Source organism: Luteimonas pelagia, assembly GCF_054776035.1.
In genome coordinates this window covers 56,349-112,370 of record NZ_BAAHCG010000003.1, presented here as the reverse complement: position 1 = coordinate 112,370, position 56,022 = coordinate 56,349, and the positions used below count along the sequence as shown (strand labels likewise).

General features: G+C 70.9%; 50 protein-coding genes and 1 pseudogene (2 of these 51 running past the window's edge). 26 read left to right on the top strand and 25 right to left on the bottom strand.

Translation table 11 applies throughout. From position 1 onward, the window contains the following. A protein-coding gene (locus tag ACYU7H_RS09365) for a PilT/PilU family type 4a pilus ATPase (RefSeq protein ID WP_460814187.1) crosses the window boundary here: on the bottom strand, positions 1-192 show its start. The gene continues 924 nt to the left of window position 1, outside the view; 192 of the gene's 1,116 nt are visible here — the first part of the coding sequence; the start codon lies at positions 190-192; the stop codon falls past the left edge of the window. 97 nt (positions 193-289) lie between these two features. On the opposite strand from ACYU7H_RS09365, the gene ACYU7H_RS09360 reads away from it, so the two are divergent. From ACYU7H_RS09360 to ACYU7H_RS09305, 12 genes are all read left to right on the top strand, one after another. Next, a complete protein-coding gene (locus ACYU7H_RS09360; protein ID WP_460814185.1) occupies positions 290-1,243 on the top strand; it encodes a DUF4398 domain-containing protein in 954 nt (317 codons plus the stop codon). A gap of 398 nt (positions 1,244-1,641) precedes the next feature. Next, complete coding sequence (locus ACYU7H_RS09355; protein ID WP_460814183.1) at positions 1,642-1,860, top strand: YdcH family protein; 219 nt, start codon at positions 1,642-1,644, stop codon at positions 1,858-1,860. Positions 1,861-2,065: 205 nt separating this feature from the next. Beyond that, a complete protein-coding gene (locus tag ACYU7H_RS09350; protein WP_460814181.1) occupies positions 2,066-3,442 on the top strand; it encodes a pyridoxal-phosphate dependent enzyme in 1,377 nt (458 codons plus the stop codon). Positions 3,443-3,539: 97 nt separating this feature from the next. Then, positions 3,540-4,739 (top strand): cystathionine gamma-synthase, encoded by a 1,200-nt coding sequence (locus tag ACYU7H_RS09345; protein ID WP_460814179.1) that lies wholly within the window; start codon positions 3,540-3,542, stop codon positions 4,737-4,739. Beyond that, on the top strand, positions 4,736-5,548 hold the full coding sequence (locus ACYU7H_RS09340) for an ABC transporter permease (RefSeq protein WP_460814177.1): 813 nt from the start codon (positions 4,736-4,738) through the stop codon (positions 5,546-5,548). Before ACYU7H_RS09345 ends, ACYU7H_RS09340 begins: the two co-directional genes overlap by 4 nt. A 2-nt stretch (positions 5,549-5,550) precedes the next feature. Continuing rightward, complete coding sequence (locus ACYU7H_RS09335) at positions 5,551-6,333, top strand: ABC transporter ATP-binding protein (protein ID WP_460814175.1); 783 nt, start codon at positions 5,551-5,553, stop codon at positions 6,331-6,333. Continuing rightward, positions 6,330-7,637, top strand: coding sequence for a glycosyltransferase (locus ACYU7H_RS09330; protein ID WP_460814173.1), 1,308 nt, complete (start codon positions 6,330-6,332; stop codon positions 7,635-7,637). Before ACYU7H_RS09335 ends, ACYU7H_RS09330 begins: the two co-directional genes overlap by 4 nt. Beyond that, positions 7,559-8,890 carry a UDP-N-acetyl-D-mannosamine dehydrogenase gene (gene wecC, locus ACYU7H_RS09325; RefSeq protein WP_460815025.1) on the top strand — a complete coding sequence of 444 codons (1,332 nt, stop codon included), beginning with the start codon at positions 7,559-7,561 and terminating at the stop codon, positions 8,888-8,890. The genes ACYU7H_RS09330 and wecC overlap by 79 nt, the downstream gene beginning before the upstream one ends. Before the next feature lie 22 nt (positions 8,891-8,912). After that, a complete protein-coding gene (locus ACYU7H_RS09320) occupies positions 8,913-14,174 on the top strand; it encodes a glycosyltransferase (protein WP_460814172.1) in 5,262 nt (1,753 codons plus the stop codon). Further along, positions 14,171-15,310 carry a hypothetical protein gene (locus ACYU7H_RS09315; protein ID WP_460814170.1) on the top strand — a complete coding sequence of 380 codons (1,140 nt, stop codon included), beginning with the start codon at positions 14,171-14,173 and terminating at the stop codon, positions 15,308-15,310. Before ACYU7H_RS09320 ends, ACYU7H_RS09315 begins: the two co-directional genes overlap by 4 nt. Continuing rightward, on the top strand, positions 15,307-16,731 hold the full coding sequence (locus ACYU7H_RS09310) for an MBOAT family O-acyltransferase (protein WP_460814168.1): 1,425 nt from the start codon (positions 15,307-15,309) through the stop codon (positions 16,729-16,731). The genes ACYU7H_RS09315 and ACYU7H_RS09310 overlap by 4 nt, the downstream gene beginning before the upstream one ends. A gap of 50 nt (positions 16,732-16,781) precedes the next feature. Continuing rightward, positions 16,782-17,267: a hypothetical protein gene (locus ACYU7H_RS09305; RefSeq protein WP_460814167.1), complete on the top strand. Its 486-nt coding sequence runs from the start codon at positions 16,782-16,784 to the stop codon at positions 17,265-17,267. Positions 17,268-17,318: 51 nt separating this feature from the next. Here the strand turns inward: ACYU7H_RS09305 and ACYU7H_RS09300 are convergent, their stop codons facing one another. Further along, positions 17,319-18,068: a sulfotransferase family 2 domain-containing protein gene (locus ACYU7H_RS09300; protein WP_460814165.1), complete on the bottom strand. Its 750-nt coding sequence runs from the start codon at positions 18,066-18,068 to the stop codon at positions 17,319-17,321. A gap of 149 nt (positions 18,069-18,217) precedes the next feature. Between ACYU7H_RS09300 and ACYU7H_RS09295 the strand changes: the two genes are divergently transcribed. From ACYU7H_RS09295 to ACYU7H_RS09285, 3 genes are all read left to right on the top strand, one after another. Continuing rightward, entirely contained in the window at positions 18,218-18,934 is a 717-nt protein-coding gene (locus ACYU7H_RS09295; protein ID WP_460814163.1) for a CoA transferase subunit A, read from the top strand. Then, positions 18,934-19,563, top strand: coding sequence for a CoA transferase subunit B (locus ACYU7H_RS09290; protein WP_460814161.1), 630 nt, complete (start codon positions 18,934-18,936; stop codon positions 19,561-19,563). The genes ACYU7H_RS09295 and ACYU7H_RS09290 overlap by 1 nt, the downstream gene beginning before the upstream one ends. A 143-nt stretch (positions 19,564-19,706) precedes the next feature. Continuing rightward, positions 19,707-22,115, top strand: a complete 2,409-nt coding sequence (locus ACYU7H_RS09285) for a reprolysin-like metallopeptidase (protein ID WP_460814159.1) — start codon at positions 19,707-19,709, stop codon at positions 22,113-22,115. A gap of 43 nt (positions 22,116-22,158) precedes the next feature. Here ACYU7H_RS09285 and wecB read toward each other — a convergent pair whose 3' ends face one another. From wecB to ACYU7H_RS09270, 3 genes are all read right to left on the bottom strand, one after another. After that, positions 22,159-23,277 (bottom strand): non-hydrolyzing UDP-N-acetylglucosamine 2-epimerase, encoded by a 1,119-nt coding sequence (wecB, locus tag ACYU7H_RS09280; protein ID WP_460814157.1) that lies wholly within the window; start codon positions 23,275-23,277, stop codon positions 22,159-22,161. Between the two features lie 28 nt (positions 23,278-23,305). After that, complete coding sequence (locus tag ACYU7H_RS09275; protein ID WP_460814155.1) at positions 23,306-24,247, bottom strand: electron transfer flavoprotein subunit alpha/FixB family protein; 942 nt, start codon at positions 24,245-24,247, stop codon at positions 23,306-23,308. Between the two features lie 88 nt (positions 24,248-24,335). Then, positions 24,336-25,088, bottom strand: coding sequence for an electron transfer flavoprotein subunit beta/FixA family protein (locus ACYU7H_RS09270; protein ID WP_460814154.1), 753 nt, complete (start codon positions 25,086-25,088; stop codon positions 24,336-24,338). 188 nt (positions 25,089-25,276) lie between these two features. Between ACYU7H_RS09270 and ACYU7H_RS09265 the strand changes: the two genes are divergently transcribed. The 5 genes from ACYU7H_RS09265 to ACYU7H_RS09245 all read left to right on the top strand — a co-directional run bounded on the left by ACYU7H_RS09265 (position 25,277) and on the right by ACYU7H_RS09245 (position 33,551). After that, entirely contained in the window at positions 25,277-27,469 is a 2,193-nt protein-coding gene (locus ACYU7H_RS09265; protein WP_460814152.1) for an FG-GAP-like repeat-containing protein, read from the top strand. Between the two features lie 293 nt (positions 27,470-27,762). Continuing rightward, positions 27,763-29,535, top strand: coding sequence for an SLC13 family permease (locus ACYU7H_RS09260; RefSeq protein ID WP_460814150.1), 1,773 nt, complete (start codon positions 27,763-27,765; stop codon positions 29,533-29,535). 79 nt (positions 29,536-29,614) lie between these two features. Then, positions 29,615-30,526, top strand: coding sequence for a sulfate adenylyltransferase subunit CysD (gene cysD / locus ACYU7H_RS09255; protein WP_460814148.1), 912 nt, complete (start codon positions 29,615-29,617; stop codon positions 30,524-30,526). Further along, complete coding sequence (gene cysN / locus ACYU7H_RS09250) at positions 30,526-32,418, top strand: sulfate adenylyltransferase subunit CysN (RefSeq protein ID WP_460814146.1); 1,893 nt, start codon at positions 30,526-30,528, stop codon at positions 32,416-32,418. Before cysD ends, cysN begins: the two co-directional genes overlap by 1 nt. Further along, entirely contained in the window at positions 32,415-33,551 is a 1,137-nt protein-coding gene (locus tag ACYU7H_RS09245; protein WP_460814144.1) for a hypothetical protein, read from the top strand. Before cysN ends, ACYU7H_RS09245 begins: the two co-directional genes overlap by 4 nt. 6 nt (positions 33,552-33,557) lie before the next feature. On the opposite strand, the gene ACYU7H_RS09240 is transcribed toward ACYU7H_RS09245, so the two are convergent. Beyond that, complete coding sequence (locus tag ACYU7H_RS09240; RefSeq protein WP_460814142.1) at positions 33,558-35,015, bottom strand: heparinase II/III domain-containing protein; 1,458 nt, start codon at positions 35,013-35,015, stop codon at positions 33,558-33,560. Positions 35,016-35,107: 92 nt separating this feature from the next. On the opposite strand from ACYU7H_RS09240, the gene ACYU7H_RS09235 reads away from it, so the two are divergent. Then, the gene (locus ACYU7H_RS09235) at positions 35,108-35,680 is read left to right on the top strand and encodes an SAM-dependent methyltransferase (RefSeq protein ID WP_460814140.1); all 573 of its coding nucleotides are present in this window, start codon (positions 35,108-35,110) and stop codon (positions 35,678-35,680) included. 51 nt (positions 35,681-35,731) lie between these two features. Here ACYU7H_RS09235 and ACYU7H_RS09230 read toward each other — a convergent pair whose 3' ends face one another. The 9 genes from ACYU7H_RS09230 to ACYU7H_RS09190 all read right to left on the bottom strand — a co-directional run bounded on the left by ACYU7H_RS09230 (position 35,732) and on the right by ACYU7H_RS09190 (position 42,227). Beyond that, positions 35,732-36,349 (bottom strand): hypothetical protein, encoded by a 618-nt coding sequence (locus ACYU7H_RS09230; RefSeq protein ID WP_460814139.1) that lies wholly within the window; start codon positions 36,347-36,349, stop codon positions 35,732-35,734. Positions 36,350-36,352: 3 nt separating this feature from the next. Then, positions 36,353-36,862 (bottom strand): hypothetical protein, encoded by a 510-nt coding sequence (locus ACYU7H_RS09225; RefSeq protein ID WP_460814137.1) that lies wholly within the window; start codon positions 36,860-36,862, stop codon positions 36,353-36,355. Positions 36,863-36,955: 93 nt separating this feature from the next. After that, complete coding sequence (locus ACYU7H_RS09220; protein ID WP_460814135.1) at positions 36,956-37,465, bottom strand: hypothetical protein; 510 nt, start codon at positions 37,463-37,465, stop codon at positions 36,956-36,958. A gap of 169 nt (positions 37,466-37,634) precedes the next feature. After that, the gene (locus ACYU7H_RS09215; RefSeq protein WP_460814133.1) at positions 37,635-38,147 is read right to left on the bottom strand and encodes a hypothetical protein; all 513 of its coding nucleotides are present in this window, start codon (positions 38,145-38,147) and stop codon (positions 37,635-37,637) included. 32 nt (positions 38,148-38,179) lie between these two features. Continuing rightward, positions 38,180-38,677: a hypothetical protein gene (locus ACYU7H_RS09210; protein ID WP_460814131.1), complete on the bottom strand. Its 498-nt coding sequence runs from the start codon at positions 38,675-38,677 to the stop codon at positions 38,180-38,182. A gap of 76 nt (positions 38,678-38,753) precedes the next feature. Beyond that, positions 38,754-39,335: a hypothetical protein gene (locus tag ACYU7H_RS09205; RefSeq protein ID WP_460814130.1), complete on the bottom strand. Its 582-nt coding sequence runs from the start codon at positions 39,333-39,335 to the stop codon at positions 38,754-38,756. A 72-nt stretch (positions 39,336-39,407) separates the two neighbouring features. Beyond that, positions 39,408-39,863, bottom strand: coding sequence for a hypothetical protein (locus ACYU7H_RS09200; protein ID WP_460814128.1), 456 nt, complete (start codon positions 39,861-39,863; stop codon positions 39,408-39,410). A gap of 97 nt (positions 39,864-39,960) precedes the next feature. After that, complete coding sequence (locus ACYU7H_RS09195) at positions 39,961-40,461, bottom strand: hypothetical protein (RefSeq protein ID WP_460814126.1); 501 nt, start codon at positions 40,459-40,461, stop codon at positions 39,961-39,963. Positions 40,462-40,592: 131 nt separating this feature from the next. After that, entirely contained in the window at positions 40,593-42,227 is a 1,635-nt protein-coding gene (locus ACYU7H_RS09190) for an electron transfer flavoprotein-ubiquinone oxidoreductase (protein WP_460814124.1), read from the bottom strand. A gap of 86 nt (positions 42,228-42,313) precedes the next feature. On the opposite strand from ACYU7H_RS09190, the gene ACYU7H_RS09185 reads away from it, so the two are divergent. Beyond that, a complete protein-coding gene (locus ACYU7H_RS09185; protein WP_460814122.1) occupies positions 42,314-42,931 on the top strand; it encodes an alpha-ketoglutarate-dependent dioxygenase AlkB family protein in 618 nt (205 codons plus the stop codon). Positions 42,932-42,934: 3 nt separating this feature from the next. Here the strand turns inward: ACYU7H_RS09185 and ACYU7H_RS09180 are convergent, their stop codons facing one another. The 4 genes from ACYU7H_RS09180 to ACYU7H_RS09165 form a co-directional block, all read right to left on the bottom strand. Beyond that, positions 42,935-43,573: an ABC-type transport auxiliary lipoprotein family protein gene (locus ACYU7H_RS09180; protein ID WP_460814121.1), complete on the bottom strand. Its 639-nt coding sequence runs from the start codon at positions 43,571-43,573 to the stop codon at positions 42,935-42,937. Next, on the bottom strand, positions 43,570-44,496 hold the full coding sequence (locus ACYU7H_RS09175) for an MlaD family protein (protein WP_460814119.1): 927 nt from the start codon (positions 44,494-44,496) through the stop codon (positions 43,570-43,572). The genes ACYU7H_RS09180 and ACYU7H_RS09175 overlap by 4 nt, the downstream gene beginning before the upstream one ends. Positions 44,497-44,596: 100 nt before the next feature. Beyond that, complete coding sequence (locus ACYU7H_RS09170; protein WP_460814117.1) at positions 44,597-45,421, bottom strand: ABC transporter ATP-binding protein; 825 nt, start codon at positions 45,419-45,421, stop codon at positions 44,597-44,599. A gap of 1 nt (position 45,422) precedes the next feature. Further along, the gene (locus ACYU7H_RS09165) at positions 45,423-46,571 is read right to left on the bottom strand and encodes an ABC transporter permease (protein ID WP_460814115.1); all 1,149 of its coding nucleotides are present in this window, start codon (positions 46,569-46,571) and stop codon (positions 45,423-45,425) included. 59 nt (positions 46,572-46,630) lie between these two features. Between ACYU7H_RS09165 and ACYU7H_RS09160 the strand changes: the two genes are divergently transcribed. Next, the gene (locus ACYU7H_RS09160; RefSeq protein WP_460814113.1) at positions 46,631-47,929 is read left to right on the top strand and encodes a threonine/serine exporter family protein; all 1,299 of its coding nucleotides are present in this window, start codon (positions 46,631-46,633) and stop codon (positions 47,927-47,929) included. A gap of 93 nt (positions 47,930-48,022) precedes the next feature. Here the strand turns inward: ACYU7H_RS09160 and ACYU7H_RS09155 are convergent. The 3 genes and pseudogenes from ACYU7H_RS09155 to ACYU7H_RS09145 all read right to left on the bottom strand — a co-directional run. Then, a pseudogene (locus ACYU7H_RS09155) lies at positions 48,023-48,394 on the bottom strand (H-NS histone family protein); the annotation flags it as partial. Positions 48,395-48,584: 190 nt separating this feature from the next. Continuing rightward, a complete protein-coding gene (locus ACYU7H_RS09150) occupies positions 48,585-50,300 on the bottom strand; it encodes a proline--tRNA ligase (protein ID WP_460814111.1) in 1,716 nt (571 codons plus the stop codon). A gap of 102 nt (positions 50,301-50,402) precedes the next feature. Further along, positions 50,403-50,678 (bottom strand): DUF4124 domain-containing protein, encoded by a 276-nt coding sequence (locus ACYU7H_RS09145; protein WP_460814110.1) that lies wholly within the window; start codon positions 50,676-50,678, stop codon positions 50,403-50,405. 198 nt (positions 50,679-50,876) lie between these two features. Here ACYU7H_RS09145 and pssA point away from each other — a divergent pair, with 198 nt between their 5' ends. From pssA to rimI, 3 genes are read left to right on the top strand one after another with little or no spacing between them, the layout of a single operon-like run. Continuing rightward, positions 50,877-51,635 (top strand): CDP-diacylglycerol--serine O-phosphatidyltransferase, encoded by a 759-nt coding sequence (pssA, locus tag ACYU7H_RS09140; RefSeq protein WP_460814108.1) that lies wholly within the window; start codon positions 50,877-50,879, stop codon positions 51,633-51,635. Continuing rightward, positions 51,632-51,988: a hypothetical protein gene (locus tag ACYU7H_RS09135; RefSeq protein WP_460814107.1), complete on the top strand. Its 357-nt coding sequence runs from the start codon at positions 51,632-51,634 to the stop codon at positions 51,986-51,988. The genes pssA and ACYU7H_RS09135 overlap by 4 nt, the downstream gene beginning before the upstream one ends. Then, positions 51,985-52,485, top strand: a complete 501-nt coding sequence (rimI, locus tag ACYU7H_RS09130; protein ID WP_460814105.1) for a ribosomal protein S18-alanine N-acetyltransferase — start codon at positions 51,985-51,987, stop codon at positions 52,483-52,485. The genes ACYU7H_RS09135 and rimI overlap by 4 nt, the downstream gene beginning before the upstream one ends. Positions 52,486-52,530: 45 nt before the next feature. Here the strand turns inward: rimI and ACYU7H_RS09125 are convergent, their stop codons facing one another. The 3 genes in view from ACYU7H_RS09125 to ACYU7H_RS09115 are tightly spaced (at most 11 nt apart) and all read right to left on the bottom strand, a layout consistent with a single transcriptional unit that may run on beyond the window. Continuing rightward, positions 52,531-55,356: a valine--tRNA ligase gene (locus ACYU7H_RS09125; protein ID WP_460814104.1), complete on the bottom strand. Its 2,826-nt coding sequence runs from the start codon at positions 55,354-55,356 to the stop codon at positions 52,531-52,533. Continuing rightward, positions 55,353-55,634 carry a TMEM165/GDT1 family protein gene (locus ACYU7H_RS09120; protein ID WP_460814102.1) on the bottom strand — a complete coding sequence of 94 codons (282 nt, stop codon included), beginning with the start codon at positions 55,632-55,634 and terminating at the stop codon, positions 55,353-55,355. The genes ACYU7H_RS09125 and ACYU7H_RS09120 overlap by 4 nt, the downstream gene beginning before the upstream one ends. Before the next feature lie 11 nt (positions 55,635-55,645). Then, positions 55,646-56,022, bottom strand: the 3' portion of a protein-coding gene (locus ACYU7H_RS09115; protein WP_460814101.1) for a DNA polymerase III subunit chi. Its footprint extends 49 nt past the window's final position; 377 of the gene's 426 nt are visible here — the last part of the coding sequence; the start codon falls outside the window, past its right edge; its stop codon occupies positions 55,646-55,648.

The window sequence follows — 56,022 nt, the reverse complement described above, 5'->3', positions numbered from 1 at the left end:
CTCGAACTGGGGCACCTGGCCCTCGTCCATCAGCGAGTAGGCGATCTTCTTGACCATCCCGGCCGGCAGGCCGGTGTTCCCGAGCGCGTGGAGCTTGCCCTCCACCTTGATGTACACCGGCGCGCCGGTGGTGAGGAACATGTCCGAGGCGTTCTTCTCCGTCATCAGCTTGAGGAAGTAGCCGATGTCCATGCGCGCTCCTGAATCGGTTCGGGCGGCGCATTTGCAAGCGCGCCGCGGGTGTCCCCACAATTGGCCGCGCGTCGCCCCCTCCGCCACGGCTCCCCATATGAACGCAAGCTTCGCACAATTCCGGAAACCGCTGCAGGCGCTGTTCGCAGCTTCCGCGATGGCCGTCGCGCTTGGCGGATGCGCGACCCTGCCGCCGCCCACCACGGAACTTGCCGCCGCCGCGCAGGCGGTGGAGCGCGCCGCGGCCGCCGATGCCGACCAGCACGCGCAGGCGGAGCTGGACACCGCCCGCGACGCGCATGCCCGCGCGCAGGCCGCCATGGCCGCCGGCGACGACGACGCGGCCCGCAAGCTGGCGCTCGCCGCGGCGGCGGTCGCCGACCTGGCGCACGCCCGCAGCGAGGCCGCGCGCGCCGAGGCGGAACGCGCGCGCGATGCCGCCGAGGTGTCGGCGCTGCAGGAACAGCTGCGCGTGGATGCCTCCGGTTCGGCCGCGATCCAGCTCGGCCCGATGCCCCCGTCGGCCGACGCGGAGACTGAGGGTGGCCTCGTCCTGCGGCTGTCCGCGCTGGATGCGGATCCGCGCCTGCAGGGCCTGGCGGCGTACGAACGCCTGCGCGCGCGGCAGGCGCTGGACGCGTTGTCGATGGCCCGCAACCGCGACAAGCCCGACGCGCTGTTCATCGCGCGCAAGCGCGTGGAGGCAGCCGAGATCACCGCGCGCACCGAGCTGCTGCACCGGGAGGTCGCGCGCCTGGAACGCGAGCGCAGCGCGCTGCTGGTGGAGGCCAGCCGGCAGGAGGCGGAGCGTGCACGGATGGAGGCCGAGCGCCTGCGCATCCAGGCGCAGGTGGCCGCCGAGGAGGCCGCGCGCCTGCGTGCCGCGGCCGAAATGGAAACCGCGGCGCGGCTCGAGACCGAGGGCGTGCTGGAGGACGTCGCGAGCGAGCAGGCCAGGCGCCTGCGCGAGGCCCGCGCGCGCGCCGCTGAACTGGAGCGGCAGGAGGCCGAGCTGCTCAGGCAGGCCGAGGCGCTCGACGGCGACGAGTGATCATTTCCTATTTGTAATCAATGGCTTGAGATCGACCTGCGACGCCCACAAGGGCGTCGTCTGCGCCCGGGACCGTGACCGCTGCACGGCCCTTGCCGACCCCATGGGAGGGGAGTAGGGTCGGATACCCGGGCGGTCTCCCCGCCGCCTGGCCGAGTCGGGTCGATGAGCAACGTCGTCAATTCCCGGGAGCCCGCCGCTGGTCTCCAGGCCGGCGATGGCGGCCGGGATGCCACGAGCGAGCGTCGCGTCCCGGCCATACCGAACCAGACAATCCGACGCCCCGTGCCCGACCGGCCGGGGCGTCTGCCTTCGTGCGTGCCCGTGGCGCGTGCGGGGGCGGGATTCCCCCCAGGGCGCGGCGTGTCGCCGCCCCATCCCCAGTGAAGGAGGCATCCATGTTCGAAGGGCAACCGCAGGCGGAACTCGACGCGCTGATGAAGTCCAACGACGAGTTCCGGCAGCTCTACCAGCACCACCAGCGCCTGGACAAGAAGGTCCTCGACGCCGAGCTCGGGGTGCTCCCCGTCGACGACACGTCGCTGTCGCAGATGAAGCGCGAGAAGCTCGCGGCCAAGGACCGGCTCACCCGCCTGTACGACCAGTTGCACCACTGACCCGCGCCGCCCGCGCCATCGCGCGGGACTGGCGCGACGCCCGGAGCGCGGGCGGCGACGGCCCTTCCTCGTCGGGCCGTCGTCGCCCGCCATCCCCCGGATGCGTGGCCCCGGCCGGCAGGCCGCGGCGCCCTCGGCCTGACTTCCCGGGGGCGAGCGCCGATAATCGCCGCTTCGCCGCGCGCCGGCGCACGCCAGGTCCCGAATGTCCGTCCACGATTCCGTCCTCGAGCTGATCGGCGAAACGCCGATCGTCCGCGCCCGCCACATCGACGCCGGCCCGTGCCGGCTCTACCTCAAGCTCGAGAGCCAGAACCCCGGCGGGTCGGTCAAGGACCGGATCGGCGTGAGCATGATCGAGGCCGCCGAGCGCCGTGGCGACCTCAAGCCCGGCGCCACCCTGGTCGAGGGCACCGCGGGCAACACCGGCATCGGCCTGGCGCTGGTCGCCCGGCAGAAGGGCTACAAGCTGGTGCTCGTGGTCCCGGACAAGATGAGCCGGGAGAAGATCTTCAACCTCAAGGCGATGGGCGCGCAGGTCGTGCTCACCCGCTCGGACGTGGCCAAGGGCCACCCGGACTACTACCAGGACCTCGCCAGGCGCATCGCCGACGAGACGCCGGGCGCCTACTTCGTCAACCAGTTCGGCAACCCGGACAACCCGGCCGCGCACGAGTTCGGCACGGGGCCGGAGATCCTGCGCCAGATGGAAGGCGAGGGCGGGCTGGACGCGATCGTGTTCGGCTGCGGCAGCTCCGGGACGATGACCGGCCTGTCGCGCTGCTTCGCGGAACACTCGCCGAAGACCGAACTGGTGCTGGCCGACCCGGTGGGCTCGATCCTGGCCGAGTACATCAACGAGGGCACGCTGTCGGACAAGTCCGCCAGCTGGATGGTGGAGGGCATCGGCGAGGACTTCCTGCCGACGATCTCCGACTTCTCGCGGGTGAAGAAGGCCTACGCCATCCCGGACAGGGAAAGCTTCCTGACCGCGCGGATGCTGCTTGAGAAGGAAGGGATCCTCGGCGGCTCGTCGACCGGCACCCTGCTGGCGGCCGCGCTGAGGTACTGCCGCGAACAGGCGGAGCCGAAGAACGTGCTGGTGTTCGTCTGCGACACGGGCAACAAGTACCTGTCGAAGATGTACAACGACTACTGGATGCTGGACAACGGCTTCCTCGAGCGCGAGACGCACGGCGACCTGCGCGACCTGATCCTGCGCCCCTACACGCACCGCGACACCGTGGTCGTGGGCCCGAACGACCTGCTGGTCACCGCCTGGCAGCGGATGAAGCTGTACGAGATCTCGCAGCTGCCCGTCATGGACGGGGACCGCATCGTTGGCATCCTCGACGAGTCGGACATGCTGCTGCACGTGTACGGCGACGAGGACCGCTTCCGCGACCCGGTGTCCACGGCGATGGTGTCCAAGCTCGACATCCTCGACGTGAGATCGCCCGTGCAGGCGCTGCTGCCCGTGTTCGACCGCGGGCACGTGGCGATCGTGATGGACGGCGACACGTTCCTCGGCCTGATCACGCGGATCGACCTGTTGAACTGGCTGCGGCGGCGGGTGCAGTAGCCCGGCGCGCCGGGTTCCTGAACGGTGCGCGGGCGGCCGGCCGGGCCGCCCCGATGCTAGAATTCCCGCCCTTTGCAGCACGACCGGAGCGACCGGCATGAGCGGACACGACCAGGGCGCCCGGGCCGGCGCGGGCCGCCGGGGGCTTGGCACCCTGGCGATCCACGGCGGCCAGTCGCCCGACCCCAGCACCGGCGCCGTGATGGTGCCGATCTACGCGACCTCGACCTACGCCCAGTCCAGCCCGGGCGAGCACCAGGGTTTCGAGTATTCGCGCAGCCACAACCCGACCCGCTTCGCCTACGAGCGTTGCGTGGCCGAACTCGAGGGCGGCACCCGAGGGTTCGCCTTCGCGTCGGGCATGGCGGCCACGGCGACGATCCTCGAGCTGCTCGACAGCGGCGACCACGTGGTCGCGATGGACGACCTGTACGGCGGCAGCTTCCGGCTGTTCGAGCGCGTCCGCCGCCGCAGCGCCGCGCTGGACTTCAGCTTCGTCGACCTGACCGACCCGGCCGCCCTCGAGGCCGCGATCACCCCGAAGACGCGCATGGTGTGGGTCGAGACCCCGACCAACCCGATGCTGAAGGTGGTCGACCTGGCGGCGATCTCCGCGATCGCCAGGAAGCACAAGCTGGTCATGGTGGTCGACAACACCTTCGCCTCGCCGATCCTGCAGCGACCGATCGAGCACGGCGCCGACATCGTCATGCATTCGGCGACCAAGTACCTCAACGGCCACTCGGACATCGTCGGCGGCATGGCGGTGGTCGGCGACGACGCCGACCTGGCCGACCGGATGGCGTTCCTGCAGAACGCCGTCGGTGGCGTGCAGGGGCCGTTCGACAGCTTCCTGGCGTTGCGTGGCCTGAAGACGCTGCACCTGCGTATGCGCGCGCACTGCGAGAACGCGCAGGCGCTGGCGGAGTGGCTGCAGGCGCACCCGGCGGTGGAGAAGGTCGTCTACCCCGGCCTCGCATCGCATCCGCACCACGCACTGGCCGCCCGCCAGATGGACGGCTTCGGCGGCATGGTCTCGATCGTGCTCAAGGGCGGCTACGAGGCCGCGAAGCGGTTCTGCGAGCGGACCGAACTGTTCGCGCTGGCCGAGTCGCTCGGCGGCGTGGAGAGCCTGGTCAACCATCCGGCGGTGATGACGCACGCGAGCGTGCCGGCCGAACGGCGCGAGGCGCTGGGGATCTCGGACAGCCTCGTGCGGTTGAGCGTGGGGGTGGAGGCGCTGGAGGACCTGCGGGCGGACCTGGACGCGGCACTCGCGGGAACCGCCGTTCGATGAGCAAAGCCTTCCGATCGGTCGCGCACAGCAGTCTCGCGGTCGATTTCGCCGCCAGCCTCAAGCGGCCGGACTTCTGGGCGTTCTCGTCCTGGCTGGACCTGGTCACCAAGTACCGGCGATCCGCGCTCGGACTGGTGTGGGTGATGCTGCCCCCGGTCTGCTACGTGTTCGGGATCGGTTACTTCTATTCGTTGCTGTTCGGCGTCGAGTCGCTGCCGTTCATGGTCCACCTCGGGATCGGGTACCTGCTCTGGCGCACCATCACCCAGGTGATCACGGGGGCGTCGACGACGATGGCGACCCACCGGGCGTTCATCCTCGACGGCCGGATCCGCTACACGGACTACGTCCTGCGGATCATCGCGAAGTCGGCCTTCTATTTCGTGGTGACCGCGCTGGTGGTGGTCCCGCTGGTGGCGGTCTCCGGCGCAAGCGTCGCGGGCGCGTTGACCCTCTTCCTGACGCTCCCGCTGTTCGTGGTGAACATCGCATGGCTCGGCGTCGTTTTCGCCGTCCTCGGTGCCAGGCTGCCGGACCTCCACGAGTTCTCGGCCACCATCTTCATCTTCGGGTTCCTCCTCACGCCCATCGTGTGGCGTGCGGACCTGATGCCGCCCGACACGTGGCGCGGCTTCGTCGCCCGGCTCAACCCGGCGTTCCACCTGATCGAACTCGTCCGGGCGCCGTTGCTTGGCGAAACCATCGAACGGCCGACCTACTGGGTGGTGGCCGGCCTGACCGTGGGCGGCGTGCTCCTGGCCGCGGCGGTCTACCGCCGGTACGCGCGCTTCATCGCCGTGTGGATCTGAGCATGGTCGGCATCTCCGCGAGCAACGTGACACTGACGCTGCCTGTGTACCGGCAGCGCTCGGAGCTGTCCGCCGGATGGATGGGCACGATCGCCAAGGCCGCCCTCCGCCGCCCCCAGCGCGAATACGCGACGATCATCCACGAGGCGTCGTTCGACTTCAGGGACGGTGATCGCGTTGCCCTCGTCGGGCTCAACGGATCGGGGAAGTCGACGCTGCTGCACCTGTTGACGGGGGCGTATCGACCGACCAGTGGCGTCCTGGAGGTCAGCGGAAGCCGCCAGGCGTTGATGAACATCTCGCTGGGCTTCAACGCCGACGCGACGATCCTGGAAAACATCTACCTCCGGGCAACGGCGATGGGCATGCCGGTTCGCGAGATCCAGCCGCACGTCGGCTCGATCCTCGAGTTCGCGGGCATCGCGGAGAAGGCGGTGGACCGCCTGAGGACGCTGTCGGCAGGCCAGCGGATGCGCCTCGGCTTCGCGATCTCCACCGCGCTGCAGCACGACATCATGCTGCTGGACGAGTGGATCGGCACCGGCGACGCCGAATTCCTGCGCAAGGCGCGCAATCGCCTGCAGGATCGCGTCGAAGGCAGCCGGATCCTGGTGGTCGCGTCGCACAACTTCAAGCTCGTCCGGCGCCTGTGCAACCGCGCGCTGCTGATGGAGGGCGGCCGCGTCGTCGCCGACGCGGATCCTTCCTCGGTCATCCGGGCGTACCGCGCACGCATCGAGGCGCGGCGCAGCGAGGCGGAGGCGGCGGGTGGCGTCACCGCTTGAACATCCTGGTCGCCGCCTATGAGTTCCCGCCCGCGCGCTCGCCGCAGGCGATGCGCTGGGCGTCGTTGTCCGCGGAACTGGTTCGACTCGGTCATTCCGTCACCGTCCTGACCACGATCACGCGTGGGGGGGTCGGCGGCGGGGACGGCCTCCCCTCCGCGTCCGACGAGGGCGGCCTCCGCATCGTCCGCACGGAACCGTTCCGTGCCCTGCGCGTCCTCGGCCTGTTGCGACGCCTGGCGGGGAGGTCGCCCGCATCCGGGGCGCCGGTGGAGATCCCGAGGCGCTTCGAGGGCCTGAACTGGCGCGGGCGCATCATCGCCACGCTGGGGCGACTGCTGGAGTGGCGTGCGTTTCCCGACCTCCGGGCGCGGTGGAACGAAACCGCGGGCCCCGCGCTGGCGCGGCTGATCCGGGAACAGCGGCCGGACGTGGTGGTGACGTCCCACGAACCCGCGAGCGTCCTCCTGCTGGGCCGCGTCGCCGTGCGCGCGGGGGTGCCCTGGGTGGCCGACCTGGGTGATCCCGTGGACGCGGACTACCTGCCCCGCCGTTGGCGCGCCCGGGCGCGGCGGCTCGAGCGCCAGGTCTGCGACGAGGCCGCCCTGGTCACGGTGACCACCCGGGCGTACGGCGCCACGCTCGAAGCCCGGCACGGGCTGGAGGCCCACCGGCTCCGGCTCCTGCGACAGGGATTCAGGCGGGACGCGGATGCGACGCGGGAAACGGAGGGCTTCGACCCGCGCGTCCTGGAACTCGTCTACACCGGTCAGCTCTACGGGTTCCGCCCGACAGGCGCCCTGTTCGACGCCCTGGCGTCGCTGGACGGCATCCGGCTGACCCTGATTTCGCCCCAATCCCCCGGGTTGCGATCGCTGGCGGACACCCTCGGGGGCCGGCTGCGACTGATGGCGCCGGTCGCGCAACCGGAGGCCGTCCGCTGGCAGCGCGGGGCCGACATCCTGCTCAATGTCGGCAATACAATGCCCGCCCAGGTGCCGGGCAAGCTGTTCGAATACTTCGGATCGCAGCGGCCGGTGCTCCACCTCTCCGCCTGCGACCCGGACGAGTCGGCATCGCTCGTGGCCGAGCGGCGACGGGGCTGGGTCGTCCCGAACGACCCGGCCCGGATCAGGGAGACCCTGCTGGAGCTGCAGGCGCGCTGGCGCGACGGTCGGCTGCACGACGGGATCGACCTGTCGATGGACGCCGTCGACGACCTGTCCTGGCAGGCGCTCGGCGAGGGGTTGGCGCGCTCGCTGGAACAGGCAATCGAACATGGAACGAGGCAAACGCACGCATGACGCACGACACCATTGAAATCCGCACGCTGGGCATCGTCGGCCTCGGCTACATCGGGCTGCCCACGGCGGCGATGTTCGCGGCATCCGGCCTGGACGTGCTGGGCGTGGACATCGATCCCACGGTGCGGGACGCGGTGAACGCCGGCAGCGCGCACATCGAGGAAGGCGACCTCGACGACCTGGTGGCCTCCGTGGTCGGCCAGGGGCGCCTGCGCGCGGTGGCCGCCCCCGAGCCCTGCGACGCCTTCATCATCGCCGTCCCGACGCCAGTGGACCACCGGACGCATGCGCCGGACATCAGCTACGTCGAGGCGGCCGCGCGCGGGATCGCACCGGTGATCGCGGCCGGGAACCTGGTGATCCTCGAGTCGACCTCGCCCGTGGGCACGACCGAACGCGTCCGCGAGATCCTGCGCGCGGCGCGCCCCGACCTGGACTTCGGCGGCGACGGGCGCGGCGGGGACGTCCACCTCGCCTATTGCCCGGAGCGGATCATCCCGGGACGCATGCTGGAGGAACTCGCCAGCAATGACCGGATCATCGGCGGCATGTCCCCGGAAGCGAGCGCCGCGGCCACGGCGCTCTACAAGCGGTTCGTGCAGGGGGCCTGCATCGAGAGCGATGCCCGGACGGCCGAGATGGTGAAACTCACGGAGAACGCCTTCCGCGACACCAACATCGCGTTCGCCAACGAGCTGTCGATGATCTGCGACACGCTGTCCATCGATGCGTGGGAAGTCATCCGCCTCGCGAACCGCCATCCGCGCGTGTCGATCCTCTCGCCGGGCGCGGGCGTCGGCGGGCACTGCATCGCGGTCGATCCGTGGTTCATCGTGTCCAGCGCGCCGGAGCAGGCGCGGATGATCCGGACCGCGCGCGAAGTGAACACCGCCAAGACGGCGTCCGTCGTCGACAAGCTCGACGGGTTGCTCCGCGCGGACGCGGACGCGGTGCTTGCCTGCTTCGGCCTGAGCTACAAGGCGGACGTCGACGACTTCCGCGAGAGCCCGGCCCTCGAGATCGCGAAGGAACTGACGCGACGGCATCCGGGGCGCGTCCTCGCGGTCGATCCGTTCGCCGAGGCCCTCGGCCGCCAGGACGGGGACGCGGCCCGGATGCTCGAGATCGTCGGGCCCGAGGACGCGCAGGCCCGGGCGGGCATCGTGGCGATCCTCGTCCCCCATGCCCGCTTCCGCGCCCTGGCGCTGGGCGACGACCAGCGCGTGGTCGATGTGGTCGGAATCCGGCGTTGACAGGACCCAGGGAGCGCGACGCATGGTGATGACGCAGTTCACGCCGGGTGACCTCGAGGCGATCGCGGACTTCCTGCGCCTGGAGCTGGACAAGCTCGCGCGGCAGGTCCGCGGCCACCAGGCGGCCATCCACGGCGGGCGCAAGCTGCAGCGGACGACGCTGGCGAGGATCGACGCGCTCCGGGGCGAGGTCGAGGAACTCGGCGTGCGTCTGCGCCAGCTTGGCGCGCCGGTGCCGTCCGCGAAGGAGGACCTCGTATCGCTCGCGCATCGACTGGTCGACGAGCTCGTCGCGCTCGAGCAGCGTTCCCGCGCCGAGCGCGTCTCGGCGGTCGCCCGGTTCACGCTCGACCTCGAGCGGGCGCGGGAGGCGAGGGATGCCGCGGCGCTCGCCCGCGACCAGGCGGTCGAACTGCTCGACGCGACGCGTGGTCGCCTCGACGCCAGCGAGGCACGCAACGCGGAGACTTCCGCGCGGAGCCGGGGCGCCGTCGAGGAGCTCAAGGAGCTCCACCGCCGCATCGCGCTGGGCGAGCGCATGTTCGGCACGCCGCAGGCCCACGTGGACGTGGCGCGGATGGAGCAGGAGGCCATCGAGGGCGTGGTCCGCTCGCTGCCGTTCCAGATCGGTTACCTGCTGACCCGCGTCGCACGCGTGCCCTGGCGCGTCGACGCGCATGTCCGCGCGGCGTACCGCCTCGCGCGCGAGGCCGCGGGCCGGTTGCGCGCGCGACGCCGCGGCGTCGCGCGTGCACCGCGGGACGTCCTGGACGCCCCGCTGCCCCATGCATGGCGGTCCGCGCTGGAGAGCGCGCGAGAGCGCGCGGGGCAGGGCGCGAGGGACATCGCCATGTCGGTGGGCGCGGTCGCGCCCCGGACGCCGGCGATGCGCCAGTCCGGCCCGGCCACGATCCGCGACGCACGCATCGCGGTGATCGCCGACGACTTCACGCGCGCCGACCTGCAGGCCCATTGCAGGATGCTGCCGCTGTCGCCCGGTCGCTGGCGCGCGGAACTCCAGGACTTCAAGCCGCACCTGCTGCTGGTCGAATCGGCCTGGCAGGGCAATGGCGGACGCTGGACGGGCCAGGTCGAGCAGGCCAGCCCGGAACTGCGCGCCCTGCTTGCCCATTGCGCGTCGCAGGGCATCCCGACGGTCTTCTGGAACAAGGAGGATCCGGTCCATTTCGACCACTTCCTGGCCACGGCGGCCCTGTTCGACCACGTCGCCACCACCGACCTCGACCGCATCCAGGACTATCGGGACGCACTGAAGCACGACCGGGTGTTCCTCCTGCCGTTCGGCGTCGATCCGCTGCGGCGCAACCCGATCGAGGCGGACGCGCGGCGCAACGCCTGCAGTTTCGCGGGGTCCTGGTACGCGCAGTACCCGAGGCGCAACGCGTCGCTGCAGACGCTCTGCAGCGTCGTCTCCGAATTCGTCCCCCTGGACATCTACGACCGCAACGACGCGACGGGCGCGGCATTCCCGCCGGAACTGCGCGAGCATGTCGCGGGAACGCTCCCGTTCGGTGCCATCGACGTGGCCTACAAGGGCTATCGCTACGGCATCACGGTCAACACGGCGCCCGACTCGCAGACCATGGTCGCGCGGCGGCTCTTCGACCTGCTGGCATCCGGGACGCTCGTGGTGAGCAATTACGCCCGGGCCGTCCGCCTGCTGTTCGGCGACCTGGTGATCTGCGGCGACGACCCGGCCGCGCTGCGGGCACAGTGGGAGCGACTGCACGCGGGCAATGGCGCCGAGTCGACCCGGGTGGCGGCCCTGCGCAAGGTGCTGGGCGAGCACACCGTCAGCCATCGCCTCGGCACGCTGCTCGGGAACGTGCTTGGTCGCCCGTACCGGGTCGAGCCACCCATGGTGTGCGTGGTCGCGGCCATCCGCTCGGAGAAGGAACACGACGCCGTGCTGGCGGCCTTCGACCGGCAGCGCCATCCGCGCAAGGCATTGCACCTCGTCCTGTTCGACGGATACCGCCCACGGCTCCGCGCCCGCCGGGACGACGTGGTGGTCCACTCGCGCCGGCAGGCCGAAGCCCTCGCGCTGTTCGAGGCGCTGCCGGCGAAGCTGGTCGCGGGGTTCAGTCCACGCGACTACTACGGCCCGGACTACCTGGTGGACCTGTCGAACGGCCTGCTCTACGCCGGCCACGCGTGCGTCGGCAAGGACGCGCACGCAACGCTGGAGGCGGGTGAGCCCGCGCGGGTGGACGGGCGACGCTTCGGAAGCGTGCCGGAGCTCCGCCTGCGCCGCGCGCTTGCGCCGCTCCGTGCGCTCCACCATCCGTCCCTCGCGGCGCTCGCGATGGACATCGGCGAGGGACGCATCTCCGGCACGCCGTGCGTCGCACTGGACGCGTTCGGCTACTGCGAGGGTGGCGCGGAGATCGCGCCGACGTCCGTGGACGCGGTGCTTCCCGCGGACCACGGCGTGTCGCTCGCTTCCATCGAGGCCGCCCTGGACGGGGCGCGGACCCTCGCCGCCGAAGCGCCGCAGGCCATGGGCGACGGCACCTTGCCCGGCCTCGAGCAGCAGTTCCCCAGGGCGACCCACGCGCACGGGAACGTCCACGTCCGGCACGGGACCGGCGTGTCCATCCTGTCGACGCTGCCGGACGGTGAGTGGTGCTACGTGTATGGCGCCGAGCCGCTGCGCGTCTCCGCCATCGCGCCCCGTGGGAAGCTCCGCTTCCAGCTCAGCGGCCGCGGAAAGGTCTCCGCCAAGCTTGCCGTCATCCTGCTCGACGACGCCGGCGAGCGGATGGGCTCGGTCCCGGCGGCATTCAACGCGCCCCAGCGGATCGACGTCCCGGCCGGATGCACCGCGATCCGCCTCGCGATCCGCGTCTCCGGACCGGGGCGACTGGATCTGTCGCGCCTCACCATCGGCCGTGGAAAGGTCCGCGATCCGGGGCGCGTGGTCGTCGAACGCGCGCCACGCCTGTTACTCGCGAAGGGCTATCCCAGCCGCAGTCGCCTCTACCACTACAGCTTCATCCACCGGCGAGTGAAGGCGTACCGCGCGAGCGGGCTCGAGCATGCGGTGTTCCGCTGGAACCCGGGGCAGCTGGCCTTCGACGAATTCCAGGGCGTCGACGTGATCGCCGGCGGGGGCGCGCACCTGGCCGCGCTCGTCCGCGACGGTGCGTTCGAGTCGATCGACGTCCATCCCCTCTACCCGGAAATGTGGGCGCAGCTGGAGGACGTCGTCGGGCGCGTCAGGATCAACATCTGGGTGCACGGCGCGGAGATCCAGCCGTGGTACCGACGCGCGTTCAACTATCCGCCCGGCCCGGCCCGCGACCGCGCCGTGCGCGCGACGGCCAACCGGCTCGGGATGTGGCGACGGATCTTCGCGATGCGCCATCCCAACCTCCATTTCGTCTTCGTCTCCGACTACCTGGCGCGCCAGGCGATGGCCGACGTCGGCGTGGACCTCGCGGGATGGCAGTACTCGGTGATCCACAACTTCATCGATCCGGACGTCTTCGACCACGTGGAGAAGGGTGCCGAGCAGCGCAAGCGGATCCTTTCGATCCGGCCCTACAACTCGCCCATCTACGCCAACGACCTGGCGGTGCGCGCGGTGCTCGACCTGGCGGAAGAGCCGTTCTTCAAGGACCTGGCGTTCCTGTTCGTGGGCGACGGGGAACTGTTCGAGGAAACCCTCGCGCCGTTGCGCGGGTTCGAAAACGTCGAGATCCGGCAGGGCTTCCTGACCCAGCAGGAAATCGCGGAACTGCACAAGTCGTTCGGCGTCTTCCTCGTGCCCACGCGGATGGACAGCCAGGGCGTTTCGCGCGACGAGGCCATGGCCTCCGGTCTGGTGCCGGTGACGAACGCCGTGGCGGCCATCCCGGAATTCGTCGACGACCGCGTCGGCGTGGTGGCGCCGCCCGAAGACTGGCGTGCCCTCGCGGACGGCATCCGCAGGATGTACCACGAGCCCGAGACCTTCCTGTCCCGTTCGCGCGCCGCCGCCGCGCGGGTGCGCCAGCAGTCGGGCTACGAGGCGACCATCGCCCGGGAGATCGCCCTGATCGCCCGGGGCGAGGCAACGCCGGGCCATGCCGCGCCGGCCGCGTCGCGCGACGGCGACCTTCGGTTCGCCGTCTACGGCGACCTGAACCTGAACATCACCGACGGCTCGGCGGTCTGGGCCGCATCGCTCGTCCAGGTGCTGGCCGGGATCCCGGGCGCGCACGTCACCCTGTTCCTGAAGGCCCCGGTCACGGCGCTGCACATCATCGAGCCGCTGCTCTCCCTCGGGAACGTGAGGCTGGTGGAGCCCGACACGGCGGAGGCGCCGGTCCTCTCGGTGCGAGACGCGCTGGAGTCGATCGCGGAGCACGACCGTGCGGACCCCTTCGACGCGATCGTCCTCCGGGGTTTCGACCTGTGCTCCGCCGCGTCGGAGCAGGCGGCGTTCGAGGGGCGCCTGTGGGTCTACATCACCGACCTGCCGCAAACGCGCGATGCGCTCGACGACGTGTCGCGGGCGCGCATCGAAGGCATCATCGCCCGTGCCGGGCGGGTGCTTTGCCAGACGCCGCAGTTCGAGGCGCACCTGCTGTCCTGCTTCCCGACGGCCTCGGGGCGCACCGCGCTGCTGCCCCCGATGATCCCGCCGCCTTCCGCCACGCCGCCGGCCCGGCGGGGCGGCGCGCCCAGGCTCGTGTACGCCGGCAAGTTCGCGCCGCTGTGGGGCATCCGGGAAATGTTCGCGACCTTCCGCGCGTTGCGGGAAACGGTCCCCGCCCTGGAGCTCCACGTGTTCGGCGACAAGATCCACCAGGTCCAGGACGATCCCGGCTTCCGCCCGGAGATCGCAGGGCTGCTCGAGTCCACGCCGGGCGTGGTCTGGCACCGGCAGGTCAGCCGCGAACAGCTGTACGCGGAACTCCCCGGGTACGACGTGGGGTGGGCCTGGCGGCACGAGGCGCTGGAGGCGAACACGCATGAACTCTCGACGAAGGTGCTCGAATACGCCGCGTGCGGCCTGCCCACGGTCGTGTATCCCAACGAGGTGAACATCGGCGTGCTGGGACCCGACTATCCGCTGTACGCACGCAACGAGGACGAAGCGCGGGACGCGATCGCCCGCTTGCTCGCGGATCCCGACCGGCTGTCCGACCTGCGCGGCTTCCTGGTCGGAGTCGCGCGCCGCTTCACGTTCCAGTCGGTCGCGGACGCGTACGTCGAGCCCCTCGCGCGCGAGCTCCCGCAGCCCGGCCGCAAGGCCGGAGGAACCCTCCGGGCATGAACCTGTCCATCCTGCTCGGCGCGATCGCAGCGCTCCTGCTGCTCGCCCTCCTCAAGGTCGCGGCCTCGGCGCGCAGCCGGCTGCTCGTGCCTGCCCTGGTGGCGGGGGGCGTGGTCGCGGTCGTGGCGATCGGCATGGCGTCCGACGTCGCGGGCTACCATCCCAACAGCCGCGCGCTGCGCCTGGCCAGGCACGTGGAAACCGCCCTGGTCTCGGCGGCGGGGGATCCCGCCGTCGAGCGGGTGATCCTGGTGGAGGGCAGCAGCTACACGGCGCGGGGGCTGGATGGCGCGATGCTGGAGCGCCTGCTGACCAACGGCACCGGCAGTCGCACCCGCGTCATCCAGATGAGCCTGGACGGCGCGAACCATTTCGAACGGACCTGGTTGCTCGGGATCGCGCTCGGACGGCTTTCCGCGCACGACCGCGAGGCGCTGCGCGGCAAGCACCTCACGCTGCTGCTGGAGATCCAGCGCGGCTACGACCTGGCGCCGATGAACGGATTCGTGCGCAATCTCCGCACCTGGCGCACCTACGCGTACATGACGCCGGCGAATGCGGTGGACGGACTTCGCGCGGTCGACTCGCTCGGTGGCCTGGCGCCCGAGCGGGTGACCGAACTGCTGGCGCCTTCGCTCGAGCACGCCGCCGTCAACGCCCTCGGAATCGGCATGGCGCGCCGGGGCACGAGGATGGCCGCGCTCGCGCCCGTCCCGGGTTACCAGCCCCTGCGCCGCAGCAAGCGCGGGTACTCCCACGGGGACGGCATGGCGGAAGTGGTCGCCCGGGCGCGGCAGATGCTGGAGGTCCGGCCCGTCGCGACGGTCGACCCCCGATGGGTCCGCGACATCCGGGTCCCCGCATACACGGCGATGCTGGGCGACCTGCTGGATGGCACGGCGTTCTTCGCGATCCCGAGCACCGAGGTCGAGGATCTCGAGCACGTCGGCGCGTTCTGCGCCCGCGTCCGCGACGTGCCCTGCCTCGAGTACCGGGACCCCGCACTGCTGAAGCGGCTGATGCGCCGGGCCGACTGGAACGACGCCCGCCACATGCGCGTGGGCGGCGCGGAAAAGTTCACACGCTGGTTCGCGCGCCGATACGTGCGCGACGTGATCGGGGAGCAGGGCAAGTGATCTTCACCTCGGGCATCTTCCTGGTGTTCTTCGTCGTCGTGTACGGCGTGTACTGGCTGCTGTTGCGCGGGCAGCGCACGCGCGTGGCCTGGCTCCTGCTCGCCAGCCAGGTCTTCTACGGCTGGTGGGACTGGCGTTTCCTCGGCTTGATGTGGATCGCCATCCTCACGAGCCATTTCGCGGGCCTGGCGATCGAGCGGGGCCGGCGCCCGCGCGCCGCGATGGCCGGGGCGATCATCGTGATGCTCGGCATCCTCGCGACGTTCAAGTACTTCAATTTCTTCGTCGACAGCATGTCGGAACTGCTGCGCTCACTGGGGCTGTCGGCGTCGCCGCACGTGCTGCAGATCATCCTTCCGGTCGGCATCAGCTTCTACACGTTCCAGGCGATCAGCTACGTGGTGGACGTCTGGCGCCGCGACATCCGGGCCGAACGCCACGTCGTCGACACGGCGACGTACATCTCGTTCTTTCCCCAGCTCGTCGCGGGCCCGATCGTCCGCGCGGCGGATTTCCTGCCCCAGCTGCGGGAAGAGAAGCGGTTCGACAACGTCGATTTCCTGGTCGGCGCCAAGCTGTTCCTGGTCGGCTTCATCTACAAGGCGATCTTCTCCGACAACATCTCGCCGTTCGTCGACGAGGTCTACGCCGACATCGCCCGGTTCGACAACCATTCGCTGGCGATGGCCACGCTCGGCTTCTACGCGCAGATCTACTTCGACTTCGCCGGCTACTCGATCATGGCCATCGGCATCGCGCGGATGTTCGGGTACCGGTTGATGCGCAACTTCGACTACCCCTACCTGTCGACGAGCATCACCGAGTTCTGGCGGCGCTGGCACATCTCCCTGTCCAGCTGGCTGCGGGACTACCTGTACATCCCGCTGGGCGGCAACCGCGGCGGCGAAGCGAAGCGGAACCGCAACCTGATGGTCACGATGCTGCTCGGGGGCCTCTGGCACGGGGCCAGCTGGAACTTCGTGGCGTGGGGCGGCCTGCACGGGACCGCGCTCGCGGTGCACAAGGAGTTCGGCAAGGCCAGGCGCCGGTGGCTGCCCGCGGGGCTGTTCCCGCCCGTGCTCGCCGTGGCGCTCGCTTGGCTGGCCACGCAGTTCTTCGTGTACCTCACGTGGATTCCGTTCCGGGCGCCGGATTTCGGCGCGAGCTGGGAGATCCTGCGCGGCGTGTTCCAGGCGAGGGACGACGCCGGCCTCACGCGCGCCGCGATTCCCTACGCCCTGCTGATCGCGCCGATCTTCGTGGACACCTTCGTCGTGGGCTTCGCGGCGGGTCGCCGGGTCGCCGCGCGACTGCCGGCATGGAGCCATCCCGTCGCAGCGTTCGCGCTGGGCGCGATCCTCGCCGTCCTGCTGTTCATGATGCCGCTCGAAGTGAACAGCTTCATCTACTTCCAGTTCTAGCGCCCGTCCCGGGCGCGCACCCCTAAACCCGAAGGCACCAGGAGTCGCCGATGTCCCCCACGCGTTCCATTGCAATCCTCATCGCCGGCCTCGCGTTGGCGGCATGCGATCCGGCGCGCGAGCCCGCGCCCGCCGCCGGCGCGCCCGCCGCCGCCGCCGATGCCGGCGTCGACGCCGCCGTGGACGCCGCCGTGCCCGACGCGCAGGCGTTCATGGCAGGCCTCGCGCTCGATTTCCCGCACGAGGTCACCAGCCACCGCCAGGTCGCCCAGAAGGGCGGCGGCAACGCGGACGTGTTCGCGATCGACTACACCGAGGGCAGCGTGCGCACGATCGACCGCCAACTGGCGGCGGCCCTGCGCGCGGCGGGCTTCGAGCGCGGCGACCGGACCGTGGTCCCGGGCGGCGTGCGCGTCGGTTACGTGGCGGACGATGGCCGCCGCGTCTCCACCATGATCCGCAACAAGAAGTACTTCGGGGACCGGATCGCGTCGACGTCGGCCGGCCAGATCAGCCTGAGCTACGTGCTCCGCTGACGGTCGCGGGGCATTCCTGCCCGCCGGCACGGCGGGCAGGAAGGGCGCGACTCAGTAGGTCGAGATGTCGCGCTCGTACCCGAAGGCGTCGAAATCCGCCGCGAAACGCTCGGCCACCCGGGCAGCCAGTTCCGGCGTGTAGAACTCCCGCAGCTTCCCGCCGGCGTTGGTGGCCCGGGGCGACTTGTTGACGTCCTTGTTGGCCATCTCGGGCCGGAGCTCGCCCCAGATCCGGCTGCTCACGATCGCCATGTCCTGCCACAGGCGTTCGAACTTGCCGATGAAGTCGAACTCCACCTCGCCGTGGAGGATGTCGTCGGCCTGCACGCGCCAGTGGGAGTTCTGGGCGTTCGATGACTGCTCGCAGATCGCCTCGATGAAGGCCTCGAAGCTCACGTCGTCGATCTGGCCGCCCTTGCGCTTGATGAACGCGTTGAGCTGCCGCCGGGGCTTGCTGGACGCCGTGAGGATGCGGTCCAGGTAGCACGACAGCAGGCGGGAATACGGATTGCGCACGAAGGCGAAGCGGAAGTAGTTGCCGCTGTTGAGCACGTCGCGCAGCAGCTCGATCGGCAACTGGTAGGGCGACAGCAGCGGGGAACTCCGCTTGTCGTAGAGCGTGACGGTCTTCTTGCCGACCGGCGCGTACTCGATCTCGAAGAGGCTGTTCTTGATCGAACTGTTCGCCACCTTGTCGACCGCGAAGTAGACGTAGCGGTGCCTGAGCGAAATGTTCGTGTTGTTCTCGAAATCGACGAGCTTCTTCCTGCCCTTGATCGAGGCGGGGTCGTACAGGGCCATTGGCGTGTCCACGGAACGTAGCCCGCGAGTATATTGGCGCGCGGGTCGGCGGACCAGAAGGCCAAGAGGCGTTCCCGGGCGGAGGGCGGACCCGTCCACCCGCTTGCTAGACTCCGCGGTCCCTGAAGACACCCCACGGGAGTTGGCGCGTGAAGACCTCGGGCGGAAAAGTGGCGGCCGACGCCGCGTCGGCGCTGGCGGACGTCGTCCGCGACGGCCAGACCCTCGCGGTCGGCGGGTTCGGGCTCTGCGGCATCCCCGAGGCGCTGATCCTGGCATTGCGGGACTCCGGCGCACGTGACCTGACGGTCATCTCCAACAACGCCGGCGTGGACGGCTTCGGCCTCGGGTTGCTGCTGGAAACCAGGCAGATCCGGAAGATGGTGTCGTCGTACGTGGGCGAGAACAAGGAATTCGAGCGGCAGTTCCTCGCCGGCGAACTCGAGCTGGAGTTCAACCCCCAGGGCACGCTCGCCGAACGGCTGAGGGCCGGCGGTGCGGGAATCCCCGCCTTCTACACCGCCACCGGCTACGGCACCGTGGTGGCCGAGGGCAAGGAGACGCGGTCGTTCGGCGGATCGCACTACGTGCTCGAGACCGCGCTGGTGGCCGACGTCGCGCTCGTCAAGGCATGGAAGGCCGACAGGGTCGGCAACCTCGTGTTCCGCAAGACCGCGCGGAACTTCAATCCCGCCTGCGCGATGGCCGGCCGGGTCTGCATCGCCGAAGTGGAGGAACTGGTGGACGTCGGCGGCATCGACCCCGACCATGTCCATCTCCCGGGCATCTACGTCGACCGGATCGTCGTGAACCCGACCCCGGAGAAGCGCATCGAGCAGCGCACCGTGCGCAAGGAGGCCGCGTGATGGGCTGGGATCGCGAGGCCATGGCCAGGCGCGCCGCGCAGGAACTGCGCGACGGTGCCTACGTGAACCTGGGGATCGGGCTGCCGACGCTCGTCGCCAACCACATCCCCGACGGGATGGACGTCTGGCTGCAGTCGGAGAACGGCCTGCTCGGCATCGGGCCGTTCCCCCGGGAAGGGGAGGTCGACGCCGACCTCATCAACGCGGGCAAGCAGACGGTCACCGCGCGCGAGGGCGCCAGCTACTTCGGCAGCCACGATTCGTTCGCCATGATCCGCGGCGGGCACATCGACCTGGCGATCCTCGGCGCGATGCAGGTGACGGACCGGGGCGACCTCGCGAACTGGATGGTGCCCGGCAAGATGGTGAAGGGCATGGGCGGCGCGATGGACCTGGTGGCCGGCGTCCAGCGCGTGGTGGTGCTGATGGAGCACGTGGCCAAGGACGGGAGCCACAAGATCCTCGGGGAATGCACGCTGCCGCTCACGGGCGTGGGCGTGGTCGACCGCATCATCACCGACCTGGGCGTGCTCGATGTCGATGACGGGGGCTTGCGGCTGGTCGAACTGGCCCCCGGCGTCGATCCCGCGGCGCTGCGCGCCGCAACGGGCTGCCCGGTCCGGGACTGAGGCGCCGTTCGTCGTCGTCGCGGCGCCGTCCAACGGTGGGATGGCAGGGCGGCGCGCGGGAGTTTGAAAGGCGTGCCGCGACCCGGCATCCTGTCGCCCGCGCCTGCGCGCATCCGACGCGGCGACGATCCGGAGTGTTCCCAATGACATCCCCAGCCCGGGCGCGCGTCGCGCTTTCGATCCTCGTCTTTCCGTTCCTGTTCGCGGCGGGTTGCGGCCGCTTCGATCAGGACGATCGCCGTGCCGACGCCGGTCCCCGGTCCCTGGCCGGCCAGGTGGAGGATCGCGCGGGGGAGGCCGGGCCGCCCGCCGCACCGACCGCGCGCGCGCGCGCCTTCGCGGCCTTGCCCGACCGCGGCGACCTCGTCGGCTACCCGTCGACCCCGGTGGTGCGGGTCGCGGGTCCGCACGCGTGGCACAAGGCGGAGGTCAGCGAAGCGCATGCCCTGCGCGCGATCGCCGGCGGCACGCTGCACTTCACGACGCCCGACGGCCGGGCGCTGGCCTACGAGTACGAGCGCCACGTCGAACACCCGTCGGGGGACTGGACCTGGGTCGGGCGGCTGGCGGGGAGCGCGCCGGGCGTCCAGGCGATCCTGACGTTCGGTGCCGACGCTGTGTTCGGCAGCCTGGGCCAGTCCGACGGCCCGGAACTCCGCCTGACGACGCGGGAGGCCGCGTCCTGGATCGTGGCCCCGGCGCCGGGCCTGGCCGCCTCCGGCGCGCCGCGTTCCGGCTCGCGCCCCGACTTCCTCCTGCCGCCCGCCGCGCCGCGCGCGTCGGGCGCGGCCCCGGCGCGCGCCCAGGCGGCGATCGCCGTCCCCTCGACCGCGTCCGCCACCGCCACCGCCACCGCCGCGGCGACCACGACCGTCGACGTGCTCGTCGGCTACACGCCGGGGTTCGCCGCCGCCCTCGGCGGAAACTCCCAGGCGACGACGCGGATCAACTTCCTCGTCGACGTCGCCAACGCGGCCTACGTCAACAGCGGCATCGATGCGGCCGTCCGGCTCGTCCATGCCATGCAGGTCAGCTATCCCGACGCCACCGACAACGCGCAAGCGCTGGAGAAGATGACCGGCTACGACGGGGCGTCCAACCAGTACACGACGCCGGACCCCGCCTTCACCGCGCTGCGGAACGCGCGCGAAACCTACGGCGCCGACCTGGTGTCCCTCGTCCGCAAGTTCAACGACCCCGAGAACGAGGGGTGCGGCATCGCGTGGCTGATCGGCGGCGGACTCAACGCGATTTCACCGGGCTACGAGTACTTCGGCTACTCCGTCGTCAGCGACGGCGTGGACGGGGGCTTCTACTGCACGGACGAGACGTTCGTGCACGAACTCGGCCACAACATGGGCTCCGCCCATGACGTGGATACCGCCAAGGGCGACGACGGCGTCCTGGACAACCCGGACGACTACGGCCGGTACACCTACTCGTTCGGCTACCGCACCGGGCTCGCGAACGGCGACTTCTACACGGTCATGGCCTACCCGGTGGACCGCGACTCCGGGCCGCAGCAGAAGTCCTACCGGATCTTCTCCACGCCGGCCAAGACCTTCTGCGGCGGCTTCGCGTGCGGGACGGCCTCGGCCGACAACGCAAGGAGCCTGCGGCAGACCGTCGGGATCATCGCGACGTTCCGTGACACCGTCGTGCCGGACCAGGCGACCGGCGCGCGGAACGACATCGGCGGGGACGGCCGCTCGGACCTGATGTGGTTCAAGTGGGGCGCGTTCCGCGGCTGGAACATGCAGGGGTACACGATCGCCTCGACGGTGGACTACACCCCCGCCTCCGACCTGTTCCCGTACGTGACCGGGCAGTTCAACACGCGGTCCGGCACGGACATCGCCTGGCGGGATGGCGCCGGCAAGCTGGTCTTCTGGGTCGACGGCGCCGCCGGCTACCAGCGTTCGGCCCGGGAGTACCCGATGAGCTTCGGCTGGCGGTTGCAGGCCAGCGGCGACCGCAACGGCGACGGCACCTCGGACCTGGTGTGGCGCAGCGCGGTCGACGGCCGGGTCATGTACTGGCACATGGGCCCGGCGCAGGAACGGCTGTCCTACCGCGCGTTCACGCAGCTGCCCGCGTTCGACATCGTCACCACGGGCGACTTCAACGGGGACGGCAACCTGGACCTGTTCTTCCGACGGCGCTCCGACGGCGCGACGGTCATCTGGCTGGCGCAGGGCGTGGGCTACGCCACCAGCAGCCCGGGATCGATCTCCAAGTACTGGGTGCCCGTGAATTCCGGCGACTTCGACGGCGACGGCGACGACGATGTCGTGTGGCGCAGCCAGATCGACGGCCGGGTGATGATATGGCGGATGCAGAACGGGCTCCGCGCCTCCTTCGCGGTCTTCGACTCCGACACGACGCGCGAACTGCTCGGCTCGGGCGACTTCAATGGCGACGGCCTGCTCGACCTGGTCTGGCGCCGCAACGACGGCGCGGTGTCGACCTGGCTCAACGAGCGTGGCACGTTCAGCAACCGCTATGTGGGCACGATCGACACGAGCTGGAAGTACGTGACCGGCGGGCGTTGACCCGCGGGCGGGCGCTGCCCGGCGCCCGCGACGGCGGCGGTCGTCAGCCGCCCGCGATGATGCGCGCGATCCGGGTGGCGGCCTCGCCGTCCCCGTACGGGTTGTGCGCGTGCGCCATCGCCGCGTACGCCCCGGCATCGTCGAGCAGGCGGCTCGCTTCCCGCAGGATCGACGCCCGATCCGTGCCGACCAGGCGGACCGTGCCGGCCTCGACGGCTTCCGGCCGCTCGGTCGTCTCCCGCATGACCAGCACGGGCTTGCCGAGGGACGGCGCCTCTTCCTGGATGCCGCCCGAGTCGGTGACGATCAGGTCGCTGCGCGACATGAGGTACACGAACGGGAGGTAGTCCTGGGGCGGGATCAGGTGCACGTTCTCCAGCCCGCCCAGGACGCGGTTCACCGGTTCCTGGACATTGGGATTGAGGTGGACGGGATAGACCACCTGGGTGTCGGGCCGCGACGCGATGTCGGCGAGCGCCCCGCAGATCTGTTCGAACCCGCCACCGAAATTCTCCCGGCGGTGGCCGGTCACCAGGACCAGGCGCCTGGACGCATCCAGGAAAGGAAAGCGCGAGGCGAGGGTGCTCCGCAGGGCCGGGTCGGCCTCGATGCGGGCCACGACGTCCAGGAGCGCATCGATCACGGTGTTCCCGGTCACGTGGATGCCCGATTCGGCGAACCCTTCCCGGAGGAGGTTGTCGCGCGCGCGGGGCGTGGGCGCGAAATGGATGTCGGCGATCGGCGCGGTGAGCCGGCGGTTCGCTTCTTCCGGCCAGGGGGCCGCCATGTTCCCCGTCCGGAGGCCCGCCTCGACGTGGCCCACGGGGATGCGCGCGTAGAACGCCGCCAGCGCCGTGGCCAGCGTCGTGCTGGTGTCCCCGTGCACCAGCACGAGGTCCGGCCTGCGTGCCTGGAGGACGTGGCTCATGCCTGACAACAGCCGGCCGAACAGGTCGGGCAGCGCCTGGCCCGGCTGCATCAGGTCGAGGTCGTCATCGGGCTCGATCCCGAAGAGGGAAAGCACCTGGTCCAGCATCTGCCGGTGCTGCGCGGTCACCGCGACCAGCGTCTCGATGTCGCCGCGCGCCCGAAGCGCCGCGACGACCGGGGCCATCTTGATGGCCTCGGGCCGGGTCCCGAAGACCACCATCACCTTCTTCATGCTGCGCGCGTCCCGCGGTTCGAGGCCATCAGCCGAGCTGCGCTTCGAGTTCCGGCAGCACCTTGAACAGGTCGCCCACCAGCCCGATGTCCGCCACCTCGAAGATCGCGGCATCGGGATCCTTGTTGATCGCCACGATCGTGCCGGCGTCCTTGATGCCGGTCAGGTGCTGGATCGCGCCGCTGATGCCGATGGCGACGTAGAGCTCGGGCGCGATGATCTTGCCCGTCTGGCCGACCTGCAGCTCGTTGGGCACGTAGCCCGCGTCGACCGCGGCGCGCGACGCGCCCACGGCCGCGCCCAGGCGGTCGGCGAACTTGAAGATGACGTCGAAGTTCTCCTTCGAGCCGACGCCGCGGCCACCCGAGACGACGCGCCTGGCGCTCTGCAGGTCAGGGCGGTCGGAGTCGCCGGAAGCCAGGTCCTTGAATCGGGTGTGCGCCGGCAGGTCGGCATCGACGGTCGTGTCCACCACCTCGGCGGCGCCGCCGGCGGCGGCCTCCTGCCACGACGCCGTGCGCACGGTCGCGACCACGGGGGCCTCCGCCGGCGCCTCGACGGTGACGATCGCGTTGCCGGCGTAGATCGGCCGCTTGAACACGTGCGTGCCCTCGACCTCCATCACGTCGGACACCTGCGAGACACCCAGCAGCGCCGCCACGCACGGCATCAGGTCCTTGCCGAAGGTCGTCGACGGGCCGAACACGTGGGTGTATCCGTCGGCCAGCTTCGCGACCTGCGGCGCCAGCACCTGGGCCACGGCGTGGGCGTTGGCGGCGTTCGCCACCGCCAGCACCTTGCCGACGCCCTCGAGCTTCGCGGCCTCGGCCGCGACCGCGCCCGGGTCGTCGGCCAGCACGGCGATGTCGATCGCCTCGGGGGACATCGCCTGCGCGGCGGACACGCACTTCGCGGTCGACCCGTTGAGCTTGCCGTCGAGGTGTTCGGCGACGATCAGGACCTTGGCCATCTTCGATTCCTTCTTGCTTCGCGCGCGGCGCGGCCCGTGGGCCGTGCGCGCGCCTTGGTCGGGTTCCGGGCTGCGACCGCCGCCGCGGTCAGAGCAGGCCCTTCTGCTTGAGCGCGGCCACCAGCTCGGCCGCGTCCTTCACCATCACGCCGCGGCTGCGCTTCGGCGGCGGGGCGTGGTGCGTGGTGCGCAGGCCGCCACTGTCCTCCACGCCGAGGTCGGCGAACGGGATCGCCTCCAGCGGCTTGGACTTCGCCTTCATGATGTCCGGCAGCTTGATGAAGCGCGGCTCGTTGAGGCGCAGGTCCGTGGTCACCACCGCCGGCAGGTCCACTTCCAGCGTCTCCAGGCCGGCATCGACCTCGCGGACCACGGTGGCCTTGCCGTCAGCGACCTCGAGCTTCGAGGCGAAGGTGGCCTGCGGGCGCCCCCAGAGGGTGGCCAGCATCTGGCCGGTCTGGTTGGCGTCGTCGTCGATCGCCTGCTTGCCGAGGATCACCAGGTCCGGCTGCTCCTTCTCGACCAGCTTCAGCAGGGTGCGGGCGGCGACCAGCGGCTGGATCTCCCGCCCGGCCTCGGTGACCACGTGGATCGCGCGGTTGGCGCCCATGGCCAGGCCGTTGCGCAGGTGGGCCTGGGCGTCGGCCGGGGCGATGGTGGCGACCACCACCTCGGTGGCCACGCCCTTGTCGCGCAGGCGCAGGGCCTCCTCGAGGGCGATCTCGTCGAACGGGTTGGCGGACAGCTTCACGCCGTCGGTGACCACGCCGGACCCGTCCGGCTTGACCTGGACGCGGACGTTGTAGTCCACCACGCGCTTGTAGCCGACGAGGATCTTCATCGTGCGGGGGATTCCTTTGGGAGCGGGGACCGGCCCGGAGGCGGTGACCGGCCATTCTAGCCGAGCGCCCCGCCAGCCGCAGGTCGCCTCGCGCGGATGGCCGGTGCCCGATGTCGGTCGCGTGAGCCCTTCGACGGGCCCGGAAACGGCTCGCCGCGGTGGTGTCCCGACCCACTGAGGTTCCAGTGATGAAGACCTTGCGCCAAGGGGTTCTCGTCCTTGCCGTCCTTGCCGTCCTTGCCGTCCTTGCCGTCGTTGCCGTCCTCGGCAGCGCCACGCGCGAGCGGTCCGCGCAGCCGGGTCCCGACCAGGTGATGCGCGCGGGGGTGGACGGGGCACGCACCGACGGGCCACGTCGACCCGCCGGGACCGCAGGCATCGCGCCAACACGCGCGGTCGCCGACGCGCAGGATCCCGGTGAACTGCTGGCGTACCCGGTCGACCGGCCCGCGCGGCGCGGCGGCCACGACGGGGTGCCCGTCCGGGCCAGCGAGGCGCACGCCCTGGCCGCCATCGTGTCGGGCCGCCTGCGCGTGACGACGCCGGATGGCGCGACGGCCGTGCTCGAGTACCTCCGCCACGTGGAGCACGCCGACGGGCACTGGAGCTGGATCGGCCGCCATCCCGACGTGCCGGACCAGCACGCGATCGTGACCTTCGGGCCCGGCGCCGTGTCCGGATCGATTCCGGGGGGTCGCGGGCTCGCGCCCCTGCGCCTGGCCATGGCGGACGGCGTCGCGTGGGCCGGCATGGACGCCGCGGGGGGCGCCGACCCGGCCGCGTTCCCGGTGGTCGCCGTCCCCGCGGGCGCGTCGCCCGATCCGGCGGTAAGCGCGTCGGCAGCGCCCGCGGGCGTCGACGCGACGGCGGCGGACGCGCATCGGCCAAGCAGGCCGGACGATGGTGGCGCGATCCGCACGATCGACGTGCTGGTCGCCTACACCGGCGGCTTCGCGGCCGCGCGCGGTGGCCCTTCGGCAGCGCTGGCCCGGATCCATCATTTCGTGGACAGCGCCAACCAGGCGCTCGCGGACAGCGGGGTCGGCGTCCGGCTCCGCCTCGTGCATGCGATGCCGGTGGCGTATCCGGACGCGACCGGCGACAGGGCCGCGCTGGTGGCGCTCACCGGTGGCGGCTCGTCAATCGCCCCGGGGCTGCCCGGACTTCGCGCACTGCATGCGGCGCGCGACCGCAGCGGCGCCGACCTGGTGATGCTCGTGCGCAAGGCGAGCGCAGCGGGGAAGGGTGGCTGCGGAATCGCCTGGCAGCTCGACGGCTCGAGTCCGCCCGACGCGGACGCTGCGGCCTTCGGCGCGTCGGTGGTGGCTGACGGTGCGTTCGATACCGCCGGACGATGGGTTGCCTGCGGCGAGGACGCCTTCGCGCAGGCGCTGCACCACAACCTGGGCATCCGCCGGGACGACGGTGGGCGCCTGCGCGGCGACGCGCGGACCCTCGGCGCCGTGGCGGCGTTCCGCGCCACGGCGAGTGTCGCGGCGCTGCCGGAAGGCGACGTGGACGGGAACGGCACCAGCGACCTGTCGTGGTTCAGGGCAGGAAGCCTCGAGATCTGGATGATGCACGGCAGCACGGTGGAGTCGCAGGCGGCATACACGCCGGTCACCCCGCTGGTGCCGTACGTGGGCGGGGAGTTCAACGACGTCCCCGGCAGCGACATCGCCTGGCGCGATCATTACTGGGATGGCGTCGTGACCTTCTGGTGGGGTGGACCGACCTACACCCAGCCCTACTACCAGTACACGATGTCGTGGGGCTGGCGGCTCCAGGCGGCCGGCGACCGCAACGGCGACGGCATCTCCGACATGTACTGGCGCAGCGCCGTCGACGGGCGGCTGATGTACTGGGAGATGTCGCCGTCGCCTCCGGTCAGGCGCGCCGTCAGGGCGTTCCCCCAGTCGCTCGACGCGGACCTGCTGATGTCCGGCGATTTCAACGGCGACGGGCTCACCGACCTGCTCTTCCGCACCCGGAAGACCGGTGCCACGGAGACCTGGTTCCCGACCGGGGACGACTACGCTGTGGTCCCCGGGGCGGCGATGTCCAAGTACTGGCGTCCGGCGGGCGCGGCGGACTTCGACGGCGACGGCGACGACGACATGGTGTGGCGCAGCGCCCTGGACCACAGGGTGGTGGTCTGGGTGATGGAGGGCGGCGAGCGCGCGGGGCTGGCGGTGTTCTCGTCCGATGCCGACCGCCAGTTGCTCTGGGTCGCGGACCTCAATGGCGATCGCCACCTGGACCTCGTCTGGCGCCGCGCGGACGGAACGGTCAGTGCCTGGCTCAACACGGGCGGCGCCTTCCAGCACCGCTACGTCGGGTTCCGGGACACGTCCTGGTCGCTCTTCACCGGCGGGCGTTGAAGCCTGCGCAAACGGCGCGCGGGCGGTTGCAGGATCGTCCGCCGCGCCCGGCCATGCCGGGGCGGAACGCGGTGGCCGACGTCGCCGTCGTCGTGGCGTGGCGCCCGCCGTACGGCGGGCGGGTATCCTTACGGCCCCCCGACCCGGCCTTCCGAAGGCACGCCCATGTCACGACCCTCCTTTCAGAGTGGAGACGCCGGCGCGCGCATCGGGCCGCGGCCGTGCCGCGGCCGCCCGGGAAGGACCGCCTAGGCGGACGCCCGCCGGATGCCACGCAAGGACACGCGCCGCCGATGACACTGGGCTGGGAGGGATGGCTGACCGTCGGCGTGGTGCTGGCAACGCTCGGCCTATTGCTGTGGGAACGCATCGGTCCGCACCGCGTGCTGCTCGGTGCGGTCGCCATCCTGATCGGATCGGGCGTCCTCGCCCCGGCCGAGGCGCTGGCGGGCTTCTGGAACCGGGGCGTGCTCACCGTGGCGGTGCTGTTCGTGCTGGTCGCCGCCCTGCGGACCACCGGGGCCATCCGCTGGATCGGCGACTGGGTGCTGGGCAGGCCGCGCGGCGCGTTCCTCGCGCAGGCCCGCACGATGGCGATCAGCGCCCCGCTGTCCGCGTTCATCAACAACACGCCGATCGTGGCGATGCTGACCTCCGCGGTGGAACAGTGGAGTCGCCGGAGCGGCGTGGCGCCGTCCAAGCTGCTGATGCCGATGAACTACGCCACGGTGCTGGGCGGGATGTGCACCCTGGTGGGCACCAGCACCAACCTGATCGTGGCCGGGCTGGTGCTGCAGCAGCCGGGAATCGAGGCGCTCGGCATGTTCGACCCGCTGGGGGTCGGCGCCGCCGCGGCCCTCGCCGGCATCGCCTACTTGCTCCTGGTCGGCCGCTGGCTGCTGCCGCAGCGCGCCTCCGCGTTGCAGCAGGCGAGCCACACGGCGGAGTTCGCCGTCGAGATGCTGGTGGAGGCGGGGTCGCCCGTCGTGGGGAACACCATCGAGGCCGCCGGCCTGCGCCACCTCAGCGGTTCGTACCTGGTGGAACTGTGGCGGGACGGGAGCCCGAGGTTCGCGGTGTCCCCGGAAACCCGGCTGTGCGCGGGCGACCGGCTCGTCTTCGTCGGCGCCACCGACGCGGTCCGCGAGCTGCGCAGGCTTCCCGGCCTGCGGCCGGCGACCGACCAGCTGTTCAAGCTCGAAGGCGATCGGCGCAGGACGCTCGTCGAACTGGTGCTTTCGCGCTATTCCCCGGCGGTTGGGCACACGTTGGTGCAGTCGCGCTTCCGCTCGGTCTACAACGCCGCGGTGATCGCGGTCTCGCGTGGCGGCAGGCGTCTCCAGGGCAAGCCGGGCGAAGTGCTGCTGCAGGCCGGCGACACGCTGCTGGTGGAGACGGACCCGGGTTTCGTCCGCCGCCACGGGACGTCACCGGACTTCCTGGTCGTGAACGAGGTCGACGGCGCCCCCCGGGTGGACCGGAAGCGTGCGCTGATCGCGCTGGGCCTGGTGGGCGCGATGATCCTGGCCAACACGGTGCTGGGGGTGGACATCCTGTATTCGGCGCTGGCGGCGGCGATCCTGGCCGTGGCCACCGGCTGCGTCGCGCTGGAGGAACTGCGGCGCAGCCTCGATGTCCGCCTGCTGGTCGTGATCGCATCGTCCTTCGCCCTCGGGGCGGCCCTCGAGGCGAGCGGCGTCGCCGCGGCGGTGGCCTCGCAACTGGGTGGCTGGGCCGGCTCGGACCCGTTCTGGACGCTCGTCCTCGTGTACGTGGTGGCGGTGGTCTTCACGGAACTGCTGACCAACAACGCGGCCGCGGTGCTGATGTTCCCCATCGGCCTGGCGGCGGCGCGCCAGTTGGGCGTCGACCCGATGCCCTTCGTGATGGCGGTGATGATGGGCGCGTCCGCGGGGTTCATGACGCCCATCGGCTACCAGACCAACCTGATGATCTACGGGCCGGGCGGCTACCGGTTCATGGACTACCTGCGCGTCGGCGCGCCGCTCTCGCTGGTCGTGGGCATCGCCGTGCTCACGGCGATCCCGGTCTTCTGGCCGTTCTAGGGGCGGGCCGGGGCGGCGGACGTTAGAATGCCGGGCCGCGCGGAGCGCGGAGCCATCGTCCAGAGGATCGTCCCACCCCATGCCGGACCCGCACGCCCTGTCCCACCTCGACCGCCTCGAGGCGGAGAGCATCCACATCCTGCGCGAGGTCGCCGCCGAGTTCCGCAACCCGGTGATGATGTATTCGGTCGGCAAGGACAGTTCGGTCCTGCTCCACCTGCTGGTGAAGGCCTTCTACCCCGCCCGGCCCCCGATCCCGCTGCTGCACGTGGACACCGGCTGGAAGTTCGGCGAGATGATCGCGTTCCGCGACCGCCGGGCCCGGGAGACGGGCGTGGAACTGCGCACCTGGACCAACCCGGACGGCCTGGCCCAGGGCATCGGGCCGGTCAGCCACGGCGCGACCGTCCACACCGACGTGATGAAGACCCAGGCGCTCAAGCAGGCGCTGGACAAGTGGGGTTTCGACGCGGCCATCGGCGGGGCGCGCCGCGACGAGGAGAAGTCGCGCGCCAAGGAGCGCATCTTCAGCTTCCGCAACGCGCAGCATCGCTGGGACCCGAAGAACCAGCGGCCCGAACTCTGGAACCTCTACAACACCCGGATCCACAAGGGCGAGTCGGTGCGCGTGTTCCCGATCTCCAACTGGACCGAACTGGACGTCTGGCTCTACATCTTCCGCGAGAACATCCCGGTGCCCTCGTTGTACCTGGCCAAGGAGCGCCCGGTCGTGGAGCGCGACGGCGCGCTGATCATGGTCGACGACGACCGGCTGCCGCTGCGCGACGGCGAGACGCCCGCGATGCGCCGCGTCCGCTTCCGCACCCTCGGCTGCTACCCGCTGACCGGCGCCATCGAGTCCGAGGCGGACACGCTGGAGAAGATCATCGCCGAGATGCTGGTGGCGACGACCTCCGAGCGGCAGGGCCGGGTGATCGACCACGACCCGTCGGCCTCGATGGAGAAGAAGAAGCAGGAGGGCTATTTCTGATGGGCGCCATGGACACCACCGCCGACGCGCGCGCCCAGGTCGCGGCCTACCTGCAGCAGCACGAGACCAAGGACCTGCTGCGCTTCATCACCTGCGGCAGCGTCGACGACGGCAAGAGCACCCTGATCGGGCGCCTGCTGCACGACACCAAGCTGCTGCTCGACGACCAGCTGGCCGCGCTGGAGAGCGACAGCCGCCGCCACGGCACCCAGGGCGAGGACATCGACTTCGCGCTGCTGGTCGACGGCCTTGCCGCCGAGCGCGAGCAGGGCATCACCATCGACGTGGCCTACCGGTTCTTCGGCACCGAGCGCCGCAAGTTCATCGTCGCCGACTGCCCCGGGCACGAGCAGTACACGCGCAACATGGCCACCGGCGCATCGACCGCGGACCTCGCCATCGTGCTGGTGGACGCGCGCAAGGGACTGCTGACGCAGACGCGCCGCCACAGCTACATCGTGTCGCTGCTGGGCATCCGCCACGTGGTGCTGGCGGTGAACAAGATGGACCTGGTCGACTACGACCAGGGCGTGTTCGACGCGATCGAGTCGGGCTACCGGGAACTGGCGGCGCAGCTCGGGATCCCCGACGTCACCGCGATCCCGCTGTCGGCGCTGAAGGGCGACAACATGCTCGAGCCCTCCGCGGCGACGCCGTGGTACGACGGCCCGTCGCTGCTCGGCCACCTGGAGTCCGTGCAGGTCGAGCGCGGCACCGGCGGCACGGCGTTCCGCATGCCGGTGCAGTGGGTCTGCCGACCGAACCACGAATTCCGCGGCTTCGCCGGCACGATCGTGTCGGGCGAGGTCGCCCCGGGCACCGAGGTCGCGGTGCTGCCGTCGGGCCGTCGCTCGAAGGTCGCCCGCGTGGTGGCCGAGGGCGGCGACCTGGCCCGTGCAGGCGCCGGGCAGGCCGTGATCCTGACGCTCGAGGACGAGGTCGACGCCAGCCGGGGCGACGTGCTCGCCGCCGCCGCGAGCCCACCGGAGGTCGCCGACCAGTTCGCCGCGCACCTGCTCTGGATGGACGACGCACCGTTGCTGCCCGGGCGCCCCTACTGGCTGAAGATCGGCAGCCGGACCGTCGGCGCGCAGGTCACCGAGATCAAGCACAAGGTCGACGTCAACACGCAGGACCACCTCGCGGCCAAGCACCTGGACCTCAACGAGGTGGCCTACTGCAACCTCTACCTGGACCAGCCGGTCGCGTTCGAGGCGTACGCGGACAACCGCGAGCTCGGCGCCTTCATCCTGGTCGACCGCCAGACCAACGCGACGGTCGCCGCGGGCACCCTGGACTTCGCGCTGCGCCGCGCGGGCAACATCCACTGGCAGCACGTCGACGTCGACAAGGCGGCGCGCGCGCGGATCAAGCACCAGTCTCCGCGCTGCGTCTGGTTCACCGGCCTGTCGGGCTCCGGCAAGTCGACCATCGCCAACCTGGTCGAGAAGAAACTGCTGGCGATGGGCCACCACACGTACATCCTGGACGGCGACAACGTGCGCCACGGCCTCAACAAGGACCTCGGCTTCACCGACGAGGACCGCGTGGAGAACATCCGCCGCGTCGCCGAGGTCGCCAGGCTGATGGTGGACGCCGGCCTGATCGTGCTGGTGAGCTTCATCTCGCCGTTCCGCGCCGAGCGGCATATGGCGCGGGAGATGTTCGGGGAGGGCGAGTTCCTGGAGGTGTTCGTGGACACCCCGCTGGAAGTGGCCGAGCAGCGTGACGCCAAGGGGCTGTACGCGAAGGCGCGCGCCGGGCTCATCCGCAACTTCACGGGCGTCGATTCCAGCTACGAACCGCCTTCCACGCCGGAGCTCCGGCTCGACACCACGGCCTCGAGTGCCGCCGAGGCCGCGGAGGCGGTGATCGCCAAGCTGGCGCGGTGATCGAAGCGGCGGCCATCGTCGTGCTCGTGCTGCTGGCCGTGCAGACGTACGCGGCGGCACCGACGGTCCGATGGCTGCCCCTGGCGCTGGTCGCCGGCCTTGCGGGTACGGTCGCCGCGCACCACGTCCTCGCGCCCCGGTTCGGCGCACGGGTCGACGCCGAGTCGACCCGCCTCGTCCTGCATTCGCTGCCCGGGTTGCGCGCGGCGCTGGCCGATCCGGGCACGGAACTGCTCGTCGTGGTGAACGGCGCGAGCGTGACCGCCCGGGGCGTCGACGGTTCGCTGCTGCAGACGCGCCTGCGCCACCGCACCGGGCTCGCGGTCGCGGTCGTGCAGGTGTCGCTCGCGGGCGCGAACCACATCGAGCGCCAGGCCATCGCGCGCTCGCTCGTCGATGGCCTGTCCTCCGCGGAGCGCGCGCGCCTGGCGGCGATCCCGATGGTCGTGCTGTGGGAGGTCCACCGCGGGTACGACACGGAACTGCTCGCGCAGTTCAGCGAGAACCGTGGCACCGCGCGCGCCTTCGCCTACCTCGACGCCGCGGGCGCGTGGCGTTGGCTGCGCGCGGCCAGTGCCGCGAACCGGCCCCTGCTGCGGAAGCAGGCGAGGGAACTCGCGCCGGAGGTGGCATGGCACGCCGGAGTGTCGACGTTCCGGCTCGGGAGCTGGCACTGGTTCGCGCCGTCCGGCGGGATCAGGCCCCTGGCGGGCTTCAACCCGGAGGAGCGCCTGCGGGAGCGGGCACGCGTGGTGGGCTTGCCGATGAACATCGAACGGATGCGGGCGGTGCGATCCGCGGGCGCGCCCGTCTACCTCGACCGGAACCTGGTCCCCGGGTACCTCGACGCGTTCCGGAATCCACGTGCCGAAGTCGTGTTCTTCTCGCCCCCCTCGCGCCACGTGGGCCACATGGCGTACGTGCAGCAGGTCTGCAGGGACCATGCGGGCAAGGTCTGCATCGGGTTCCGCAACCGCGCGCTGCTGGCCCGCCTGGACCACAGGCGCTTCTGGGTGGACGGAAGCCATCTCGCCCCGGAGGGCGCGAACATCTACACGCGCTGGCTGTCGGACGTGCTTGCCGACGCCGTCATCCGCCACGACATGGCCCGCCAGCGCGATCCCTTCGGCTGACCGGCGTCAGGCCGGCTCGATGGTGAACTCCGATGCCGTCCGTTCCGCGGGCCAGGGCAACTCGACCACGCGCGCCGGTCCGTAGCGCAGGTAGGCGGTGGTGCGGTGCCCGGCGACCACGCGGACGTCCGGCAGGCCATGGCGCAGCAGGGCCGGACCGATCCGGACGCAGCCGTCCCCCGGCTCGACGTCCAGGCCCGGCGGGACGTGGAACCGGGTCACCACGTCGCCGGGCGCGTCGAACCGGTCGGTGATCCGCACGCGGTCCCCGGAAAAGGAAAAGTCCCGGACGTAGGTCGCGTCGTCGAACATGAAGCTGCGGCAGGACACGCCATCCGCCGTCGGCGTCATCCCCCAGCGCGGGGCGTGCCTGCGCCAGCGGCGCGACGTCGTGCTCCGGATGACGTTGCTGCCAGTGCGCACGCTGAGGTTGTGCGCGTCCGCGCTCCGCGCGTAGTCGCGTTCCCAGCCCCGGGCATAGCCGAACATCCCGGCTTCGATGAAGACGTCCTCGCCGTCGATCGCCAGGAGGAACGTGCCATCGTCCGCGTGCCGGTGCGCGTTCGCCAGGAAGCCGCACTTGGCGACGAGCCACGTGCGCGCGGACCGGTAGGCCGCGTACCCCGCATGGGGGAACACCCGCAGTCCGCGGCGGGCGGCGGGTACCGGTTCGATCCGCTTGCCGGGCAGGGTGTCCCCGAGTTCGGGCCAGGTGCCGTCGGGCCGCGCCACCCACGCCGTGAACTCCCGGTCCTGCTGCAGCAGGGCCTCGTCGATGCGACCGGAGAGCAATCGTTCGCATTCCACGATGCGCGCCGGGATCCAGGACTGGTAGCCGGGCGAGTTCTCGGTGACCACACCCTCCGCGGAGAGAAGATGGTTGCGCTCGACCGCCAGTCGCTCCTCGAGTTCCGTCTCGGGAATATCGAGGAAAGGAAAGTAGCGCTTTGCCAGGGCGAGGGCGAAGATCTGGTCGAGCGCGTGGTTGTGATGGCTGCGCGCCAGGTCGCCGCGGAGGCGTTGCGCATGGACGTCCACCAGGCGGAGCAGCCTGTCGCGGAATGCTGGTGAAAACAGTTCGAAGGCGACGCCGAACAGGCGGACAAGACGCTTCAGTCTCAGGGCGGCCGTATGGTCCCGCCACCCGTAGACCGGATCGGCGTCCGAGTTCTCGGCCCAGTCATCGATCAACGTTTCGAGGAACGGGATCGCGCGCGCGTCGCCGCGTTCCTGATGGAGTCGGATGTACACCCCAGTCAGCGCGAGGGACTGGTGGTGCCAGCGCCAGTTGCCGTCTTCCTGCGCACCCCAGTCAGGAACTTCGTAGAGCGGACGCGGGTCGTCCTCCTGCCGATATCGCCAGCCATCCTCGGAAAGGCGGTTGAACTCCGGCTTCGCCTCCGGGCTTGTCTCCGCGACAACGGAATGCAGATGCGCGCGGAACTGGGGGCTGTCAATATCCATCCGCGCAATCCTATCCGAGCGGAGGACGCCCGATTCCGATGAATGACGGAACCCATAGACACGGCCTCGTCGGCTCACCCAGGCTCTGGGACATGAAGCGCCGCTTCCAGATCGACTACCTGCGCGGGCAGGGCCTGCGCCCTTCGGATCGGCTGCTCGATCTCGGGTGCGGGACCTTGCGCGGCGGCATCCCGTTGATCGCCTACCTCGAACCGGGACGCTACGTCGGCGTGGACGTCCGGCGCGAGGTCATCGACGAGGCGCACGCCGAACTCGCCCTCCACGGCCTGGAGGACAAGGCGGCGCGCCTGCTGGCCCTCGATCACCTGGATGGCGTCGACCTGGGGCAACGGTTCGATGTCGCCTGGGCGTTCTCGGTGCTGATCCACCTGGACGACGCACGACTGCACGAGGCGTTGGCGTTCGTCGCGCGGCATCTCGCGACGGGCGGGGTGTTCCACGCCAATGCCAACGTCGGCGAACGCGCGCCCGGCGGATGGCAGGGCTTCCCGGTGATGTGGCGCCCGCTGGCGGCCTATCGCGCCGCGGCCGCCGCCGCCGGCCTCCGGCTGGACGACGCGGGGGCGCTCGGTGAACTGGGCCATGTGTCCGGCGTGCCGGCCCAGGACGCGCAACGCATGTTCGCGATGACCCTCGACGCGTGACGCGCCCGGGGCTCACGCGCGGTCGGCTCGCCGCGCCCCGCACCCGACCGGTCACCTGGCGCCGAACATGACCACCCGTGCGGAGCCGTCCGGCTGCCGCCTGACGTCGTACTGGACCTCGCGGAGGTTCCCGCCGATGCCGGTCACGTAGGCGAGCGCCCAGTCCGTCGCATCGCTCTCGCGGGCGAAGAGGAATTCCATCCTGCAGGTCCGGGCGCGGCACTCGATCCGCCGCTCGCGGGGAGGGGCAGGCTCGATGGCCAGGATGGCGTCGGTCGAGCCGACGGCATCGAGCTTCCTTTCGGCACCCGGAGCCCATCTCGCGTCGACCGTCTCGTCCTCGAACGCGTTGTCCATCAGCACGAACTGGCGCTCGCGTTCCGCGGCGACGACTTCCGGCGCTTCGAGTGCCTGCTCCAGCTGCCGCTGCATGGCGAGTCGTGCGCCGGGCGCGTGTCCCGGCGCGGACTCGAGCCGGGCGAGTCGCGCGCTCACGTCGGCGAGGCTCGCTTCGAGTGCCTGCAACCGGGACGCCTGCGCCGCGGTCACCGGGTCGGTCGGGCCCCCGGGGCCCGCCCCGGCGCCCGCCACCCACCAGGCGACGGCGGCCGCGAGCGCCGCCGCCATCGCCGCCATCAGGTAGCCGCTTCCCCGACCTTGCGGCGCCATGGGTCAGAGATCGTCTTCGAGGGAGTTCTGGACCCAGCGGATGGTGCCCATCTCGACGCCCGCCGGCAGCAGGCAGGAGATGTTGATGTGCGTGTCCGCGGTCGCCACCTTGCTCATGCCGACGAAGGACAGGCCCGTCGTCTGGCCCACGTTGACGCTCACGCTCCCGGGATAGTTCTTGACGCCCGCCTGCCGGCCGCCCCCCTGCGCGGTGCACGTCACCTCCACGGGCGCGTCCGTGGTGTTGCTGAAGTAGATCCGCAGGTCGTTCGTCATCCGGTCGCCCGCCAGGTCCGTCTGCAGGGAACAGGAGACGTAGATGCTCTCCGGCTTGTTGTTGTAGATCCCCAGCGGGCGGTACCGGAGCCCGCCGAGCTGGAGCGGCGTCGCCGGCTGGCAGACGCTGGTCGCCGCCACGTAGTAGGTCCGCGACGTGTGCGCGGCGGCATCCCCGGGCACCAGCGCGGCGCCCACGAGGCACATCATCGAAGCGCTCAGGATTGCCTGTCGCATGTTCATCTCCCTGTTCTGTCGGGCCATGCGCCTGCGGGAAGCGTTCGGCACACTTCCGTCCCCGTCAGCCACGGCCGTGGTATCGGCCCCTCGTCATAGATCGTCGGTGAGCGAGTTCTGCACCCACTGGATGGTCCCCATCTCGATGCCGGAGGGGAGCAGGCAGGAGATGTTGAGGTGGGTGTTCGATTTCGAGACCTTGTCGATCCCTGTGAACACGAGGCCCGTCGTCGCCCCCGCCGCCACGTTCACGCTCCCCGGGTAGTTGGTGAAGCCCGCGACCCGGCTTCCGCCCTGGGCGGTGCAGGTCACTTCCACCGGTGCCGCCGTGGTGTTGGCGAAGTAGATCCGGATCTCGTTCGTGGCCACGTCGCCGTGGAACTCGGTTTGCAGCGAGCAGGACACGTAGATGCTCTCGGGCTTGTTGTTGTAGATCCCCAGCGGCCTGTAGCGGAGGCCGCCCAACTGCAGTGGCGTCGCCGGCTGGCAGACGCTGGTGGCCGCCAGATGGAGTGTCCTGGAGGTCAGGGCGCTGGCCTCGCCGGACACCAGCACGGCGCCGGCGAGGCACGTGATGGCGCTGGTCAACAATGCATGACGCATGGGAAATCTCCTTGATCCGGCTTCGGGAACATTGCTCCCGCCCGGACCAACGACCCGGCCCCAGCGGACCGGCCAGCGGAGGGCGATGCGGACGATGAACGGTTCAACCGCGATGCCTGGGCGGCCGGGAGCGCGCCCGGACCGGTTCCGCGCCGAGCGAAACCCGGCCCTAGAGATCGTCCTGCGCGGACTGCTGCGTGAACGAAATCCGCCCCATCTCGATTCCGCCCGGCAGGAGGCAGGACAGGTTCACGTGCGCCTCCTGCTCGCGTCGCCGATAGATCCCCTCGAACCGGAGCTGCGCGGACGTGCCGGCGGGCACGGCCACGCTGCCCATGTAGCTGCTCGCCCCGTGGATGCGACTGCCGCCTTGGGCGACGCAGCCTACGTCGACGGCTTCCGGGGTGGTGTTGTGGAACGAGATCTCGAGCCGGTCATCACCCAGATCACCGCGCGTGTCCGTGTAGAGCGAGCAGGACACGTAGACCGGGCTGGACGTGGGATTGAAGATGCCGAGTGGCCGCTGGCGAAGGTCCACCCCCTGGAAGGCCGTGACGGGCTGGCAGACGGCGGTCGCCGCCACGTGGTGGGTGATCTCGTTCGCCCGCCCGGGGAAGCCCGCAGGCAGCAGCACCACCACCGCTGCGGCCATGACCGTGAAGGAACGGAAGTTTCGCTTCATTGGTGGATCCTTTCCAGATTGCGGCCGCGCGTTCAGCAACCGTAGTAGCAGAACTGGCGCGCCGAAACGACGCCCATTTCCATCCCGGGTGCGATCCTGCATGACAGGGTGTGGAACTCGTTCCAGCCGAATGAATAGAGTTCGGAGGACATCCGGGCCGAGCCCCGTGCAGGGACCTCGGTGCTCGTCATCCGCGAGCCCGACGCACCACCGGATTCGCGATTGCCGACCATGTGGACACAGGTCACCGACTGCGGTTGCGAGGCATAGTTGTGGAAATGTGTGCCGAGCGTGTACGAATCGGACCCCGTGGACCGGATCGCGCACGAGAGGTCCACGGGGATGCTCCCGGCGTTGAAGATGCCGAGCGGCCGGAACCTGAGCGATTTGGCCGCGTCCGACGTGGCTGCCTTGCAGAGCCCCGTGGCGGCTGCTTGCTGCTCGACGTAATAGGTTTGTGGATGTCCGCTCATGGGCAGCACGCCAAGGGCGGTCGCGAGGAATACGGCAGTCCGGTTCGGCGTCTGCATGTTGCCCGGTTGGCGTCGCGGAGCCGGTTGCCCCGGGGGGGAAAACGCAGCCCCCGCCGAAGACAGGACACCGCCTTCAGCGATGGCCGAACATCGTGACGCGGACCGAACCATCCGGCTGCGGTTCCACGAAATGGACGCTGGTCGAGAGCACCCCGCCCACGCCGGTGAGGTAGGCGGTCGTCCAGTCGGTCGCGTCGGCTTCGTCGTCGAACGTGAATTCCAGCCTGCACGTTTCACTTCGGCAATCGATCCTCCGCGACGCGGGTGGATCGGCCTCGAAGGCGAGGATCGCCTCGGTCCTGCCCGCCAGTTCCAGACGGTGTTCGGTGGCTGCCGCCCAGGCTGCATCCACGGGTTCGCGTTGATGGGCGACCTGCAAGCTCGCCCGGGTCGGCGCGGAGGGACGTTGCGTCGCGGGTGCCCCGCGGATTCCATCGGTGCGCGGGAAGGAGCGCGATTCGCGACGGGGGGCGCTTGCCTGGCGCATGGCCTCGATGTCACGGGCCATGGCGTCGATCCGGGTGGAAAGCGACGTGACCCTGGCCGCGAGTGCGGAGGTTTCGTCCACGCGTGCGTTCCAGGCCGCGGCGCCGAACGCGACGCCGCCTGCGGCGAGGATCCATGGCCAGAAACGGTCGTTCTTCAACAATTGCATCTCGGCGGCATCCCTCGGCTTCCGCCTTGGCGCCCCTTCGACCGGCGAAGGGGCACATGGTGGTTGCGTTGCCTAGAGGTCATTGGCGATCGCACGCTGGCCCATGGTGATCCGGCCCATCTCCACGCCACTGGGTAGCAGGCAGGACAGGTTGATGTGCGACCGGTAGTCCCGCCTGCGATGGATGCCTTCGAACACCAGTTGCGCGGAGGTGCCGGGGGGCACGCTGACGTCGCTCGAATAGTTGTTCACTCCCGTGACGCGGCTGCCACCTTGCGCGGTACAGCCCACGGTGACGGGCTCCCCGTTGCCGTTGAAGAATGAAATTTCCAGTCGATCCTTGCCCACGTCTCCCAGGGGATCGGTGTAGAAGGAGCACGAGATGAAGACACCGACCGGCTTCGCATTGAAGATTCCCATGGGCCGATGACGGATTCCCGCTGCATTCAACGCGGACATCGGATGGCAGGCCGCGGTCGCCGAGAAGGTGTGTTCCTTGGTGTCCGCACGGGCGGGCGCGCCAGACATCGACCACCATAGGACGGCCGCCAGGGTTATCGGAATTCCAGTCCTCATAGAATCCATCCTCGAGTGCACGCGGGTCCTGCCGGGCTCGCTTCCGGGCTCAGTCACACCCCTGCTCGCAGTACCTTCTGAAGTGAATGGTGCCCATCTCGACGCCGTGCGGCACCCGGCAACTGAGGCTCAGGAATTCGGACTGCCCCGGGAAAAGACGATGGCTCGCCTCCGTGGTGCGTCCTGCGTCGATCGATACGCTCCTGAAGACCGAGCGCACACCGTCGGCGGCGTCGCGCGACCCCGTCAGGGTCACGCAGGGGACCTCGGCCTCGAGGTCGGTCCCGTTGTAGAAGGAAAAATAGAGCCAGTAGTCGTCCGCGTCATGGGTACGCAGCGAACATGCGACGTCGACGGCGGAATCGCCCGCGTTGTAGATCCCGATCGGGCGATACCGCAGGCGATGATCCGGGCTGTAGGCCGCTGCGCCACAGGTGCCGGTCGCGGACACATCCAGCGCACGCCGCAGTTGCGTCTGCGCACTCGCGCCAGGCGAAGTCCCGGACATGCACAGCCCGACCCATGCTGCAATGACTGCCTGGACGTTCATCGCCACCCTCCCGTGTCGCACGGTGCCGGATCGATTCCAGGCCCCGGACAGTACGACGGATGCTTCGTGCAACCCGGGGGAAGGTGCCAGAAACCTTCCCGGAAGGAAACGCGTGCGAGTGCCCCCGGGGACTACAGGTTCTGGTAGTTCGGCCCGGCGCCGCCCTCCGGCGCCACCCAGTCGATGATCCGGTAGGGATCCTTGATGTCGCAGGTCTTGCAGTGCACGCAGTTCGCCGCGTTGATCTGCAGGCGCTTGCCGGTGCCCTCGGGGCCGTCCGGGTCCTCGACGATCTCGTAGACGCCGGCGGGGCAGAAGCGGGTGCAGGGGTTGGCGTACTCCTCGGCGCAGCGGGTCACGCAGACCGACGGGTCGTGGACCACCAGGTGCACCGGCTGGTCCTCGTCGTGCTCGGTCGCCGCGAAATACACGCCGGCGAGCCGGTCGCGCGGCGGCAGGTCGCGGTCCACGTAGTCGGCGGCAGCACGTTCCGGGCGTCCGGCGTCGCCGTCGAGCGTGTCCAGCGAGCACCAGTCGGCCCTGACCTTCAGCGTCCACGGCGACCGCCCGCCCGTGAGCGTTTCCCAGCCGGCATTGAGCATGCCCAGCCACAGGCCCTTCTTGAAGCCGGGCTTGATGTTGCGCACGCGGCGGAGCTCGGCCATCGCATCGGATCCGCGCAGCGCCGCGTCGAAGCCGTCCGGCGAGAGCGACGTCGCCGCCAGGTGCTCGGCGGCCAGCATCCCCGAACGGATCGCCTGGTGGGTGCCCTTGATCTTGGGCACGTTGAGCAGGCCGGCGGTGTCGCCGACCAGCAGCGCGCCGGGCATCTCGACCTTCGGCAGCGACTGCCAGCCGCCCGTGGCGATCGCGCGCGCGCCGGCGGACACGATCGTCCCGCCCTCCAGCAGCGGCTTGATCGTCGGGTGGTGCTTCCACTGCTGGAAGGCCTCCCACGGCCGGTACTTCGGGTCGGTGTAGTCCAGGCCGCTGACGTAGCCCAGCGCGATCCGGCCCTTGTCGAGGTGGTAGAGGAAGCTGCCGCCGTAGGTCGAGGTGTCCGCCGGCCAGCCCAGGGTGTGCACGATCTTCCCCGGCGAGACGCGCGATTCGTCGACCTGCCAGAGCTCCTTGATGCCGATCGAATACGCCTGCGGATCGCTGCCGGCGTCCAGGCCGAAGCGCTTCACCAGCCGCTTGGTCAGGTGGCCGCGCGCCCCTTCGGCCAGCACCGTCACCTTGGCGCGGATGTCGATGCCCTGGGTGAAGCCGGGCTTGTGCGAGCCGTCCTTCGCCACGCCCATGTCGCCGATGCGCACGCCCGCCACGCGGCCGTCGTCGTCGTGCAGGGTCTCGGCGGCGGCGAAGCCGGGGTAGATCTCCACGCCCAGCGCCTCGGCCTGCGGCGCCAGCCACGCGCACATCGCGCCCAGGCTGACGATGAAGTTGCCTTCGTTGTGCATCTGCGGCGGCACGGGCAACTTGCGGCCGCCGCTCTTCGTCAGCAGCCAGAACTCGTCTTCCGTGGCCGGGACGCAGATCGGCGGTGGCGCATCGCGCCAGCCGGGCAGCAGGGCGTCCAGAGGACCCGGCTCGATCACCGCGCCCGACAGGATGTGCGCGCCGATGGTCGATGACTTCTCGATCACGCAGACGCTGATCGACGGGTCGACCTGCTTGAGCCGGATCGCGAACGCCAGGCCCGCCGGGCCGGCGCCGACGGTGACCACGTCGTACTCCATCACGTCGCGTTCGGTCTCGGACATGCAACTGCTCCTGCTGGCGAACGGGCATTTTCCCGGCTGGCCGCGGACGCGGCAAATCCGGGCGGCGCGGGCCTATCCTCGCGTCCGTGGATGCGACGCCGCGTGAGACCCGATCGCAGGCCCTGCCGCTGCCCGGCGGGGACGCCGTGCTGTGGCCGCACTGGTTGGCGGATCCCGAGGCGGACGGACTCTTCGATGCGCTTCGCGACGGCCTGCCGTGGTCCGTGCACGCCATCCGCCTCTTCGGCCGCGAGATCCCCTCGCCGCGGCTGAGCTGCTGGATCGGGGACCCCGGGGCGGCCTACCGCTATTCGGGCGTGCGCCGCGAACCCCATCCCTGGCCCGCGTCGCTGCTGCCCGTGCGCGAGCGCCTGGGCAGGGCGCTTGGCGTCCGGTTCGACAGCGTGCTCGCCAACCTCTACCGCGACGGCGGCGACGCGATGGGCTGGCATGCCGACGACGAGCCGGCGCTCGGCCCGGACCCGGTCATCGCGTCGCTCAGCCTGGGCGCGACCCGCCGGTTCGCCCTCAAGCCGAAGGCCGGCGTCGACGGCGGAAGCCGGCTGGCGGTGCCGCTGCCCCATGGCAGCCTGCTGGTGATGCGGGGTTCGACGCAGGCCCGCTACTTGCATGCGATCCCGCGCACGCGGCGCCCGGTCGGGCCGCGGATCAACCTCACGTTCCGCCGCGTGCTGCGCGGCTGAGGCTCACTCGGCGGCGCTGGCGTCGTGCCGTCCGCCCTCGGCCAGAGTCCAGCCGACGATCTCGCCCGTCGCCGTGCCCAGGGCCTGTTCGAACGCGCGCGTCACGCTCGCAACGTCGGTCGCCGGGGCCGGCACCGACTGCGAGAAGAGGCGCGAGGCGACCACCCGGTTCTCGCGACTGGCCACGAGCTTCGCGCCGATCTCCAGCACGGCCGCCGGGCGCGCCTCGCCCCGGTAGTCGGCGTCGAACCGGCGCACGTCGAGGAGCAACTGGTACTCGCCGGTGATGCCCTCGCCGCGCCGGCCCACGCCGGGCACGCGGCCGGAGTCCTCGAAGGCGTGCACCACCGTGTCGTGCACGAGGTCGGGCACCGGTTGCGACCAGATCGCGCCCTTGTAGACCTGGACCTCGCCGGGCACCGGGCGCACGGCGATGCGGGTCGAATCCACCATCGCCGGCCCGGTCGGCCGGGGCACGACCAGCTGCCAGTCCGCGCTGGGCCAGGCGGGATCCGCCTGCACGCTGGGCGCGGGCGCGTGGATGCTGATCGGCGTCTTTTCCGGGAGGATCCCGCAGCCGGCGAGCAGCACGGCGGTCGCGATCGCGGCGGCGAAGGTGGCGGTGCGTGTCGGTCGCATCATTCGGGCACGAACTCCTTCGGTTGCTCGCGGCCGAGCACGTAGCCGGCCGGGTTGCCGTCGAGGCGGTTGGTCACGCGCCGCAGGTCGCGGATCAGCGTGCGCAGTTCGGTGAGGGTCGGGCCGACCTGCTGGAGGCCGCCCTGGGTGAACTCCGCCAGCGGCGCGCGGTTCTCGGCGATCAGCGCATCGGCATTGCTGCTCGCGCGCTCGAGCGACGACAGCGCGCCGTCCAGCTTGTCGACCATGGCGGGCAGTTCGGCGACCACCTCGCGGTCGATCCGTTCGACCGCGCCCTGCGTCGTCTTCAGCGTGGCGTCGAGGGTCACGACGGCGTCGCGCGCGGCGACCACCAGTTCGGACAGCTCCCGGCTCTGGATCGCCAGCGCGCCGGTCACCGTCTCGACGTTCTCCAGGGCGTTGGAGACCCGCGAGACGTTCTCCTCGCTGAGGATCTGGTCCACGCGGGCCACGATGCGGTCCGCGGTCGCGGCGATGTTCTGCAGCGCGGACGGCGTGGTCGGGATCACCGGCACGTCGCGTCCAGAGCGCGCGCGCAGCGGCGCGGCCCCAGGCGATCCCCCGGTGAGCTGGACGATGGTCGTGCCGGTGAGGCCGGTGAGGGTGAGCTTGGCGCGGGTGTCGACCTTCACCGGCGTGTCGGCCTCCAGGCGCACGCGCGCGACCACCCGGCGCGGGTCGTTCGGCATCAGCGACAGGTCCTGCACCGTGCCCACGGCGATGCCGTTGTACTGGACGGCGTTGCCCTCCGACAGGCCGGTCACCGACTCGTTGAAGATGATGTCGTAGTCGGACCACTGCTTCTGCGAGGCGTAGTTGGCCGCCCACAACGCGAACAGCAGCGCCGCGGCGACCACCGCGAGGGTGAACGCACCGATCAGGACGTAGTTCGCCTTGGTTTCCATCGTCCTCCGCCTTGTCGCCGGGTCCGCGCCGCCGCCGGCGGACGCGCCCCGCGCATGATGCCGGTCCGCCGCCCGCGGACCAAATGCCGCCCGTTGCGCGTCAGGTTTCCCGGGCCGGGGTGAAGCCGCCGTGCCCTTGTCCCCCGGCATCGCGCGCGGCGCGGGCGCGCGGTCCGTGGAAGTATTCGCGCACCCAGGGGTGGTCGAGCCGTTCGACCTCGTCCAGCGGGCCGGTGAACACGACCTTGCGGTCGGCCAGCACCGCGACGCGATCGCAGATCGTGTAGAGCGTGTCCAGGTCGTGGGTGATGAGGAAGACCGTCAGGCCGAGGGCCTGCCGCAGCGTGCCCAGCAGCGCATCGAAGGCCGCCGCGCCGATGGGATCGAGGCCGGCGGTGGGTTCGTCGAGGAACAGCAGGGGCGGGTCGAGCGCGAGCGCGCGCGCCAGGCCCGCGCGCTTGCGCATGCCGCCCGACAGCTGCGCAGGCAGCTTGTCCAGCGCGTCCGCCGGCAGGCCGGCCAGCTTGACCTTGAGCAGCGCCAGCTCGTAGCGGAGCGAGTCCGGCAGGTCCGGGTGGTGTTCCTTCAGGGGCACCTGCACGTTCTCCCCGACCGTGAGCGAGGAGAACAGCGCGCCGTCCTGGAACAGCACGCCGGTGCGCCGCCGGATGTAGTGCCGGTCCTCCGCGTCCTCGCTGCGGGCATCCACGCCGAGCACCCGGATGTCGCCGGCGTTCGGCCGGCGCAGGCCGAGGATCGAGCGCATCAGCACCGACTTGCCGGAGCCCGAGCCGCCGACCACGCCGAGGATCTCGCCCCGGCGCACGTCGAGGTCCAGGCCCTCGTGCACGACCTGTTCGCCGAACCGGTTGTCCAGCCCGCGGATGCGGATGGCGACGTCGTCGTCGCGGTGCGTCTCGTCCATGTCAGACATCCATGTACATGAACCACATCGCCGCCAGCGCATCGAGAACGATGACCAGCGCGATGGACTGGACCACCGCCGACGTCGTCCGCTCGCCCACCGACTGCGCCGTGCCCTTCACCTGCAGGCCTTCCAGGCACCCGATCAGGGCGATGACGACCGCGAACACCGGCGCCTTCGACAGGCCCACCCAGAAGTGCCGCAGCTGGATCGTGTCCTGCATCCGGTTGAGGTACTGCTCGGGCGGGATGTCCAGGCTCAGCGCGCCCACCACCAGCCCGCCGGCCAGGCCGGCCAGCATCGACAGGAAGGTCAGCAGGGGCAGCATCACCACCAGCGCGACCAGGCGCGGCAGCACGAGCAGGTCCACCGGATCCAGCCCGAGGGTGCGGATCGCGTCGACCTCCTCGCGGCTGACCATCGCGCCGATCTGCGCGGTGAACGCGCTGGCGGTGCGGCCGGCCAGCAGGATGGCGGTCAGCAGCACGCCGAACTCGCGCAGGAACGCGATGGACACCAGTTCGACCACGAAGATGGTGGCGCCGAAGTCGCGCAGCACGTTCGCGCCGAGGAACGCGATGACCGCGCCGACGAGGAACGAGAGCAGGGCCACCAGGGGCACGGCGTCCAGGCCCACCTGCTCCATGTGGTGCACGGTCGAGGTGACGCGGATCCGGCGCGGCTCGCGCAGCAGCCGCAGCAACGCGGCGAGGTTCTCGCCGAGGAAGCCGACCAGCGCCACGACCTCCTTCGCGTTGTCGTGCACCGCGAAGCCGAGCCGGCCCAGCGCGGCCGCGAAGCCGTAGGCCTTCTTCCCGCGCGGGCGCTCGTCGTTGACGTCCTCGATGGTCTCGACCAGTGCGCGGTGGTCGTCGCGGAACGCGTAGCCGGAGAAGTCCAGCCGGTTGCGGCGCGCGTGGCGCAACAACTGCAGGACGCCGGCGGAGTCGAGCCGGTCCACGCCACGGGCATCCAGCACCGTGGCGTCGCCGGGCATGTCGCGCAGCCGCTCGCCGATCTCGTGGGCGTAGCGGAGCGTCCAGCGCCCGGACAGCCGCAACCGCGACGGGTCGTCGGGGTCGGCCTGCCACTGGGGCGGGGCGTGCACGTCGGCGGGCAGCATGCGCGCGAGGATACCGGTTCCATGCATGGGCCACGTCGTCGCGCGGCGTCGCCCCCTTGCGTCGGCGCCGTGCGATCCTTCCGCGCATGTCCGCAGCCCCGCCGATCCAGCCTTCGCCCGCCGCGCTCGCCGGCCGCGTGCCCGGTCCCGTGTTCGCCCACGCCGGCTACGCCGAACGCATCGCCTTCGTCGTCGAGCTGGCCGAGCACCTGCATGCCTACGGCACGACGACCCAGCGCCTCGAGGCGGCGATCATCGCGGTCTCGCAGCGGCTGGGCCTGGAATGCGAGCCCTGGACCAACCCGACCGGGATGATCCTGTCCTTCAGCGACCCGGCGCGCCCCCTGGGCTCGAGCGACACCACCCGCGTGCTGCGGCTCGCGCCCGGGGAAACGGACCTGCGCCGGCTGTGCGAAGTGGACCGGATCGCGGAGGACGTGCTGTCCGGTCGCGTCGGACTGGCCGAGGGCCAGGCCGCGCTGGATGCGCTCGCTGGCGCGCCCGCCGTGCGCTGGCGGTTCGTCGAGGTGCTCTGCATCGCGCTCGCGGCCGCATCGGTCGCGGGCCTGCTGCGGTTGCCCTGGCTGGACATCGGCATCGCCGGCGCCACCGGGCTGCTGATCGGCCTGCTGGGGCAGTTCGCGCGGCCGCGGCCGCGCCTGCGCGAGGCCGAGGAAGCCATCGCCGGCCTGCTGGCCGGATTCATCGCGGTGCTGGTCGCGACGTACGTCGGACCCCTGAACCAGAACACCGTGATCATCGCGTCGCTGATCGTGTTCCTGCCGGGCCTGGCGCTGACCAACGCGGTCAACGAGCTCACCAGCGGCCACCTGGTGTCGGGGACCGCGCGCTTCGCCGGCGCGATCAGCACGGTGATGAAACTGACCGTCGGGACCGTGCTCGCGGTGTACGTCGCGGGCCTGGCCGGGCTCGAGCCGGCGGTCCGCGCCTGGCGGCCGCAGCCCGACTGGGTCGAATGGGTCGCGCTCGGCACCGCCGCCCTGGCCTTCGCGGTGCTGTTCCGCACGGCCGCCCGCGACTACGCGCTGGTCATGGGCGCGGCGGTGACCGGCTACCTGATCGCGCGCTACGCCGGGCAGGCCTGGGGCAGTCCCGCCGGCATCTTCCTCGCCGCGTTCTGCCTGACCGCGGGCGGGAACGCGTACGCCCGCTTCTTCAACCGCCCGGGCGCGCTGATCCGCGTGCCCGGCATCATCATGCTGGTGCCCGGCAGCGCGAGCCTGCGCGGCCTGCTCACGATGGTGCAGCAGCAGGATGTCGCCGGCGGCCAGGCGGCGGCGCTCGGCGTGCTCAACATCCTGCTCGCGCTGCTCGCGGGGCTGCTGTTCGGCAACCTGCTGGTGACCACCCGGCAGAATCTCTGACGGGGATACCCCGGGCCGGAGATTCCCGGCGCCGGAACGGACAACGCCGGCGGATGCCGGCGTTTCCGTTTTCGAGCCCTGGACGGCGGCTCACTTCCTGATGAGGAAATCCTCGGGCTTCTTGCCCTTGGCCGTTTCGGCGGCCATCCAGCGCGGCTGGCGGCCGCGGCCGGTCCAGGTTTCCGACGGCTTGGCCGGGTTCCGGTACTTCGGCGGCACCTTGCCGAGCTTGCGGCCCTTGGCGGCCGACTTGCGGGGCTTGGCGGCGCCGGTCGCGGCGCGGGTGCCGGTGCCGCCACCGAACAGTTCCTCGATTGTGTAGCCCTCGGCCTTGGCCTGGGCGGCCAGCTTGCGGCGGACCGTGCCGGCGGGCTTGCGCTTGGACAGCGTGGTCTTGCGCTTCTTCGCCTTGGTGATCAGCGAGTCGAGTTCCTTCTGCGACATCGCATTGAGGTCGATGCTCATGGAGCCTCCGGGGGACGTGGCGCGGTTTCGATCGGGGGGTTTACCGGGAGAATCCCGGATACGCGCCATCCTAAAGCCCCGGATTACCCGTTTTCAAACCTCCGGGGTTTCCCCCGGCGGTATTCACCGGCGAAAACCCGGAGGCCCCGCGTGGATTTCCGGCCGGTTTACCGGGGTCCTGCCGCGGACGTCACCCGCGGATACCGAGGCGATCGAACAGCGCCGCCGAGTCCAGGTGCTCGGCGTCCGCCGCGTCGCGTGCGCGGTATTCGTACGTGCCCGCCTCCAGCCCCCGCCCGGACACCACCACGCGGTGCGGGATCCCGATCAGTTCGATGTCGGCGAACATCGCGCCGGGGCGCAGGCCGCGGTCGTCCAGCACCACGTCCACGCCCGACGCGGCGATGCGCGAATACAGCGCGTTCGCGGCCTCGGCCACCGCGGCATCGTTCTTCGGATTGATCACGCACACGGCCACGCGCCAGGGCGCCATCGCCTCGGGCCAGCGGATGCCAGCCGCGTCGAAGTTCTGTTCGATCGCTGCCGCGACGATGCGCGACACGCCGATGCCGTAGCAGCCCATCGTCGGCGTGGCGGCCTTGCCCGATTCGTCCAGCACGCTGAGCCCCATCGACTCGGCGTACCTGCGGCCGAGCTGGAACACGTGGCCGACCTCGATGCCGCGCGCGATGCCGAGCGTGCCGGCACCGTCGGGCGAAGGGTCGCCCGCGACGACGTCGCGGATGTCCGCGACCTCGGGCTCGGGCAGGTCACGGCCCCAGTTCACGCCGGCCAGGTGGAATCCCGGGCGGTTGGCGCCGACCACGAAATCGGCCATCGCCGCCACGCTGCGGTCGGCGACCACGCGGATGTCGCCCACGGGCTTCACCGGGCCGAGGAAGCCGGGCTCGCTGCCGAGCGCGGCGAGGATCTCGGCTTCCGTGGCGAGGCGGTAATCCGCCAGGCCCTCGAGCTTGGCCAGCTTGATCTCGTTGACCTGGTGGTCGCCGCGCACGAGCGCGAGCACGAACCGGTCCTTCCCGTCCGCGCCGGCGCCCACCAGGGCGATCGACTTGGCGGTGCGCGACAGCGGGATGCCGAGCAGCTCCGCGACCGCCTCGCAGGTCTTCTGCGTGGGCGTGGCGACCTCGCGCAGGTCCTCCGCGGGCGCGGGCCGCGTGCCGGGCGAGACCGCTTCGGCCAACTCGACGTTGGCCGCGTAGTCGGAGTCCTCGCAGAACGCGATCGCGTCCTCGCCGGAGTCCGCCAGCACGTGGAACTCGTGCGAGGCGCTGCCGCCGATCGCGCCGGTGTCGGCGTGCACCGCGCGGAACGCCAGGCCCAGGCGGGTGAAGATCCTCGCGTACGCGTCGTACATCACCCGGTAGCCGCGGGCGAGGTCCTCGTCGGTGAGGTGGAACGAGTACGCGTCCTTCATCAGGAACTCGCGCGCGCGCATCACGCCGAAGCGCGGGCGGATCTCGTCTCGGAACTTGGTCTGCACCTGGAAGAAGGTGACAGGCAGCTGGCGGTAGGACTGCAGTTCGTTGCGCGCGAAGTCGGTGATGACCTCCTCGTGCGTGGGGCCGAAGCAGTACCAGGCCTCCTTGCGGTCCTGCATCTTCAGCAGCTGGCCGCCGAACTTCTCCCAGCGGCCGGTCTCCTCCCACAGCTCCTTCGGCTGCACCGCGGGCATCAGCAATTCGATCGCCCCGGCGGCTTCCATCTCCTCGCGCACCACCTGCTCGACCTTGCGCAGCACGCGCAGTCCCAGCGGCGACCAGGTGTACAGGCCGGCGGCGAGCTTGCGGATCATGCCGGCCTTGAGCATCAGCCGGTGGCTGGCGACCTCGGCCTCGGCCGGGGTCTCCTTGCTGGTGGAGAGGTGGAACTGCGACAGGCGCATGCGCGGGAAAACCGTGGCGGAAAGCGCGCATTCTGCCGCGTGCGGACGGGTCGCGCGAATGCGGGGGCGGTGGGCGGCGCGCGCGTTCCACGGCCGCCGGGATCAGCCGCGATCGCCCCTCACGTCGATGCCCGCATCGGGATCGATGTCGACGGTGTCGTAGGGGCGCCCCTCGGGCGGGGTGTCGGTGACCTGCAGGTTGCCGGCGTCGTCGCGCCAGCGGTACAGCTTCGGGCGCGCGTCCTCCGCCCCGGCGGCCGCCGCCCGGCTCGCGCGATCCTCGCGGGCGCGGCGGTCGTCGTCGCCGGGCCGGGACAGCCACCACGCCACCGCGATGCCCGCGGCGAGGCCGGCGACGATGGCCCACGTGGCGCGCATGGGCGCGTCAGCCCGCCGGTCCGCCGCAGCGTCGCGCGAGCACCGGCGCGCTGGCGGCGCGCGCGAGGCAGGCGAGGCGGGCGAGGCGGGCGATCGGAACGGTCGGGACCCGGGGCATGGCGCTGGCTCCTGTCGGGACGGGCCGATTCCAGCACCGGCGCCGGTCGCCTGCAACCGGCCAGCCGCTACACTCGCCGGATGGAGCCCGACGACCATCCCGGCCCGCGTTCGCGGGCGATCTACCTGCTGCCGAACCTGTTCACCACCGGCGGGCTGTTCGCCGGGTTCTACGCGATCGTCGCGGCTTCGCAGGAGAAGTTCGCGGTCGCATGCGTGGCGGTGCTGGTGGCCGGCGTGCTGGACGGCATCGACGGGCGGGTGGCGCGGATGACCAATACCCAGAGCGCGTTCGGCGTGCAGTACGACTCGCTCGCCGACCTGGTCAGCTTCGGCCTGGCGCCGGCGATGGTGGTCTACCACTGGGCACTGGAGTCGCTCCGGGTCGATGGCGCGGTGCCCGGCAAGATCGGCTGGACGGCCGCCTTCGTGTACGCGGCCTGCGCGGCCCTGCGGCTGGCCCGCTTCAACAGCCAGGTCGGGCAGGTCGACAAGCGGTGGTTCGTCGGGCTGGCCAGTCCGGCGGCGGCGGGCCTGATGGTCACGTTCGTATGGGCCTTCCACGATTTCGACTTCCGCGGCATGGACCTGCGCTGGGTGGCGCTGGCCGTGACCGTCGGCGCGGGCCTGCTCATGGTCAGCGGCTGGCGCTATGCCAGTTTCAAGGGCGGCGGGCGCAGCGACCGCGTGCCGTTCTACGTCCTGCTGCTGTGCGTGGCGGTGCTGGTGGCGATCGCGATCGATCCGCCGACGGTGCTGTTCGCGATCGCGCTGGCGTACGCGTTGTCGGGTCCCGTCGCGTGGCTGCTGCGTCGCGGCCGCGGCGCGGGCGGGCGATGAACGCGCCGGTTCGCCCGGCCTGGTCGGCCCTGCAGCGCGATCGCCTGGCCGCGATGGGCCTGGAACTCTACGTCCGGGCCGACCCGGGCGCGGACCCGAGGGCGGTGGACGCGCCGTCGGGCACGGGGTCGAAAGCCGATCGAAGGGCCGACGATCCCTCGACCGACGGCCCGCCAGGCGACGACCGGCTGCTGCGTGCACTGCTGCGCGCCGCGGGCGTGCGCGATGGCGGGCCGGCGGCGGACGCGGTCCGGGCCGCCCTTCCGCCGGTCGACGCGATCCGCGGCAACCCGGCGGCGAAACGCGCACTCTGGCCCAGGCTCCGGGCGATGCGCCGGGGGCGCGGGGGATGAGTGCGCTGCCGGCCGACGCCTACGGCGCGGGCGCGCCCGTCGAGGCGGCCCTGCGACCGATGCAGGTGGCGGACCTCGACGCGGTCATGGCGATCGAGGTCCGCGCGTATCCGTTCGCGTGGACGCGCGGGATCTTCGAGGATTGCCTCGGTGCCGGCTATCCGGCCTGGGTGCTCTCCCGCGGGAACATGATCGTCGGCTACGCGGTGCTCAGCGTCGCGGCCGGCGAGGGACACGTGCTGAACGTCTGCGTCGATCCCGCGGCGCAGGGCCAGGGCCATGGCCGGCGCCTGCTGCGCGCCCTGCTGCACCTGGCGCGCGCGCGGGGCGCGAAGCGGCTGTTCCTGGAGGTGCGGCCGTCGAACCCGGGCGCGATCGCCCTCTACCGCAGCGAGGGCTTCGACGAGATCGGGCGGCGTCCGCGCTACTACCCGGCGCTCGATGGCCGGGAGGACGCGATCGTGATGGCGATGGAACTGCTGCCGGACGAAGACTGACCTCGCCGGGAACCTGCCGCCGGCAGCGTTCCGGTCCCGTCCGCCTCAGCCCAGCCGGGCGCGCTGCGCCGCCATCGCGTCGCGCTGCGCGGTCCAGTCGGCCAGGCGCCTGCGCTCCTGTTCGACCACCGCCGCCGGCGCGTTCGCGACGAAGGTGTCGTTGCCGAGCTTGCCCTCGCACTTGGCGATTTCGGCGGACACCTTCTTCAGCTCCTTGTCCAGGCGCGTGCGCTCGGCGTCCAGGTCGACGAGGCCCTCCAGCGGCACCAGCAGCTTGAGTCCGCCGACCACGCCGGCGGCGGCGGGCGGCGCCTCGCCGTCGAGGCGGCCGATGCCCTCGAGCCGGCACAGGAACCGGAGCGAGGCGTCGTAGCGCTCGACGCGCGCGGCGTCCCCGGCATCGCCGTCGTCGAGCAGCAGCGGCACCTGCTTCGACGGCGGCACCCCCAGTTCGCTGCGGATGCGACGCAGGGTGGTGACCATCGCCTTCAGCCACTCGATGCCGTCGCGCGCACCGGCGAACGCGGTCGCGTCCACCTCGCCCGCCCGCGGGTACGGGCGACGCATGATCGTCGCCTCGCCGATGCCCAGGCGCGGCGCGACCTGGCGCCACAGTTCCTCGGTCACGAACGGCACCAGTGGGTGGAGCAGGCACAGCAGGCGCTCGAGCACGTGCAGCAGCGTGTGCCGGGTGCTGGCCGCCGCGCGCGTGTCGTCGCCGTTGAGCGCCGGCTTGGCCAGCTCGACGAACCAGTCGCAGAAGTCGTTCCAGGCGAACTCGTACAGCGCCTGCGAGAGCAGGTCGAAGCGGTAGTCGGCGAAATGCGTGGCGGCCTCGGCAGCGGTCGCGTCCAGCCGCGCGAGGATCCAGCGCTCGGCATCGGTGGCCGGGTCCGGTGCGCCGTCGAATCGCGCGCCCTCGGTATTCATCAGCACGAAGCGCGTCGCGTTCCACAGCTTGTTGCAGAAGTTCTTGTAGCCCTCGGCCCGGCCGAGGTCGAACTTGATGTCGCGGCCGTGGCCGGCGAGCGCGGCGATCGTGAAGCGCAGCGCGTCCGCACCGAAGGCGGGGATGCCGTCCGGGAACTCCTTGCGCGTGGCCTTCTCGATCTTCGCGGCCATCTTCGGCTGCATCAGGCCGGTGGTGCGCTTGGCGACGAGGTCGTCCAGGGCGATCCCGTCGATGAGGTCCAGCGGGTCGAGGATGTTGCCCTTCGACTTGGACATCTTCTGGCCGTGCGCGTCGCGCACCAGGCCGGTGATGTACACGTCGCGGAACGGCACGCGCTCCGCGTCGGGTCGGCCCGGGTCGTCCTGGCCCAGGAAGTGGTCGGTCATGAAGATCATGCGCGCGACCCAGAAGAAGATGATGTCGAAGCCGGTGACCAGCACGCTCGACGGCACGTAGCGGTCGAAACCGCGTTCGGCCATCGCCTGCGTGTCCGGCCAGCCCATCGTGCTGACCGGCCACAGCGCCGACGAGAACCAGGTCTCCAGCACGTCGGCGTCGCGGGTGAGCGGCGCGTCGGCGGCCAGGCCCGCGCGTGCGCGCGCCTCGGCTTCGTCGCGCCCGACGTGCACGCGGCCGTCGGCGTCGTACCACGCCGGGATGCGGTGGCCCCACCAGAGCTGGCGGCTGATGCACCAGTCCTGGATGTTCTCCATCCAGTGCCGGTAGGTGTTGATCCAGTTGCCGGGCACGAAGCGGACGTCGCCCTGTTCGGCCAGTGCCAGCCCCCGCTCGGCCAGGCCGTCCATCTTCACGAACCACTGGTCCGTCAGGTACGGCTCGATCACCTGGCCGGTGCGGTCGCCGCGCGGCACCTGCAGCTTGTGGGGCTTCGTCTCGACCAGCAGCCCCTGCGCCTCGAGGTCGGCGACCACCGCCTTGCGCGCCTCGAACCGGTCCAGCCCGCGGTACGCCGCGGGGATGCCGATCGCCTCGGCCGCCGCGCCATCGACGACGGCCGCATCCGGGGTGAACACGTTGAGCAGCGCCAGTCCGTGGCGCTGGCCGACGGCGTTGTCGTTGAAATCGTGCGCCGGGGTGACCTTGACCACGCCGGTGCCGAATTCGCGGTCCACGTACGCGTCTGCGATCACCGGGATCTCGCGCCCGGTCAGCGGCAGGCGCACGGTCCTGCCGACGAGGTGCGCGTAGCGGTCGTCCTCGGGGTGGACCATCACCGCGGTGTCGCCGAGCATCGTCTCCGGGCGCGTGGTGGCGACCACCACCTCGCCGCTGCCGTCCGCGAGCGGATAGCGGATCGACCAGAGGAAGCCGTCCTCCTCCTCGTTGACGACCTCGAGATCCGAGATCGCGGTCTTCAGTACCGGGTCCCAGTTGACCAGCCGCTGGCCGCGGTAGACCAGTCCCGCGTCGTACAGGCGCACGAAGGCCTCGACCACCGCGCGCGCGGGCATCGGGTCCATGGTGAACACGCTGCGCGTCCAGTCTCCGGACGTGCCGAGCCGGCGCATCTGGCGCTCGATGGTGTCGCCCGACCGGGCCTTCCACTGCCAGACGCGGTCGATGAAGCCTTCGCGTCCGAGCGAGTCGCGCGTCTCCCCTTTTCCTTCCAGCGCGAGGTTGCGCGAGACCACCATTTCGGTGGCGATGCCGGCGTGGTCGCTGCCCATCTGCCACAGCACGTCGCGGCCGAGCATGCGCTGGTGGCGCACCAATGCGTCCTGCAGCGTGTGCTGGAACGCGTGGCCCATGTGCAGGGTGCCGGTGACGTTCGGCGGCGGCAGCAGGATCACGTAGGGCTCGCCCGTGCCGGACGGCGAGAACGCGCCGCTGGACTCCCACTCGGCGTAGAGGCGGGATTCGAATGCGGTCGGGTCGTAGCTCGGGGCGAGGGTACTCACGCGGCCGGCCTCCAGGCGCCGTACAGGGTGAAGGCGCCGATGCCGATGAAGGCGATGCCGGCGACGATCTTGAGGGTCTGCGGGCTCATGAACTTCTCGAGGAGCTGGCCGGCGAGCACGCCGATCCCGGCCGCGACCACCAGCGCCGCCGAGGCCGCGAGGAACACGCGCATCGGGCTCGTCCGTCCCTCCGCGGAGAAGAGCATGGTGGCCAGCTGCGTCTTGTCGCCGATCTCGGCGAGGAACACGGTGGCGAAGATCAGCAGCATCGCTTTCATGTCGATCGCACTCACATGTCGTGCTTGTTCACGTCCAGGCCGCGCGCCTTGTACTGCTTCCAGCGCTCGCGCAGCGGGCCGCGCGCGGAATCGTCGGCGGGGACCACCTCGAGCACGCGGTCGAAGGCGCCCTCGACCGCGGCGTCGCGCAGGTTGATCACCAGGGGTCGCAGCGGGGCGTCGACCTCGGGCGGCGCGATCAGGACCGCGGCCTCGTCCTCGTCGACGTCGACGCCGGCGACCTGGTGCGGGATGAAGACGTCGTCGCCCATGTCCCACAGCAGGTCGTCGAGCGCTTCGGCCTGCGCCGCGTCGCGCGCCAGCACCAGCGTCCACAGGCCCGCGTCATGCGCCTTGCGCGCGAGTTCGCACACCAGCCGCAACGGCT

What these genes read in the sequence shown, in the direction of transcription:
- ACYU7H_RS09145 (WP_460814110.1), bottom strand. Translation starts at nt 50,678, where the DNA reads ATGCGCGCCACGTGGGCCATCGTCGCCGGCCTCGCCGCGGGCATCGCG.
- ACYU7H_RS09270 (WP_460814154.1), bottom strand. Translation starts at nt 25,088, where the DNA reads ATGAAGATCCTCGTCGGCTACAAGCGCGTGGTGGACTACAACGTCCGC.
- ACYU7H_RS09300 (WP_460814165.1), bottom strand. Translation starts at nt 18,068, where the DNA reads ATGGCCCTGTACGACCCCGCCTCGATCAAGGGCAGGAAGAAGCTCGTC.
- ACYU7H_RS09160 (WP_460814113.1), top strand. Translation starts at nt 46,631, where the DNA reads ATGTCCGCAGCCCCGCCGATCCAGCCTTCGCCCGCCGCGCTCGCCGGC.
- ACYU7H_RS09285 (WP_460814159.1), top strand. Translation starts at nt 19,707, where the DNA reads ATGACATCCCCAGCCCGGGCGCGCGTCGCGCTTTCGATCCTCGTCTTT.
- ACYU7H_RS09275 (WP_460814155.1), bottom strand. Translation starts at nt 24,247, where the DNA reads ATGGCCAAGGTCCTGATCGTCGCCGAACACCTCGACGGCAAGCTCAAC.
- ACYU7H_RS09340 (WP_460814177.1), top strand. Translation starts at nt 4,736, where the DNA reads ATGAGCAAAGCCTTCCGATCGGTCGCGCACAGCAGTCTCGCGGTCGAT.
- ACYU7H_RS09320 (WP_460814172.1), top strand. Translation starts at nt 8,913, where the DNA reads ATGGTGATGACGCAGTTCACGCCGGGTGACCTCGAGGCGATCGCGGAC.
- ACYU7H_RS09305 (WP_460814167.1), top strand. Translation starts at nt 16,782, where the DNA reads ATGTCCCCCACGCGTTCCATTGCAATCCTCATCGCCGGCCTCGCGTTG.
- cysD (WP_460814148.1), top strand. Translation starts at nt 29,615, where the DNA reads ATGCCGGACCCGCACGCCCTGTCCCACCTCGACCGCCTCGAGGCGGAG.
- ACYU7H_RS09335 (WP_460814175.1), top strand. Translation starts at nt 5,551, where the DNA reads ATGGTCGGCATCTCCGCGAGCAACGTGACACTGACGCTGCCTGTGTAC.
- rimI (WP_460814105.1), top strand. Translation starts at nt 51,985, where the DNA reads ATGAGTGCGCTGCCGGCCGACGCCTACGGCGCGGGCGCGCCCGTCGAG.
- ACYU7H_RS09355 (WP_460814183.1), top strand. Translation starts at nt 1,642, where the DNA reads ATGTTCGAAGGGCAACCGCAGGCGGAACTCGACGCGCTGATGAAGTCC.
- ACYU7H_RS09315 (WP_460814170.1), top strand. Translation starts at nt 14,171, where the DNA reads ATGAACCTGTCCATCCTGCTCGGCGCGATCGCAGCGCTCCTGCTGCTC.
- ACYU7H_RS09215 (WP_460814133.1), bottom strand. Translation starts at nt 38,147, where the DNA reads ATGAAGCGAAACTTCCGTTCCTTCACGGTCATGGCCGCAGCGGTGGTG.
- ACYU7H_RS09120 (WP_460814102.1), bottom strand. Translation starts at nt 55,634, where the DNA reads ATGAAAGCGATGCTGCTGATCTTCGCCACCGTGTTCCTCGCCGAGATC.
- ACYU7H_RS09290 (WP_460814161.1), top strand. Translation starts at nt 18,934, where the DNA reads ATGGGCTGGGATCGCGAGGCCATGGCCAGGCGCGCCGCGCAGGAACTG.
- cysN (WP_460814146.1), top strand. Translation starts at nt 30,526, where the DNA reads ATGGGCGCCATGGACACCACCGCCGACGCGCGCGCCCAGGTCGCGGCC.
- ACYU7H_RS09170 (WP_460814117.1), bottom strand. Translation starts at nt 45,421, where the DNA reads ATGGACGAGACGCACCGCGACGACGACGTCGCCATCCGCATCCGCGGG.
- ACYU7H_RS09200 (WP_460814128.1), bottom strand. Translation starts at nt 39,863, where the DNA reads ATGTCTGGCGCGCCCGCCCGTGCGGACACCAAGGAACACACCTTCTCG.
- ACYU7H_RS09265 (WP_460814152.1), top strand. Translation starts at nt 25,277, where the DNA reads ATGAAGACCTTGCGCCAAGGGGTTCTCGTCCTTGCCGTCCTTGCCGTC.
- ACYU7H_RS09345 (WP_460814179.1), top strand. Translation starts at nt 3,540, where the DNA reads ATGAGCGGACACGACCAGGGCGCCCGGGCCGGCGCGGGCCGCCGGGGG.
- ACYU7H_RS09205 (WP_460814130.1), bottom strand. Translation starts at nt 39,335, where the DNA reads ATGCAATTGTTGAAGAACGACCGTTTCTGGCCATGGATCCTCGCCGCA.
- ACYU7H_RS09150 (WP_460814111.1), bottom strand. Translation starts at nt 50,300, where the DNA reads ATGCGCCTGTCGCAGTTCCACCTCTCCACCAGCAAGGAGACCCCGGCC.
- ACYU7H_RS09180 (WP_460814121.1), bottom strand. Translation starts at nt 43,573, where the DNA reads ATGATGCGACCGACACGCACCGCCACCTTCGCCGCCGCGATCGCGACC.
- ACYU7H_RS09210 (WP_460814131.1), bottom strand. Translation starts at nt 38,677, where the DNA reads ATGCAGACGCCGAACCGGACTGCCGTATTCCTCGCGACCGCCCTTGGC.
- ACYU7H_RS09165 (WP_460814115.1), bottom strand. Translation starts at nt 46,571, where the DNA reads ATGCATGGAACCGGTATCCTCGCGCGCATGCTGCCCGCCGACGTGCAC.
- ACYU7H_RS09360 (WP_460814185.1), top strand. Translation starts at nt 290, where the DNA reads ATGAACGCAAGCTTCGCACAATTCCGGAAACCGCTGCAGGCGCTGTTC.
- ACYU7H_RS09195 (WP_460814126.1), bottom strand. Translation starts at nt 40,461, where the DNA reads ATGAACGTCCAGGCAGTCATTGCAGCATGGGTCGGGCTGTGCATGTCC.
- ACYU7H_RS09230 (WP_460814139.1), bottom strand. Translation starts at nt 36,349, where the DNA reads ATGGCGCCGCAAGGTCGGGGAAGCGGCTACCTGATGGCGGCGATGGCG.
- wecB (WP_460814157.1), bottom strand. Translation starts at nt 23,277, where the DNA reads ATGAAGAAGGTGATGGTGGTCTTCGGGACCCGGCCCGAGGCCATCAAG.
- ACYU7H_RS09235 (WP_460814140.1), top strand. Translation starts at nt 35,108, where the DNA reads ATGAAGCGCCGCTTCCAGATCGACTACCTGCGCGGGCAGGGCCTGCGC.
- ACYU7H_RS09175 (WP_460814119.1), bottom strand. Translation starts at nt 44,496, where the DNA reads ATGGAAACCAAGGCGAACTACGTCCTGATCGGTGCGTTCACCCTCGCG.
- ACYU7H_RS09260 (WP_460814150.1), top strand. Translation starts at nt 27,763, where the DNA reads ATGACACTGGGCTGGGAGGGATGGCTGACCGTCGGCGTGGTGCTGGCA.
- ACYU7H_RS09190 (WP_460814124.1), bottom strand. Translation starts at nt 42,227, where the DNA reads ATGTCCGAGACCGAACGCGACGTGATGGAGTACGACGTGGTCACCGTC.
- ACYU7H_RS09225 (WP_460814137.1), bottom strand. Translation starts at nt 36,862, where the DNA reads ATGCGACAGGCAATCCTGAGCGCTTCGATGATGTGCCTCGTGGGCGCC.
- ACYU7H_RS09135 (WP_460814107.1), top strand. Translation starts at nt 51,632, where the DNA reads ATGAACGCGCCGGTTCGCCCGGCCTGGTCGGCCCTGCAGCGCGATCGC.
- ACYU7H_RS09350 (WP_460814181.1), top strand. Translation starts at nt 2,066, where the DNA reads ATGTCCGTCCACGATTCCGTCCTCGAGCTGATCGGCGAAACGCCGATC.
- ACYU7H_RS09220 (WP_460814135.1), bottom strand. Translation starts at nt 37,465, where the DNA reads ATGCGTCATGCATTGTTGACCAGCGCCATCACGTGCCTCGCCGGCGCC.
- ACYU7H_RS09240 (WP_460814142.1), bottom strand. Translation starts at nt 35,015, where the DNA reads ATGGATATTGACAGCCCCCAGTTCCGCGCGCATCTGCATTCCGTTGTC.
- pssA (WP_460814108.1), top strand. Translation starts at nt 50,877, where the DNA reads ATGGAGCCCGACGACCATCCCGGCCCGCGTTCGCGGGCGATCTACCTG.